A 57005-nucleotide genomic window follows, 5' to 3' on the forward strand; every position below is an offset into this window, starting at 1 on the left:
TCTACATGGTCCGCGAGGAAAAGCGCGTCGTGGTCGAGACGCTCGGGCCCGGGCAGTGCTTTGGCGTGGCGACGCAGCTGGTGCAGGGCCGGCGCGGCAACAACGCCGCCGCGCGTTCCTATTGCGAGCTGTACCTGGTCGGCTACGAGACGCTGGAGCGGGAGCTGGGCGAAACGCCCAAGTTCACCCCCGGCCTGCTGCGTTCGCTGGTCGAGCGGCTGGCGGTGGCGCACGAGCTGATCGCCACCCGTGTCAACTACCAGCCCGACATCCTGGTCTATGCGCAGCTGCTGAACCTGCTGGGCATCGCCGAGGTCGGGCGGACCAAGAACGAGCTGCGCAGCACCGCGGCCCAGCCGGTGCTCGCCAGCCCGCTGCTGACCGATGTGTTCGTGCAGGCGCGCGCGCTGCTCGGGCACTCGGACGTGCACATCCGCAACAGCATCACCAAGCTGCTGATGCTGCACCTGATCCGCATCGACGACGAGAAGGGCAACGGCAAGCGCGTGATCTTCTCGCCCAAGGACATCGTGGTGCAGGCGCGGCGCATCGTGGCCGACCACACCGACACCGAGAAGGTGGACTACGAGTACGTGAGCGTCGACGAGTTCGCCGCCATGGTCGACGTGGACCGCTCGCTGCTGCTCAAGAAGCTCGCCGGCAGCGAGTTCGCCGAGGACATCTTCACCTTCCGCAAGAGCGAGATCCTGCGTCTGCTCAACGACAAGGGGCGCAAGTTCTTTTCGGACCGCAAGATCAAGACGCCGGACCAGTTCACCGACGTCGAAGACCTGGCGTTCGCCGACCAGAAGTCGCTGTTCGATGCGGTCTCGCGCTGCGACCTGTACGACCTGGCCAAGCTGCTGCGCACGGTGGAAGACGAGGCGCTGCGCGACAAGCTGCTGGCCTGCCTGGCGCGCAACAAGCGCGAAGAGGTGCTGCAGGACATGGCCGAACTCGGCGAGGTGGACCCGATGGAAACCTTGCAGACCGGCAAGGCGCTGGTGGCCGCCGTGCGCGAGAAGATGCTCGCCCGGCGCTGAACGGGTTCACTGGTTGGCGCGGCGCCGCAGCCAGCGCATCAGCGCGCCCAGGCCGGGCAGCTTCTCGTACAGCTCCTCGGCCGCGTCCCAGTAGTCGCGGTGCAGGGTCACCAGGCCGTCGCTGTCCAGCACCAGGTGCGAGCCGCCGCGGACCACCTGTTCGGTCACTGTGTCGAAGCGGCGGAAGCGGAAGCGGAATTCCCACACCAGAAACGCCTGCGGGCCATCCACCAGCTGCTGCGTGACCACGAAGCGCGGATCGTGCAGCGCCGTGAACATGTGGCCGAAGATCTGGCGGATCGCGGGCAGCCCTTGCACCTCGTTGAACGGGTCCTTGAAGCGCGCGTCGGGCGCGTAGAAATCACCGAGACGGTCGAGGTCCTGCGGGTTCAGCTGTCCGTAGAACGCGGACAGCCGCGCCACGGCGGCGCGGTGATCGGAAGAGGCTTGCGTCATGTCGGGTCAGAGCCCGGTGGCGCGGTGCACCAGCGGGAAGTAGGCACGGTAGGGCAGCAGACGCAGCAGCTTCATCCAGTGCGTGAAGCGCCGGGGGAAGTGGATGTCGAACGCGCCCGCCGCGATGCCGGCCAGCAGTTCGCGCGCCGCCACCTCGGGCGTGATCAGCGCGGGCATCTCGAAGGCGTTCTGTGCGGTCAGCGGTGTTTTCACGAAACCGGGGTGTACCACGCTCACGCCGATGCCGCGTGGCGCGAGGTCGAGGTACAGCGTCTCGGCCAGATGCGTCAGCGCGGCCTTGGTCGGGCCGTAGGCCAGGCCCTGGGGCAGGCCGCGAAAGCCCGCCACGCTGCTGACCAGGCTGATGTGGCCCTGGCCGCGCGCGAGGAAGGCCGGCAGCACGGCGTCGAGCAGGGTCAGCGCGCCGCCGTAGTTGATCGCCATGTGCCGCTGCATCTCGGCCAGGTCGAAGGTGTCGGCGCGCTGGCCGCGGTAGTGGCCGGCGCAGTAGAGCACCAGGTCGATCGGGCCCTGCGCCAGCAGGCTGTTCGCCGTCCGGGCGACAGCGGCGGCGTCGGTGGCGTCCAGCGGCCAGGCCTGCACGCGCGGCGGCTCGCCGGTGCGCGAGTGGCGGGCGACCAGATCGGCCAGCCCCACCGCGTTGCGGGCCGAGGCCAGCACCGTCGCGCCCTGGGCCAGCAGTTGCTCCGCCGCGGCGCGGCCGATGCCGGTGGATGCGCCGACGATCCAGACCCGCTGCCCGCGCCAGGCGGCGATGGGCGGGTTGAACGGTCGCCAGAGGCCGGGCCCGCGCCGGGGCGCGGTGGTGCCGGTGGCGGCGAGCGGTTCGACAAAACTGCTTGGGGTGTTCATGCCATCGGGCTCAGTTGGCGCGGCGCACGAAGCTGAGCGTGACTTCGCCCAGGCGGATGCCGAACTTGCTCATGGTCGCCTTGTTGAGCATCACGCGCTCGTCCATCAGGTACATCCAGTCGTCGAAATCGACGTTCACGATCGTGGCCCCCACGCTGGTCGCTTCGCGGACGGCGCTGCCCCCCGAGGGGGCGCTCGCGCCTTGGGGCGGCCCGGCGGCGCTCGGATCGCCGCCGACCGGCAGCGCCAGCGTGTAGCCCCAGCGAAAGGCGTTGCCCGCGACCTGTCCGTCGGCGGTGCCGACCACGTCGTCCGCGCGGCCGGTGTAGCGGCCGTTGCCCAGGTGCGTCAGGCGCCAGATGCGCTTCTGGGTCGTGCCGTCCGAATAGGCGAAGTCTTCGTCGAGCACACCCTCGTCGCCGTTCCACTGGCAGCGCATCACCACGGTGAAGCGGCGCACCACCTGGCCGCTGCGGTCGGTGAAGACACCGTAGGCGTCGAGCGTGCCGTTGAAGTACTGGCGCAGGTCCAGCGCCGGCTTTTCGCTCGCGTATTCGTTCACCTGCGGACCGGCGCAGCCGGTGAGCGCGAGCGTGGCGGCGGCAGCGCCGGCACCGGAGAGCAGGAGGCGACGTTTCATGGCAATGCCTTGTGGGGAATGGTCGGGTGGGTCTGGTTCGGGGCCGGCGCGGCGGCCGGGCGGATCAGCAGTGCGTACAGCAGGCCCGCGGCCAGCAGCTTGAGCGCGCAGGGCAGCAGGGCGTAGGCCAGGGTCAGGGTCTGCAGGGCCGCGGGATCGCGCGAGCCCGGCGCGTAGCCCAGCGCGCCCAGCAGCGGCAGCGCCAGGCCGGCCGCCAGCGCGAGGTTGAGCTTGGCGGCGAAGTTCCACCAGCCCAGGTAAGCGCCTTCGCGCTGCCCACGTTCGCCGGTCTCGTCCATCAGCCCGGCCAGCAGCGCACCCGGCAGGGCGAGGTCGGTGCCCAGCGCGGTGCCCGAGAGCGCGCACACGACCAGGAAGGGCACGGTGTCGCCGCCGCCCAGCGTGGCGGTCCAGACGAAGCTCACCACCGCCAGCAGCATGCCCGCCAGCCAGGTGCGCGCCAGTCCGAGCCGCGGCACCAGCCGCAGCCACAGCGGCAGCGACAGCGCGGCGCTGAGGAAATAGAGGGCGAGAAAGGCCGGCTCGATCTGCGCCGGCGCCTGCAGCCGGTCCTGCACGAAGAACAGCACCAGGGTCGCGGGGATCGCGCTGGCCGTGCCGTTGACCACGAACACGGCGAGCAGGCGGACGAAGCGCGGCTCCTGCCAGGGACTGGCGGCGGTCCGCGTGGTGGGCAGCGGAACGCCGGGCGGTGGCGCCAGCGCACTGGACCAGGCCAGCCAGCCGATCGCCAGCAGCGCCGCGAACACCCCGACCGTCACTGCCAGTCCGCCCAGCGTCGGCAGCACCGCGGCGACCAGCACGCCGGCCAGCGCCAGGCCCTCGCGCCAGGCCTGCACGCGGCTGCGCTGCACCTCGTTGCCGCCCAGGCGCGCTCCCCAGGCCTGGTGCGCCACGCTGGCGACGCTGTAGGCCGCGTAGGTCAGCGCCATCAGCGCGCCGGCCCAGACCAGCAGGCCGGTGGCGTCGCCGCGCAGGGCGGGCAGCGGAAACAGCAGGCCCCACAGCCCCAGCGCCAGTACGGCAGCGGCCGCCCCCGCGGCGCCCAGCACGGCGCGGTGCGAACGCGCGAACAGCCGGTCGCACCAGCGCCCGATCCAGGGATCGAGCAGCGCATCGAACAGGCGCGTGCCCAGCAGCACCATGCCCAGCGCCGCCAGCGGCACGCCGAAGCTGCGCGCGTAGTGGTTGGGCAGCAGCACATAGAGCGGCAGCGCCACGAAGGCCAGCGGCAGGCCCAGCAGCCCGTAGCGCAGGCCCTCGCGCCAGGCGCCCGGCCCGGTGAAGCGCTCGGCCACGGAGGTGTGGGTGGCGGTCATGGCGGCGCCTCAGCGCGACGCGCCCGCGATCAGCGCGTCGCGCAGCCTGGGCTGCGAGGTGCGGGGCGAGAGCCAGATGCCGAAGAAGCGCGCGGAAAACACCGGGTCGTCCACCGTGCCGTGCAGCCGGCCGTTGAGGAAGAAACGCGCGCCGCGTTCCGGGTCGTGTTGTCCGAGCAGGCGGTCGCCCGGCGCCACGTCGGGAAAGGTGCGGGCCATGAGGTCCAGCCACTGGCGCGCCCGCGCCGGGTCCAGCGGCGCGATGCCCTGCATCTCGTCGAGCGAACGCTTGGCAATGGAAGGCCCGTCGAAGGCGCGCCGGTATTCCAGCTCCAGCGCGAAGCGCTGCCCTTCGTAGCCCTGCGGCTCGAAGCCGGGGCTGGCGTACAGCGTGGCGCGGTAGACCTCCAGGCCGAACCAGCGGAACAGGCTCTGGCCAATCGCGCGCTGGCCCGCCAGGGCTTCGCCGGCCGTGTGCGCGTTCGCCATGGCCGGTGATGGCAGTGCGGCGGTGCCGGTGGTCACCAGCAGCGACTGCAACAGGAGCCTGCGCGTGGCCATGGGGTGATCCTCAGTCCGGCTTGCGCAGCGTGAACTGCACGACGTCGGTGTTGCCTTCGGCGAAGGCGGCTTCGCAGTAGGCGAGGTAGAACTCCCAGGTGCGCATGAAGCGCGCATCGAAGCCCAGCGGCTGCACGCTGTCCTGCTGCTGCAGGAAGCGCTGGCGCCAGTGCCAGAGCGTGCGCGCGTAGTCCAGGCCGAAGTGGAACTGGTCGACCACCTGCAGCCCGGCGCGTTCGGCGGCGGCGCGGAACTGCGAGGGACTGGGCAGGCAGCCGCCCGGGAAGATGTACTGCTGGATGAAGTCGGTGCCGGCGATGTAGCGCTCGAACAGGTCGTCGCGGATGGTGATGCTCTGGATGCAGGCGCGGCCGCCCGGCTTGAGCAGGCGCGCGACGGCGCCGAAGTAGGTGTCCCAGTACTCGCGTCCCACGGCCTCGACCATCTCGATCGAGCAGATGGCGTCGTAGGGGGCGTCCTGGATGTCGCGGTAGTCCTGCAGCCGCAGGTCGGCCCCCGGGTTGCGCTTCTGTGCGAACGCCAGCTGCTCGGTCGACAGCGTGACGCCGGTGACCGAGGCGCCGAACTCGGTGACCGCCTTCTCGGCCAGCGCGCCCCAGCCGCAGCCGATTTCCAGCACCCGGTCGCCCGGCTGCACGCCCGCCATGCGCAGCGCGCGCCGCACCTTGGCGTGCTGTGCTTCCACCATGTCCTGGTCGGGCCGCTCGAACAGCGCCGACGAGTAGTTCATGGTCTCGTCCAGCCAGAGTTCGTAGAAGGCGTTGCCCAGGTCGTAGTGGGCGTGGATGTTCTTGCGGCTGTTGGTCTTGCTGTTGCGGTGGAGCAGGTGGCGCAGCCGGTAGGCCAGGCGCCCGATCCAGGAGCCGTAGACCACGTCTTCGATCGCGCCGCGGTTGGCGATCAGCAGGCGCAGCAGGTCGGTCAGCTGCGGCGTGCTCCAGTCGCCCGCGATGTAGCTCTCGGCAAAACCGATGTCGCCGGACTTGAGCGAGGCGCCGAACACGTTCCAGTTGTTCAGGCGCATGGTGGCCAGCGGACCCTGGCCGCTGCCGTAGCGCTGCACGGTGCCGTCGGGCAACTGCAGCGTGAGCGATCCATGGCGCAGGCCCTGCAGCAGTTGCAGCGTGGTGCGCGCGGCGGCCGGGGCGCTGCGGGGCAGGGCGAAGCCGGCGTGACGGGGGGCGGTGGTGCTGTTCATGGATCGGGTCAGGAGGGCGTGGTCACGGAGGGCTGGGATGGCCGGGCGTCACGAAGTCGGCCGGCGGGGCGGGCTGGCGGAAGAACGGGGCGCGCTTGAGCCACAGCCGCAGCGCCTGCCAGTGGATGCGCGCGACCACGGCCAGCGTCATGGCCGGGTGTTGCCACAGGGCGCGGCGGGTGCTGGCCGTTGTCAGGGGTTCGAGCGTGCCGCTGACGCTGGTGCGGATCAGGGCCTCGGCGCCAGGCTCGTCGTGGAAGTCGACGCGGGCCACGGTGCGGTCTTCACCGCCGTGCTGCGTGCGCAGGAACACGAAGCGGTATTCGCCGCGCACCGGGCAGAAGGGCGAGACGTGGAACACCTTGTCGGCCGTGGCCGGCACGCCATAGCGCGGCGCGTCCAGCAGGTAGCAGTGGCGTTCGCCGAAGGTGTTGTTGACCTCGGCGACCACGGCGCGCAGGCTGCCGTCGGTCCGGTGGCAGTACCAGAAGCTCACCGGCTTGAACACATAGCCCAGCACGCGCGGGTAGGTGTGCAGCCAGACCTCGCCGGTGGCGTCGTGGATGCCCTGCATGGCCAGCAGGCTGTCGAGCCAGGACAGGCTGTCCTCGCGGCCGTCGCCGTGGTCGCGGTCGTGGAAGGACAGCGCCGCCGCCCGGTTGCGCGCCAGTGCGCCGTTGCCGTGGGCGCGCAGGCCACGCATCGGCAGCATCAGGAAGAAGGTCGGGTAGGCGAAGGCGTGCGCCTGGGGCCGCGAGCGGGCATGGCGCACCTGGCCAAAACCGACCAAGGCCCCCACGCTGGTCATGCCATCACTCCCGGCTGAGCGGCCATGCGCGCCTGGCGGGCGCTGCCGGCGGGCAGCAGGTCGTGTTCCAGAATGATGTCGTGCGCCGCCCGCAGGCCGGCCTTCAGGCCGTCTTCGTGGAAGCCGTAGCCCAGCCAGGCGCCGGCGAACCAGGTGTGGTGCTGGCCCTGCAGCCGGGCGATCTGCTTCTGTGCCCGGATCGCCGCCAGGTCGAACACCGGGTGCGCGTATTCGTATTCGCCGACCACCTGCGCCGGGTCGATGGCGCGCTGCGGGTTCAGCGAGACGATCACCGGCGTGCTCACCGGCAGCGGCTGCAGGCGGTTGATCAGGTAGTGCAGGCAGACGCGCGGCTCGCCGCTGGCGCCGCCGGCGGCGTAGTTCCAGGCCGCCCAGGCCTTCTGGCGCTGCGGCAGCACCGAGGCGTCGGTGTGCAGCACGGCGCGGTTGGGCTGGTAGCGGATCGCGCCCAGCAACACGGATTCTTCGGCCGTGGCCGAGCGGCCGAGGATGGACAGCGCCTGGTCGCTGTGGCAGGCCATGACGATGGCGTCGAAGCGTTCGACCCGGCCGTCGGTGACCACCTGCACGCCGTGCGCGTCGCGCAGCACCTGCCGCACCGGTGTGTTCAGGCGGCGGTCGGGGATGGCCGCGACGATCTTCTCGACGTACTGCCGCGCGCCGCCGGCGACCGTGTACCACTGCGGGCGGTGGGTGACCTGGATCAGGCCGTGGTTGTGGCAGAAGCGGACCATGGTCGCGACCGGGAAACGCAGCATCTGGTCGGTCGGGCAGCTCCAGATGCAGCCCATCATCGGCAGGAAGTACCAGTCGCGGAAGGCGTCGGAGAAGCGGTGCCGGGTCAGGAAATCGCCCAGCGGTTCCAGCAAGGGGCTGTCGGCGCCGAGGTCGTCGCCGCGCCGCGCCAGCCGGGTGGTCAGTCGGTTGAAGCGCACGATGTCGGCCAGCATGCGCCAGAAGCGCGGGTTGCCCAGGTTGGCGCGCTGCGCGAACACGGTGGACAGGTCGCAGCCGCTCCATTCCAGCGCAGCACCTTTCGGGCCGGCGCCCGGCGCCTGCACCGAGAACGACATGTCCGACGGGGCGACCGCGACGTCCAGCTGCTCCAGCAGCGCAAGCAGGTTGGGGTAGGTGCGCTCGTTGAGCACCAGGAAGCCGGTGTCGACGCCGAAGGTGACCGGCCGGCCGCCGGGGTCGGGCAGGGTCAGGTCGACGGTGTGGGTGTGACCGCCGAAATAGTCGCCGGCTTCAAACAGCGTCAGCTCGGCCAGGCCGTTCAGGGTGTGGGCGGCGGCCAGCCCGGCGATGCCGGAACCGACGATGGCCACGCGGGGCCGGCGGGCGGGGGCGCCGCCGATGGGGGATGCTTGGCGGGGCGAGAACATGGCTCAGCCCCGGCAGGCCGCCGCCCGGGTGGGGCGGCGGGAGGGAATACAAAGATCTGCGAAGCGCCCCGACGCGAAGGAGGGAGGGAGGGAGGAGGAGGAGAAGCGCCTCGGGATTGCAACCGCCACGATCGGCGGAAGGCTTCGCAGAGCAAAAACCTGGAGACCCGACAACACCTGCATCGGCGTCGCGGTGCCGTTATTGAGCGGCGATGCCGTGGAAAAGTTCCGCGGGTGGTGGTCCATGTGCCCTCCGGGTGGCTTGGTTGCCGAATTGAACTGATTGGTTTTATTGTGACTGATCAGTCACAAAACAGCCGAATCAATCTTTCGGTTGCCCCTGAGAGGCACATGGTCTTGGTTGCCGGCGCCCCGCGCAGCGGCGGAGCGTGGGGGCCGGGGCCAGCCGCCGGGCCGCCCCCAGGCAGGCCCAGCCCCCTCGGGGGGCAGTGCCCCGCGCAGCGGTGGAGCGTGGGGGCTCGATCTACCCCGGGTTGCCGAGCACGTGGCGCCAGAGCGCCTGCACCGCGGCCGACAGCCCCGCCGCGGCGGCGGCATCGATCTGCGTCGGCGCCTCGTCCAGCCGCGCCCGGTGCTGCAGGTGGCGCAGCTCGCGGTAGGCATCGGCCGCTTCCTGGCCCACGCTGTGCGGCAGCAGGCCCACGGCCTCGGCCCGCTGCAGCAGCGCGATGTTGCCCAGGTTGCCGCGCAGCTCGGGGTGTTCGCCCGAATGCGCCAGCACCAGGTACTGGACCACGAACTCGACGTCGACCATGCCGCCCACGCTGTGCTTGACGTCGTAGGTCTCGCCGCGCACCGGGTGGGCCGCGCGCACCTTCTCGCGCATGGCCGTGATCTCCTGCGCCAGCGCCGCGCGGTCGCGTCCGGCGGTGATGACCGCTTCGCGCACGCCGTCGAAGCGCTCTTGCAGCCCCGCCATGCCCATCACGAACCGCGCGCGCGTCATGGCCTGGTGTTCCCAGGTCCAGGCGGTGTTGCTGCCGCGGCCGCGCTGGTAATGGTCGTAGGCGCCGAAGGTGGTCACCAGCATGCCCGAGTTGCCGTTGGGCCGCAGGGCGGTGTCGATCTCGTAGAGGTCGCCCTCGCCGGTCTTGACCGTGAGCCAGTTGATCAGCTTGCGCACGAAGGCGGCGTAGATCTCGCTGGCGTTTTCATGTTCGTCCTCGTAGACGAACACGATGTCCAGGTCGCTGCCGTAACCCAGCTCCTTGCCGCCGAGCTTGCCGTAGCCAATGATCGCGAACGCGGGTTCGTCGCGGTGGCGGTTCTTGAGCCGGCTCCAGCACCAGCGCGCGGTCACGCGCAGCACCGCGTCGGCCAGCGCCGACAGGTCGTCGGCCACCTGCTCCACCGTCAGCACGCCCTCGACGTCGCGCGCCAGGGTGCGGAACACCTCGGCGTGCTGCGCCCGGCGCAGCAGGTTGAGCAGCGCCTCTTCGTCGTCTTCGCCGGTGCGCGAGAGCGAGATGCGCCGGTCTTCGAGCTCGGCCTCGAACTGCGCAGCGTCGAAGCGGTCGGTCAGCAGCTGCTGGCTGGCGAGTTCGTCGATCACGCCCGGGTGCTTGAGCAGGTAACGCGCCGGCCACTTGGCCGCGCCCAGCAGGCGCAGCAGCCGCTCGTGCACCGAGGGCCGTTCCTGCAGCAGGGCGAGGTAACTTTCGCGGCGCAGCAGCGGCTCGATCCAGTCGGCCAGGCGCAGCGCGGCGACCTCGTTGACGCGCCCTTCTTCCAGCCAGGCCCCGGTGCGCTCGACCAGCCGCACCAGCCGCATGCGCGCGTCCTCGCGCAGCGCCAGCACCCGCGGGTGCTCGCACCATTGCGCGACCTTGGCGGCAAACGCCTCGGGCAGGCCGGCCATCACGCCCTGCAGGTCTTCCATCGCGCCACGCGACGCCGCCTTGTGGCAACCCTTGCCGCTGCAGCCACCGCCGGGCGCGCCACCGAGCAGGATGTCGAACTCGTGCGCCACCGTTTCGCGGTGGGTGTCCAGCGCACACAGGAAGGCGCAGGTGTCGGGGTAGCCCATGGTCGCGGCGATCCAGGCCAGGTCGTCGTCGCGGGTCGGGATCAGGTGGGTCTGCTGGTCGTCCAGGTACTGGATGCGGTGCTCGACCTTGCGCAGGAACACGTAGGCCGTGGCCAGGGCGTCGGCCGTGGCGCGTGGCATCAGGTTGGCCTTGGCCACGCGCTGCAGCGCGTCCAGCGTCGGGCGCGTGCGCAGTTCGGGGAACTGGCCGCCGCGCACCACCTGCAACAACTGCACGGTGAATTCGATCTCGCGGATGCCGCCGCGCGAGAGCTTGACGTCGTTGGCGCGACCCGGGTTGCCGGCGGCGCGCTTGGCCGCGTGGTCGCGGATCTGCCGGTGCAGCGTGCGCAGCGAGTCGAAGACGTTGTAGTCCAGGTACTTGCGGAAGACGAAGGGCAGCACCGCGCCGCGCAGCGCGCTCGCGCTCTTGCTGGCGATGCAGGCGTCGGGCGCGATCACGCGGCTCTTGAGCCAGGCAAAGCGCTCCCACTCGCGACCCTGCACCAGGAAATATTCCTCCAGCGCGCCCAGCGAGACCGCGCTGGGACCGGAGTTGCCGTTGGGCCGCAGCGCCAGGTCGACCCGGAACACGTTGCCGTGTTCGGTGGTCTCGCCCACGCTGTTGTAGAGGTGCTTGACCGCCTTGCCGAAGTACTCGTGGTTGCTGATGCGGTTGCGGCCGGCCGCGTTGCCGGCGGTCTCGCCGTCGGCGTCGTAGACATAGATCAGGTCGATGTCGCTGGAGACATTGAGCTCGCGCGCGCCGAGCTTGCCCATGCCGATCACCCAGAGCTGGGCGCGCTGGCCGGTCTCGGTCATCGGGGCGCCGTAGAGGTCGTCGAGGTCGGCAAAGGCCAGGGCGCAGGCCTGGTCCAGCGCGATTTCGGCCAGCTCGGTCACGGCCCGCGTGACCTCGGCCAGCGTGGCGTCCTGTTCGCAGTCCAGCACCACCAGCCGCTCCATCACCAGCTGGCGCAGCACCCGCAGCGCGGCCGGCACCGGCAGGCCGCGTTCGCGCAGCGTCGCCAGACAGGCCAGCATCGACGCCTTCACCGGCGCGCCCGGTGGCAGGCAGTCCAGTTCCTTCTCGTAGCGGCGCCGCACCCGCTGCACGAAGCGGGAATGCTCGGCCTGCCGCGCGGGCAGAGCGATGGAATTCACATTTGATGACAAAGCAGAAACCGACGCTGCGGAACCGGAGCAAGCACTGACCGTCATAATTTGCGTTGGATATGAATCAAAGCCCGGCCCCCGTCGCCCCTGCCTCGCGAACACAAAGGACCTTCTCGGCGATCACGCGGCTGCTGCTGTGGATGGTGCTCGCGGTCTGGACGCTGTTCGCCCTCACCCTGGGTGCCCTGCATCTTTGGATTGTGCCGCGAATCGGAGAGTGGCGCCCCGACCTGGAACGCTGGGCCACGGCGGCCGTGGGGGTACCGGTCAAGGTCGGCGCCCTCCGCGCCGAATCTGTGGGTGAGTCGGGCTCGCAGGCTGGCTATCTGCTGCGGCTGGTCCCGGCGCTGGAGCTCGACGACGTGCGCCTGTTCGACCCGGCCGGTCGCGAGGCGCTGCGGCTGCCCCGGGTGCGGGCCGCGGTGTCGGTCACCTCGCTGTGGCGCCTGGGCTTCGAGCAGCTGGTGATCGAATCGCCGGTGCTCGACATCCGGCGCACCGCCAAGGACCACATTGAAATCGCCGGGCTGGACTTCTCCGGCCAGCAGGACGACAACGGCCGCGCGGCCGACTGGTTCTTCTCGCAGACCGAGTTCGTGATCCAGAACGGCACCGTGCGCTGGACCGACGAGTTGCGCAACCGGCCGCCGCTGGCGCTGTCTGCGCTCAACCTCGTGGTGCGCAACAGCGTGCGCAGCCACCTGATGCGGCTGGACGCCAGCCCGCCGGCCGACTGGGGCCAGCCGTTCAGCCTGATGGCCAACCTGCGCGAGCCACTGCTGGATCTGGATCTCGGCCCGGTGCCGAAAGACCGCGCGCCCTGGCACAACTGGAGCGGCGAGCTCTATGCCGACTTTCCGGGCGTCGACGTGTCGCGCCTGAAGACCTATGTCGACCTGTCGGAGTGGGACGTGGAAGTCCGCACCGGGCAGGGCCGCCTGCGCGCCTGGAGCGACATGGACCGCGGCCAGCTGACCGGTGTCACGGCCGACCTCGGGCTCAAGGCCGTGGCCACGCGCCTGGGCGCGCAGCTGCCCGAGCTGGCGCTGGACAGCGTCGACGGCCGCCTGGCCGCCAGCTGGAATGCCCAGGGCTTCGAGCTCTCGGCCGACAAGCTGAGCTTCCGCACCAGGGACGGCCTCGACTGGCGTGGCGGCAAGCTGCGCCTCAAGCACGACAACGGCCTGAGCAGCCGCACCCGGTCGACCACGCTGGACGCCGACCGCGTCGATCTGGCGGCGCTGGCGGCCCTGGCCGAGCGGGTGCCGCTGCCCGAGGCCAGCCGCAGCCTGCTCGCGAGCCTGAACCCGTCCGGCCGGATCGAAGGCCTGTCGGCGCGCTGGCAGGGCCCCGTGGCGACCCCGGTCGCTCCCGCGAAACCGGCCACCGCGCCCGGTGGTGGCGCCGCCAGTGCCACGGCCCCCACGCCACCCGCGCCGGCCCCCATCACCGCCTACCAGGCCAAGGGCCGCGCCATCGGCCTCGCGCTGGCGGGCCAGCCCAGCGGGCAGATGTCCAGCTTCGGGCCCTACCCGATCCCGGGCCGGCCCGGCGTGACCGGCGCCAACGCGGACTTCGAGCTGACGCAGGACGGTGGCTCCGCGCGCGTGACCATCACCAAGGGCTCGGTCGAACTGCCGGGCATGTTCGAGGTGCCGGTGATTCCGCTGGACAGCCTGCAGGCCGACGCCCGCTGGGAACTCAAGGGCGAGCGCGTCGAGGCCTGGGTCGAGAACCTGCGGCTGGCCAACACCGACGCCGCCGGCACCGCGCGCGTCCACTGGGTCACGGCCGACCCCGCCCGCAGCAAGGCGAAGTCGCGCTTGCCCGGCGTGCTCGACCTGGACGCCTCCCTCAGCCGCGCCGACGCGAAGCAGGTGCACCGCTACATGCCGCTGTCGGTCAGCGCCGACGTGCGCCGCTATGTGCGCGAGGCGGTGCGCGGCGGCAGCTCGGACAAGGTCGAGTTCCGCGTGCGCGGCGACCTCTGGGACCTGCCGTTCACCGAGGCCGGCACCGAGGGCGAGTTCCGCATCACCGCCGCGCTCAAGGGCCTGGACTACGGCTTCCTGCCGGCCTACCTGCAGGCCGCGGGCGAACCGGCGTGGCCGGCGCTCAAGGCGATGGACGGGCAACTGGTGCTCGACAAGGGCTCGCTCAAACTGACCGGTCTGACCGGTGGTGTCGAGGGGCAGCCGAAGGTGAAGCTGTCCGAGGGCGAGGTCGGTGTGCCCAACCTGATGGCGAACCCGAAGCTGGAGGTCTCGGCCAAGGCGCAGGGCCCGGCCAGCGAGGTGCTGGGCTTCGTGCAGGCCTCGCCGGTCAACGGCCTGCTGGGCCACGCGCTGGCCAGGACCACCGGCACCGGCCAGACCGGCGTCACGTTCAAGCTGCAGCTGCCGCTGCAGAAGACCGACGACTTCACCATGCAGGGCAGCGTCGCGCTGGCCGGCAACGACCTGCGCATCACGCCCGACGCGCCCCTGCTCGAACGCAGCAGCGGCAGCATCGTCTTCACCGAACGCAGCTTCAAGCTGCAGGACGCGCACGCCCGGGTCTATGGCGGCGAGATCGCGCTGGAGGGCGGCATGCTGCCGGCCGACGCGCGCGGCCCCTCGCGCATCGAGTTCCGCGGCCAGGGCACGGCCACCGCCGACGGCCTGCGCGACGGTGGTCTGGGCTTTGCCTCGCGCCTGTTCGCCCGCGCCAGCGGCAGCACCGGCTACACCGCGCGCCTGGGCTTCCGGGGCGGTTCGCCCGAGATCAATGTGACGACCAGCCTGCAGGGCATGGCGGTCAACCTGCCGGCGCCGCTGGAAAAGCGCGCCGACGAGAGCCTGCCGCTGCGTTACGACAACGTGGTCACCTCGGTCGGCCCTGGCGCCGGGGGCGAGGTGGCGCGCACCGACCGGCTGGCGGTCGAGGTCGGCCCGGCGGCGCAGCCGCTGCTGTCGGTGCAGTACGAGCGCGACGTGACCGAGCCGGAGCCGCGCGTGCTGCGCGGCAGCCTGGGCACCGGCCTGCAGGCCGGCGAGTCCTCGCCGATGCCGCCGCAGGGCGTGCTGGCCAACCTGCGCTTCGGCCGCGTCGATGTCGGTGCCTGGGAAAGCGTGTTCAACAGCGTCAGCGGCGTCGATGTGCGCAGCGCGGCCACCTCCGCCGCGCCACCCGCCGCGGCCGGCCAGAGCCTGTCCTACCTGCCCACCATCCTGGCCGCGCGCGCCAGCCAGGTGCTGGTCGACGGCCGCACCTTCAACAACGTGGTGCTGGGCGGTTCGCGCGACGGCACGCACTGGCGCACCAACGTCGAGGCCGACGAGCTCAACGGCTACGTCGAATACCGCCAGCCCACGGCCACCAGCGCGGGCAGCATCTATGCGCGGCTGGCCGAGCTGAACCTGGCGCCCAGTGCCGCGGCCGACGTCGAGCAGCTGCTGGAACAGCCCACCAGCGTGCCGGCGCTGGACATCACGGTCGAGAACTTCGTGCTGGCGGGCCGCCAGCTGGGCATGGTCGACATCCAGGCGGTCAACCGCGGCACCGGCCGCAACCGCGAGTGGCGGCTGAACAAGCTCAATGTGCGCGTGCCCGAAGCGCGCCTGATCGGCAGCGGCAACTGGGCCGCGTCGGACAGCGAGGGCGGGCCGCGGCGCTCGCACCTGGATTTCCGGCTCGACGTCGACGACTCCGGCAAGCTGCTGGCCCGCTTCGGCAAGCCCGGCGTGGTGCGCGGCGGCAAGGGCACGATCGAAGGCAATGTCGCCTGGCGCGGCTCGCCGCTGGCGCTGGACTACCCCAGCCTGTCGGGCGAGATGACGGCCAACTTCGAGTCCGGCCAGTTCCTCAAGGTCGAACCCGGCGCGGCCAAGCTGCTGGGGGTGCTCAACCTGCAGTCGCTGCCGCGGCGCCTGACGCTGGACTTCCGTGACGTGTTCTCCGACGGGTTCGCCTTCGACTTCGTGCGCGGCGACGTGCAGATCAAACAGGGCGTGGCGACCACCAACAACCTGCAGATGAAGGGCATCAACGCGGCCGTGCTGATGGAAGGCACGGCCGACATCACGCGCGAGCAGCAGGACATCCACGTCGTGGTGGTGCCCGAGATCAACGCCGGCACCGCCTCGCTGATCGCCACCGCGATCAACCCCGCGATCGGCCTGGGCACCTTCCTGGTCCAGTTCCTGCTGCGCGAACCGCTGCAGTCGGCGACCACCCAGCAGTTCCACATCAGCGGCAGCTGGGCCGATCCCAAGGTCGAGAAGATCGAGCAGCCAAAGCCCGCGAAAGAGCCTGCCAAACCCGAGACGCCGGCCACGCCGGCGCCGGCGGTGAAGTAAGCTGCGCACAGCGCGCCGCCGACCCGCGGCGCACCAAGGAGAAATGATGAAAGTCGCCGCCATCCAGATGGTCTCGGGCATCAGCCTGGACGCCAACCTCAGCGCCGCGCGCGCCCTGCTGGACCAGGCCGCCCGCAGCGGCGCCGAGCTGGCCGTGCTGCCCGAGTACTTCTGCTTCATGGGCCAGCAGGACGCCGACAAGCTGCTGCTGGCCGAGCAGCCCGGCCTGGGCACGGTGCAGGACTTCCTCTCCGACGCCGCGCGCGAGCTCAAGCTCTGGATCGTCGGCGGCACCATGCCCATGGCCACCGACGATCCAGAGCACGCCGCCAACGCCTCGCTGGTCTACGACCACAAGGGCCACTGCGTCAGCCGCTACGACAAGATCCACCTGTTCCGCTACGACAACGGCCGCGAGGCCTACGACGAGGCCAACGTGCTCACGCCGGGCGACACGCCGACCGTGTTCGACTTCCCGTCCAAGGGGGGCGAACATTGGCGCGTGGGCATGAGCGTCTGCTACGACCTGCGTTTCGGCGAGCTCTACCGCATGCTCGCGGCCGACCTGCTGCTGGTGCCGGCCGCCTTCACCCACACCACCGGCCAGGCGCACTGGGAAGTGCTGCTGCGCGCCCGCGCGATCGAGAACCAGGCCTACGTGATCGCCAGCGCGCAGGGTGGCGTGCACGAGAACGGCCGCCGCACCTGGGGCCGCAGCATGGTGATCGATCCCTGGGGCCAGGTGATGGCGATGCAGGCCGAGGGCCAGGGCGTGGTGCTGGCCGACATCGATCTGGCGTACCTGCGCAGCGTGCGCGAGCAACTGCCGTCCTTGCAGCACCGCCGTCTGTGAGCCGATGAAGAGACCTCCCAGACGCTGGCTGCTCTGGGGCGCCTTGCTGCTGCTGGTGCTGGCCCTGCTGGGCGTGCTGGTGTTCCTGGCGGCCAAGTACGAGGAGGTGCGCGACCAGGAGGCGCTTGAGCGCGACGCCACCACGCTGGCCAGCGACATCCGTGGTGGCCTGGTGCGCAACGTGCAGACCCTGCAGTCGCTGCACAGCGTGGCGCCCACCACCGGCTCCTGGCAGGACCCGGCCGCCGACCTGCTGGCCCAGCACCGCGAGCTGGTGCGGCTGGAGTGGCGCGACGGGACGCTGAAGACCCTGGCCGCGCGCGACTCGGCCTACGTGTCCGAGCTGTATGGCCAGCTGCCGCGCAGCCAGGCGCTGCCCGATGTGCGCCAGGCCTGCGAGAGCGCGCACCGCGTGTCGGGGCCGTCGTTCTCGCCGAGCTACTTCTGGCCGATGAGCAACGGCATGGGCATGGAGCTGATGGAAATGTGCCTGCCGGTGGTGCGCACCGGTGAGCCCGAGGGTTTTCTGGTGGCGACCTACGCCCTGCCCGGCCTGCTGGCCGAGCTGACCAACAAGGACCTGGTGCGCGGGCGTGGCCTGGCCTTCACCGAGGTCGACGGCACGCGGCTGGCGCTGCACAGCAGCGTGGCCGGCAGCCGCAGCCTGCAGATCGCCACCACGCTGCTGGACCTGCCCGGCCACACGCTGATGTTGCGGCTGGAGGGCCCGCGCCGCGTCGCCGGCCTGTTCCCCAATGTGCTCACCGCTGTGGTCGGCGCGCTGTCGCTGGCGCTGCTGGCGGTGCTGGTGCTGCTGGGCCGCGACATGCGGCGGCGCCAGCGGGCCGAGACCGAGGTGGCCGATGCGCTGGCGTTCCGCAAGGCGATGGAGAACTCGCTGGTGACCGGCCTGCGCGCGCGCGACATGCAGGGGCGCGTCACCTACGTCAACCCGGCGTTCTGCCAGATGGTGGGTTTTGACGCCGACGAACTGATCGGCACCGGCCTGCCCGCGCCCTGGTGGCCGCCCGAGCTGGTCGACGAGTACCAGCAGCGCCAGGCCGTGCGGCTGGCCGGCCAGATCCTGCCGCGCGAGGGCTACGAGTCGGTGTTCCAGCGCAAGGACGGCACGCGCTTCCCGGTGCTGATCATCGAGGCGCCGCTGATCGACGCGCAGGGCACGCAGACCGGCTTCATGAGCGCCATCATCGACCAGAGCGAGCAGCGCCGCGTCGAAGAACTCAACCGCGCGTCGCAGGAACGGCTGCAGGCGACCGCACGGCTGGCGACGGTGGGCGAGATGGCCTCGCTGCTGAGCCACGAGCTGAACCAGCCGCTGGCCGCGATCGCCAGCTACGCCACCGGCAGCCTCAATCTGCTCAGGGATGGCGCGGGCCTGGACACGCCGGAGCTGCTGCGCCAGGCGATGCAGCGCGTGTCCGAGCAGGCCGACCGTGCCGGCCGGGTGATCAAGAGCGTGGCCGACTTCGTGCGCCGGCGCGAGCAGGTGCGCGAGGCGGTGGCACCGACCCGCCTGCTCGACGCCATCATGCCGCTGGTCTCGCTGCAGGCCAAGAAGCTGGACATCCGCGTGCAGACCCGCGTCGCGCCCGGTTGCCCCGATGTGCTGTGCGACCGGACCATGGTCGAGCAGGTGCTGCTCAACCTCGCGCGCAACGGCATGCAGGCCATGCCCGAGGGCGACCCGCCGCTGGCCTCGGGCCTGCGCGTGCTCTCGCTGGTGATCGCGCCCCGGCGCGCGCCGCAGGACGAGGGCGAAGCGCCGCGCAAGACCTGGGTCGAGTTCGCGGTGACCGACCACGGCCGCGGCCTGAGCGACGAGGTGCGCGAGAAGCTGTTCACGCCTTTCTTCACCACCAAGGCCGAGGGCATGGGGCTGGGGCTGTCGCTGTGCCGCACGGTGATCGAGCAGCACGGCGGCGCGCTGACCTTCGAGCCGGCGCAGCCGCGTGGCACCGTCTTTCGCTTCACACTCCCAGCGATATCATCCGCGCCATGACCCTGCATCCCGACGCCAAGGTGTTCATCGTCGACGACGACGCCGGTGTGCGCGACGCGCTGGCCTGGCTGCTGCGCACGCGGCGCCACCTCAGCGAAGGCTACGACAGCGCCGACGCCTTCCTGGCCGAGATCGCGCGCTGGAGCGCCGAGCCCGATGTGCCCTGTTGCCTGCTGCTGGACGTGCGCATGCCCGGCACCAGCGGCCTGGCGCTGTTCGAGCAGTTGCTGGTGCTGCCCTGGCAGGCGGTGATGCCGGTGATCTTCCTGTCGGGCCACGCCGACGTGCCGACCGCGGTCGACGCGGTCAAGCGCGGCGCCTTCGATTTCTGCGAGAAGCCGTTTTCCGACAACGCCCTGGTCGACCGCGTGGAGCAGGCGCTGGTCCTGTCGGCGCAGGTGCAGGCCGAGCGCCGCGCACAGAAAAGCGTGCAGCAGCGGCTGGACAGCCTGACCGACCGCGAGCGCGACGTGATGCACCTGGTGATCGAGGGGCTGCCCAACAAGCTGGTGGCCGACCGGCTGGCGATCAGCGTGCGCACGGTGGAGGTCCACCGCGCGCGCGTGTTCGACAAGATGGGCGTGAAGTCGGCCGTCGAGCTGGCCAACGCGCTGCGCCAGGTGGCTGGCCGTTGAGGCTCAGCGCCTGTCTTTGTCCGGCGTTTCCTGCCGGTGCTCCTCGGGCAACTCGCCCTTCTTGCGACCCGAGAACATGGTCCACCACACGATGAAGATCAGCAACACCAGCGCGGCGAGCGCTTCAAGCATCAGCAGGAGCATGGGCGTGGCGTGGAACGGTTGGGCAAGGTGGACGGCGGCGCTGATTGTAGGCAGCCTGGCCGCCTGCACGACGGTCGAGGTGCCGAAGACACCGCCCGGCCCGGTGGCCGACACCGACCCGCTGCCGCCGGCGATCCAGCGCGCCACCGCCCGCTGGGTGCCGGTGCGCTGGAGCGAGCTGCCCGGCTGGGGGAACGACCCACTGCATGAGGTGTGGAGCGCCTGGGTGCGCGGTTGCGAGAAGCCCGCCGCCGGGCAGGCCGCGCTCTGCGCCGAACTGCGCCCGCTGACCATGGCCGACGCGGCCGAGCAGCAGGCCTGGATCGAACGCCGCTTCCGGCCCTACCGCGTGACCGACACCGAGGGCCGGCCGCCGCCGGGCCTGCTGACCGGTTACTACGAGCCCGTGCTGAACGGCTCCCGCCTGCCGACCGCGACGCAGCGCGTGCCTCTGTACGGCGTGCCGCCCGGGCTGCGCACCGGCCAGCCCTGGTACAGCCGGCAGGAGATCGACACCCTGCCCGCCGCGCAGGCCGTGCTCAAGGACCGGGCGATCGCCTGGCTGGCCGACCCGATCGACGCGCTGGTGCTGCAGATCCAGGGCTCGGGCCGCATCAACCTGCGCGAGGCCGACGGCAGCATCAAGACCGTGCGCCTGACCTTCGCCGGCCACAACGGCCACCCCTACCAGAGCGTGGGCAAGTGGCTGCTCGACCAGGGCGACAGCCGCGGTTCGGGCTGGGAAGGCATCCGCGCCTGGGCGGCGCAGAACCCGAAGCGGCTCAACGAGATGCTCTGGAGCAACCCGCGCACGGTGTTTTTCAAGGAAGTGCCGCTGAACGCGCTGGATGCGAAGTTCGGTCCGTCGGGGGCACAGGGCGTGGCGCTGACGCCGGGGCGGTCGATCGCAGTCGATCCGCAGAGCGTGCCCTACGGCACACCGGTCTGGCTCGCGACGCAGGGGCCGGCGCTGAACCAGCAGAAGCTGGTGATGGCGCAGGACACCGGGGGGGCGATCACGGGCGCGGTGCGTGCCGACCTGTTCACCGGTTGGGGTGGCTGGAGCGAACCGGCCTACCAGCTGGCCTCGCGGCTGAAGCAGCCGCTGCAGATGTGGGTGCTCTGGCCGCGCTGAACGCGGGCGGCGGCCGGGCGCAGGCTCAGCCCTTGCTGTCCTTGTATTCGCACACCAGGTCGGGCTTGGCGCGGCGCTGTTCCTGGCAGATGGCGGCGAAGGTCTCGCGGTTGCGCTTGTCCTCGTCGCCGTTGTAGACCGTGACCCCGGCGACCACGCCGATCAGCGGGCACAGCGCGGCGGCGGCCCCGCCGGTGGCGATCGCGGCGATCACGCACAGGTTGTTGGCGGTGGCGCCCCAGCCGAAGGCGCCGTAGGCGCTCCACATGGCCGGCTGTTCGGTCGCGGGAGCTGCCTGGATCTGTTTGTAGGCAATCGCCTTCACGCCCAGGGTCAGGATGCCCAGCGGGTTGGCTTCGGCCGCGCCGAGCGCCAGACCGAGGCCGGTCGAGCCGACGTCGGCCACCTGCCCGGCCACGGCGTTGTCCTTCAGGGCGGGTCCTTCTTCGGCGCGGGCCTGGCCCGAAACCGCGCAGATGGCGGCGGCGGCGATCAGGAGCTGGGCCAGGTGGCGGCGAACGCCGGCCGGCTGGACGGGAGCGGAAGCGGTCCGCGGTGCGCTGGGCTTGAACATGGCAGCAGTCCTTGAGGATGGGACATCCGGGTCTGCGGCCTTGCGGCTGTGACCCGACGATGTTTCCTCTATCGGCCTGCTGTGCTCAAACTTTCGCGGATTCTTTGGTGGGACGCCGCTCTGCGGCCTTCCGTCGTACCTGCTTCAACCCCGCAATAAGACTTTCTGCTCCCAGCGCCAGGCGTGCTCGATCAGCGTGTCCAGCGCCGCGTACCGGGGCGCCCATCCCAGCTGCGCGACCGCACGGGTCGCATCGGCCACCAGGCGGGCAGGATCGCCGGCGCGGCGGTCGGCGTATTGCACCGGGATCTCCCGCCCCGTGACCCGGCGCGCGGTGTCGATCACCTGCTGCACGGAAAAACCGCTGCCATTGCCCAGGTTGAACGCCTGGCTGCCGCCGCCGGACAGCAGCGACTGCAGCGCCAGCCAGTGCGCGCTGCACAGATCGTTGATGTGCACATAGTCGCGGATGCAGGTTCCGTCCGGCGTGTCGTAGTCGCGCCCGAACACCGTGATGTGCGGGCGGCGGCCCGAGGCGGCCCGCAGCACCAGCGGGATCAGGTGGGTTTCGGGCTCGTGGCGCTCGCCCAGTTCGCCTTCCGGGTCGGCGCCTGCGGCGTTGAAGTAGCGCAGGCACACCGACTTCAACCCGTAGGCGGCGTCGTAGTCGGCCAGCACCTGCTCCACCATCAGCTTGGTCCGGCCGTACGGGTTGATCGGCTGCCTCGGGTGCGCCTCGTCGATGCGGTCGCTCCGGGGTTCGCCGAAGATGGCGGCCGTCGACGAGAAGATGAACTTGTCGATGTTCGCGTCGCGCATCGCGTCCAGCAGGTTCAGCGTGTTCACCAGATTGTTCTGGTAGTACCGCGCCGGGGCGGTCACCGACTCGCCCACCTGGATGAACGACGCGAAGTGCATCACTGCGTCAAAGTGCTGCCCCCGGAACAGGGCGTCCAGGCCCGCCCGGTCCGCGATATCCCCCTGCACGAAGTCGCCATGCAGCACCGCGTCGCGGTGCCCGCCGGCCAGGTTGTCCAGGGTGGTCACCCGGCAGCCCTGCCGGCCGAGAAACTTGACCATGTGGGAGCCGATGTAGCCCGCTCCGCCGATGACGAGGATGTGCATAGAAATTCGATGGACAACAAAAAAGGCCCGAAGGGCCTTTTTTGCTGGGTGATCCGGAATCAGCTGTTGCTGGGACCTGCCGGCGTCGCGGGGGTCGCAGGCGTGGCCGGCGTTCCGGGGCTGGCCGGCGTGGCCGGGATCGCAGGGGTGGCCGCGTTGTTGTTGCGGTTGCGGTTCACGTTGTAGGCCAACGCGCCGAGACCGGCGCCGCCCAGCAGCATGTTGGTAGGCGTGAAGAACGTGCCGCCGCCAGCACCGGCACCTGCGCCACCACCGGCGGCCACGAACTGCTGGCAGGCTGCCTGCGTCACGGTCATCGACTGGCCCGGGCCGAGGGTCGCCACGCAACCCGGCATCGAGAGGGTCACACCGCCGTTGCCGGTGGCACTCACCACGGCGCCGGAGGGAATGGACGTTCCGTTCGTCACGTTGATCAGCTGGTTGCCCGACGTGGCGGTCACCAGACCTGTCACGCCAGAGGCGGTCGCCTGGGCGAATGCAACGCCCGAAACGGACAGGACGGCAAGTGAGAGAACCAGTTTTTTCATGTGAGTACCCCGGAAGTTGTAACAATGTTAAGCGCAGGCTCGGATGGCGTCAACCGAACCGGTAAAAAATCCCTTGAATTCAACACATTGCGCGAATTTGATGCGTCGATGCGACCCCTTCAGGCGCGGGAACGGAAGCGGGAGAGCCATTGGCGGATCAAAGTGGGGCGCGCGGCCTCTTTTTGGGGCAGTTCGTGCTCCTGTGGCGGCGCATTGTCGAGTACGGCTTGAGGTCTTTCCAGGACCATGCGCCGCGCCTCCTGGGCGCCGACCAGCCGCTCCACCACCGCCAGCCCCTCGCTCAGCCGCGGCCGCCGCCGGCCGTTCGAGTGCGCGTCGGTCGCCAGGAGGTGGGTGAGGCCGTCGCCGACGAAGCGCTCGCCCCAGTATTTCGCCCGCGGACCGAACATGCCGGTCAGCGCGCCGGCCGTCACCTGCATCCAGGCTCCCTGACCGATCAGCCGCTGGAACACTGGAAAGTGACCTTCCACCCAGGTCAGCCGTTCCGGATGCGTGATCACCGGTGTGTAGCCCGAGGCGATCAGGTTGAAGACCGATTCCTCCAGCCGCGGCGGCGGCGTGGTGTGCGAAGGTTCCAGCAGAAAGTAGCGTGATCCGTGCAGGGTGGGCACCTGACCGCTGCGCAGACCGTCGATCAGACCGGGCACCAGGTGCACATCGGCTCCCACCACCAGCTGCAGCGCGATGCCCGCCTGGTCCAGCTCGGCCTGCAGCGCATCGCGGGCGGCGGCGATGCCGGGGCCGTCGTTCATGTACATGCCCGGATAGATGTGTGGCGTGCAGGCCATCGTCCGGATGCCGTCGTCCACCGCGATGCGCGCCATTTCCAGCGACACCTCCAGCGTCTTGGCGCCGTCGTCGATGCCCGGCAGGATGTGGCTGTGCAGGTCGATCATGGCGGCGTCTCCATGGACAACTGGAAGTTGTCGAACAGCATCTCGCCCCGCATGCCGGTGCGGGCCTCGAAGTCGGCCTGCGGCTGCAGGCCCAGCGAGACGCCGAAGCCGCACTCGGGGGGCACTTCCAGCGCCACGTCCATGCGTTTCCAGTCGCGGCCGGTGGTCTTGAGCGAAGGCACCCGGGTGATCTCGCCGCGCGAACCCGCGCAGGCAAAGACCCAGGCCAGTCCCTGTTCGCTGCGCAGTTCCGTGGCCTGGTACTCGCCGGTGAAGCGGTAGTGCCCCGGCGGCAGCATCAGGATCTGGCGCACGATCGGGGTGGACAGCGCCTTGCCCCGGAACTCCACCCGCATCACCTGCCCGCGCTCCTTGCGCCCCGAGAGCGATACCTGCGCACCGGCCCGGTGGTCGTTGCTGCCCGGCGTCTCCCAGTCGAAGCCGCCGGTCAGGAAAGGCTGCTCGAAGTCGCCGTTGAACAGCATCGGCAGGGGCTTGTTCCACAACTGCATCCAGAGCGCATGGGCATCCAGCCACTGGTCCTCGGCCTTGAGCTGGCGGATCAGGGCCAGTCCCAGTTTCGGCGTCAGCGTCTTCTGCTCCACCAGCTGCTGGATCAGCGGCATCGCCACCACCGTCGGCACCTTGGCCGCCGGCAGCGCGCGCAGCACGCGGTCGAGCCAGCCGGTGTCGGCCCGGGCCGCCGCCACCAGCGCCTTGCCCACCTCGCCGTTGACGCGTGCGAAGTTGATCATCTCGGTCAGCGTGCGCGTGGCCTCGGCATCGCCGTGGTACTGCGACAGCCGGATCAGTGCGTCCAGCGCCGCGGTCCAGCGCTGTGCCTTCATGGCGTGGTGCGCCTGCAAGCGCAACACATCGACCTGCTGCGGCGCCACCTTCCCGGCCCGTTCCAGCAAGGCGGCCGGGTCCAGGTGCGCCGGCGCATCCGGCTGGTGGGCGTACACCGTCAGCGCCACCAGCGCCAGCGTGTCGCCGGGGTTCTGTGCCAGCCGCTGCTCCAGCCGGGCGACCTTCTCTTCCAGCGTGCGGCCGTTGATGTCGTCGCACATGGCCAGCTGCGGCCACTCGTTCTTCCAGCACGCCATCGTGGTGTTCACGTCCCAGGCCTTCCAGCCCAGCCACAGCGTTGCCACCACCAGCGCCGCCGTGATGCCCAGCCGGGCGGGTGTCCACGCACCTGCCGACCGCGGCGGTGCTGCGGCCAGGGCGTCGGAAAAATTCGGTTCGTCGTTCATCGTGTCTGGCTCGCGACCAGTTGGGTCAGGACCGGCCGGCCGTCCTGCGGCTGGAAATAGGCGCGCAACTGCAGATCGCGCACCTGCACCGCGTTGCTGCCGTCCTGCAGGTGCACTTCCACCACGCCATCGACCACCAGCTGTTCGCCCATGTTTCTCGATTTGAAGGACACCTTGCCCAGCTGCGTCACCCTGTGGCCGGCCAGCCACTGGTTGAACTGCGTGACAAAGGCGCTGTTGGCGGGCAGCGCACGCCAGTCGCGGTCGATCCACTGCGCCAGGCTCTCGCCCCGGCCGCTGTAGAGGCTGCCGACCACATTGGTCAGCGCCGGATGCACCTGGGCCATGGTCAGCCGCGCGGACGGTTCGGCGGCGGCAGGCTCCGCCGCGGCCGCCACGGGTGGTGTGGGTGCGGGCACGGGTGCCGCAGAAACCGCCGGGGCGGTCGCCGCGGCATCTCCCGCCACCGGTGCGGGACCAGGGGCGGGCGCCATCGCCAGCCGGGTGTCCATGGTCAGTCTGAGCTCGCCCGGCGGCGGCGTTGCCGGGGCCGGCCGGGCCGGCGCAGCGGTGCGTGCCGCGGTGGCCGCTGTGGCCGGCGTGGCCGTCAGTGCCTTGTCCTGGATCGCTGGCGAGGCTGCCACCACCGTCTCCGGCGGTGCCGGCAGCCGTGGTCCGGCGTCGACATACGACGCCGTGTCCTCGCTCACGGTGCGCTGCCGCGCCGCCAGCGAACCCTCTTCCGGCGTGTCGAGCACCAGCAGCACCGCGCCGCACACCAGCGCGCCGACCAGCGCGGCGAACACCTTGGCCCGGGTCGACATCAGGTGGCGCCACCGGTCGGAGATCGGGGTGCCGGGCAACCCCTTGCGCAGGTGGACCGGCCCGACCCGCGGCCGGGGTGCGCCAGCGGCCGCCGGCACGGGTGCCGGCTTGGGCATCGCCGCTGTGCCCGCCGGCAGGGTCGCGTCGTAGCCGGCACGGCGCACCGACGAGGCCAGCACGTCGTGGGCAATGTTGATGCGCGACGCGGCGTCCGCCGGCCAGTGCTCACCACCGGCTTCGAAGTCCGGGTGCGTCAGCCGGATCATCAGCCGGTAGTGGTCGCGCACCTGTTCGGCGTCGGCCTTGCGGCCCAGTCCGAGCAGGGTGTAGTGGTCGTTGTCGGGGCGCAGCAGGGCCGTGCGCACGAAAAAGCGCGCCGCCCGGCGCGCTGCCGCTTCCTGCCGCTCGCCGAGGGTGGACAGACCCTCCACCGTGCGGCCCACCGCCAGTTGCAGCACGGCGTGGGCCCCGTCGTACAGCAGGCGGGGTTCGCGCAGCGCCTGCGGATAGCGGCCCGGCGTGCGCTCGAAGTCCAGCAGCGTCGAGACGAGCGCGTCGCCCCAGGAGGCGGCCGGAGTGCTTGCCATGCCGGGGTGTTCCTTCAGCCGCCGGAGGCCAGGTGCGGCTCATCCAGCGACACCATCCGGTTGACGAGCAGGAACATCGGCGGCTGGGCCTTGCCGTCGCCCGGCACGCGGTACTGCGTCTGGAACTGCTTCACCCGGGCCTCGAAGCTGTTGGCCGTCGCCTCGAGCTTCTGCTGTTTCTGCAGGGCCTTGAGCTGCGTGTCCAGCCACTGGCCCGCCGCGTCGTTGGCCTTGGCGGTGAACAGCCGCTCGCGGAACCCGGGCGGCAGGCGCCACAGCGTCGAATAGCCGCCCGACCACTGCTTCTCGAACTCCGCCACCGGCAGGCGCCAGGTGTGCGGACCCGAGACCAGCGTCGCGCCCTTGGCGTCCAGCGCGCGCAGCATCACCCAGCGCTGGGTGCCGCCCTGCTTGAGCTGCACCAGCCCCGGCCGGTCCAGCACCCGCAGGTCGGCCACGCTGGCGGCCGGCAGGCGGAAACACTGCAGACCGGCCGCGATGGCGTTGTCACAGGCGCCGTTGGGGTTGAACTTCGCGCCCCAGAGGTCGGCCAGCGCAGGCCAGGTGTCGGTCGGGCTGTCCTTGAGCGAGGCCAGCTCCGGCGCCTGGGCCGACACGGCGTCGTCGGCCGCGGGTGCCGCCGCCGGAGCAGCCGCCGCCACGGGCGCGGGCGAAGGCACCGCGGGTGCGGCGACCGGCGCCTCAATCGCCGCCGGGGCCGCGGCAGCGGGTGCCGTTGCCGGCGGCGCGACGTCCTTCACGACGCCCTCGGCGTGGTTCTTCGCGATGGTCTTCTCGGGCGTGGCCGACGGCCACAGCACCCAGGCCAGCGCCGCCAGCAGCACCGTGGCTGCTGCACCACCACCCAGCAACAGCGGCCGGTTCAGCGGTCCCGGGCGGCGCGGTGCGGGCCCGGATGCGCTGGCGGCAACGCCAGCTCCCGGGCCCTCAGCTTTTCCCAGGCTCGGTTCCCTTCGCTGCGTCGAGGCCGGCAAGGCCGCCGCCGCGGCGGCCGGCTCGTTGCCATAGCCGTAGTAGGCCTCGTAGGAATAGTCGCTGCTGTGTTCGCTGCGCGCGTGCGTCAGCACCACGCCCATCGGGGCGATGCCCGCATTGCGCAGCCGGCGCAGCGCGTCCTTGACGCTGGCGCGCTTGGTGCCCGCGGCCTTGACCGCAAACACGATGTGCTGGATCTGGTTGCCCAGCACGATGGCGTCGGCGATGCCCAGCAGCGGCGGGCCATCGATCACGACCTGCGTGAACCCCAGCTCCTGCGCCTTCTCCAGCAACATGCCGAACTTCGGCCCCATCAGCAGCTCCACCGGGTCCGGCGGCGTCGGGCCGGCGGTCAGCACGCTCAGGCTGGGCACCACCGTCGGGTGGATCAGCATCTCGTTGCCCTTCATGTCGCCCGTCAGCAGGTTCGACAGGCCGCGCTCGTTGGGCATGCGCAGCGACTTGTGGATGCTGGGCTTGCGCATGTCGGCGTCGATCAGCAGCACCCGCTGTCCCAGTTGCGCGAAGTTGATCGCCAGCGCCAGCGCCGTGGTCGACTTGCCCTCGGCCTTGCCGCAGCTGGTCACCATGAAACGCTTGGGCGCGCCGTCGGCGGTCGAGAACTGCAGCGCCGTGCGCATGCTGCGGTAAGCCTCGGCGAACGCGCTGCGCGGCTCCAGGTGCGCCAGCATCGCGACCGCATCGTCCAGCCCCTTTTCGGGCTTGGTCAGCGGAATCAGGCCCAGCAGCGGCACGCCAAACTGCGACTCGATCTCGTCGGCGTGCTTGATGGAGTCGTCCATCTGCTCGCGCAGCAGCGCCAGCGCCACGCCCAGGAACAGGCCCAGCATCAGCCCCAGGCCGATGTTGACCATCGGCCGCGGGCGGAACGGGAACAGCGGCACCGTCGCCTCGTCGACCACGCTCACGTTGTTGGTCGTCAGCCCGCCCGTGACGCTCACTTCCTTCAGGCGCTGCAACAGGCTGTCATACACCTGCCGGTTGGTGTCCAGCTCGCGCTGCAGCAGGTTCATGTCCACGCTGCGGTCCTGCACCGACTGCAGCTCCGAGCGCGAAGTCGCCACCCGCGACTTGAGGGCCTCTTCCTGCTTGCGGGCCGCCTCGTACTGCACCTTGATCGAGGCCAGCACGGTCTTGATTTCGGCGTCGATGCGGGCGTCCAGCTCGTTGAGCTGCGCACGCGCCTGCACCATGCCCGGGAAGTCGGGCTTGAAGGTCGCCAGGTTCTTGGCGTACTCGGCCTCCAGCCGGGCCTTCTGCTCCTTGTAGGCCTTGATCGCGTCGTTGTCCTGCACCTGCGGTGCCGTCTCGGGCGCCAGCTTCACCTGGTTGTAGAGCGACTCGGCCTTGATGCGGTCCTGCTCCGCCTTGGACAGCGCCGCCGAGAAATCGACGAACGACTGCGAGCTCGCGGTGCCCTTGTCGCCCAGGTTCAGCAGCGAGTTGTTCTTCGCGTATTCGTTGACCTTGCGCTCGGCCTCCTCCAGCTTGGCCTTGACCTGCCGGATCTGGTCTTCCAGGAAGCTGCGCGCGTAGACCGACGACTCCAGCTTGCGCTCCAGGTTGACCGCGATGAACGACTTGGCCATCTGGTTGGCGATCCGCGCCGCCAGCTCCGGGTCCTTGTTGTTGACCTGCACGCTCACCAGACGGGTATTGCGCAGCGGCGTCACCGTCAGCGACCCCTGCAGGGTCGAGACCGTGTCGCTGCGGTCCAGCGCTTTTTCGTCCTTGACCGACGGCGTGGACCACATGGCGAAGTTCTGGCGCATGCGCTGGAGCAGGCCGGGGTCCTCGTCCCTGGCGCCGTCGCCGGCGCGCAGCGAGTCGGCCGGTGCCGGGTCGGCCGCCGCGCCCAGCTGCTCCGGCGTCTTGGCGCGGTAGAGCCCCACCTCGTCGACCACCCGCTCGGCCAGGCTGCGGCTGTTGAGCAGCTCGATCTGCGTGCGCAGCTGCACCTCGGGGTCGGAGTAGTTGGCGTTGTCGGTGGCCAGATCGCTTTCCGACTTGAACCCCACCACCCGCTGGGCGGCCGGATCGATCTGCAGCACCACCTCGGCCTGGTAGACCGGCGTGGCCCGCAGGGTGTAGAGCAGCGCCGCCACCCCGCACAGCGCGGCGGTGCCCGCGATCATCTTCGAGTGCTTGACCAGCATGCGCCAGAGCTGGCGCAGGTCGATCTCGTCGCCCTCTTCGGCCGCCGCGGCTTCGGAGCGCATGAGCACATGGGTCTGCAGCGCCCCGGCGGGGCGCACCGTCAGCGCTCCCGGAGGTTGCGGGATGGAGGGGAGCTGTTCGTGTTGAGACATGTTGGCTGGGAAAAGGGACGCAGCGCCGCGATCAGTAGCGGCTCGAGAACGGATTGAGGGTGTCGATGATGTCGCGGAACAGCGAGTCGCGCAGACCGGCGCGGCGCGGGTCGCGCTTGACCACGATCACGTCGTCGGCCCGCACGTCGGGGTCTTCCACTTCGCCGGCCCGCACCTTCTCCAGGTCGAACTTGAACGACGCCCGCTTGCCGTCCGGGAACTGGCGGTACAGCATGATGTCGTTGAGGTCGGCGTACTGGGCGCCGCCGCCGGCCAGCGCCAGCGCCCGCAGCAGCGTCAGCTGGCCGGTCACCGGGTAGATGCCCGGCTTGGTGACCGCGCCTTCGATCGTGATGCGCTGGGTGGTGAATTCCTTGATGAACAGGCTCACCTGCGGGTCCTGCAGGTACTTCTCGCTGTACTTCGAGGCGATCAGCTGCTCGGCCATCTGGGCCGTCAGGCCCGCGATCTGGACCGGCCCGATCAGCGGCAGCGACACCAGCCCCGAAGCGTTGACCCGGATGTCGCGCTTCATGTCCGGAATGCCGAACACGTTGAACTCCAGCAGGTCGTTGGGCGAGATCCGGTAGTCGGCGCCGACGCTTGCCAGCGAGCTCAGCGGTGCCGGGTCGCCGTTGGGCCTGAGCCCCGACGAACCCGTGATCGCCGTCGGCGACTGCAGCGAGCCGGACGGGGACGGGCGGGTGCCGTCCTGCTGGGCCATCGCCCAGGTGGCCGTGCACAGCACTGCCGCCCCCAACAGGGCCTTTCCACCGCGCAAAAGCAGCCTTTTCATGATCTTCCGGTTCCTGGTTGCGTTGCCCGCCTCAAAGCCGCAGGCAACCTTTGATTTTACATTTGTTCACATTTCCTGTCTGTAACAGACGGACATTGGTATTCATTCCGGTTCGCGCAACAGCCAGCCCAGCAGCGTGGCCGCCAGCATGCTGTTGGCCGGGATGTGAAACGGGTAATCGACCCAGGCGTGCAGGCCCACCGCCAGCAGGCCCAGGGCGCAGCCAACCGACAGGGTACCCCCCTCCCAGCGGCTGGCCCGCCGCGCCAGCAGCGCCAGCACCGCCGCCAGCATCAGCACCCCCGCCAGACCGGTGTCTGCCAGCCACTGCGCGTAATCGTTGTGCGCCAGGTTGATCCAGAACTGGCCCAGCGCCGCCGGCTGCGACGCCGACGACACCCAGGCAAAACTGCCCACCCCCGTGCCCCAGGGAAACGCCTGCCAGGCCAGCGCAGTCGCCACCGAGCGCAGCGCTGCGCGGGTCTCGCTGTCGGCCAGCAGCCGGTCGTCCTCAAAGCGCTGGACCCAGTCCAGCCCGCCCATCAGCACCAGCAGCCCGACCAGCGCCAGCACGACCACCAGCCTCAGCGCCACCGTCCGGCGCCGCTGCTGCGGACGGTCGGCGCGCGGCCACATCAGGCCCAGACCCAGCAGCAATACCAGAAACCCGGTCGCGATGCCGGTGCGCGAGGTCGAGATCATGACCGTGCTCATCAGCACCACCGCGCCGATGCCCCAGAACCAGGCCCGCCGGACACCCGCGCCCCGCCGCTCCTTCAGCGCCTCGAACAGCGCCATCAGACACAGCGCCATGCCCATCACCAGCAGGTTGGCGTAGGTGTTCTTGCTCGCCAGGGTGCCAATCGCCTTCTCGGCCGTGACCAGCCCGAAGTGCAGCGGTTCCGGCGCCGCCTGCTGCGCCAGCCCCAGCACCGCCTGCGCCAGCGCCACGCAGGCCCACACCCGCAGCAGCGTCTTCATCTGCGCCCGGCTGACCGACATCGCCGCCGCCAGACAGACCACCACCGGCACGCCCGCCAGCAAGGCAAACGCCGTCGCCTCCGGCACCGCGCTGATGCGCCCCAGCCCCGGCCAGGGCGTCAGCTGAAGCAGCCCCAGCCAGAGCGGCGCCGACACCAGCGACACCCGCAGCGCCCGCGACCAGCCCGTGCCCCAGCTCGCCGGCCACGCCAGCCCCCGCACCCCCAGCGCCCAGCCCAGCGCCGCCGCCAGCGCCAGCCACTCCAGCGCCACCAGCGCCACCCCGCGGTTGCCCCCGCGGATCACGCTCGCCAGCACCACCAGCGCCAGCAGCGGCCACCAGGCGAGCCCCGGCCAGCGGCCTTCGTCGCGGTGGCTCCTGAAATACTCAGACAAGACCATGCTCCCTGTGAATCCTTCGGTCGACCCAGTCGGCATACGGCTGGACATAGGCATGCAATTCCATGCCCGCCAGCTTGCGCGAGGCCGACACCCAGGCCCACTCCCGGTGCTGCTCGCCCACCGGCAGGCGCAGGAACTCCAGCTCTTCGTCCGAGAGCGCCAGCCAGAACGGCAGATTCACATAGTGCGTCGGCAGGTTGGCGTTCATCGTGCTGTCCGGGAACAGGTGGTCCCAGGCCCCCATCGGCTCCGAGCGATCGATCCACTGTTCGGCCAGTGCCGCCGCAATGCCCAGCTCGGACACCGCGATCCGCGTGCGCGCCTGGCGCAGGGTCTCGCCCTTGCGGACGCGCCCGCCCGGCGTGAACCAGGTGTCGCGCGCCGGCGCGTTGAGCCGGTGGCCCACCAGAATCTCGCCGGCCGGGTTGCTCAGCACCCAGTCCACCGACACCAGCGGCAGCGCCTCGATGGCCGAGAGGAACTGCGCCTCCGGCAGGAGATCGGGCGCCTGAGGCATTGGCTGAGCTTCTTTCATCTGTTTGTTCCGACGTTCCATATCTTCCATTCGCGCGAAGCGGCCATCACCAGCCCGATACCCACCAGATCGGCCACCCAGTCACCCAGGCTGGGCGAGAAGCCCGGCAGAAAAAACTGGTGAATCTCCACCGCCGCCCCCAGCGCCGCCGCCAGCATCGCCACCCGGTGGCGCGGCCAGCGCAGCGCCCAGGCCAGCGCCAGGTACACCGTGGCGAACGCCATCGCGTGCGCCATCTTGTCCCAGCGGTAGTACATGCCCCGCATCACCGGCAGCTGCACCAGCTGGTACGCCAGCAGCAGCCCCGCCGACACCAGCAACATCCGCAGCGACATCTTCACGGCGCCACCTTCGCGTCTGCGTCTGCGCCTGCGGCCATACCGGCACCCGTCAGCGCCCGCAACTGATCCTCAAAACGCCGCAACACCTGGTCGCGGCCGAGCTCGCGCTCCGCATACCGCCGCCCGGCCTGCCCCAGGCGCTCGCGCAAGGCCGGATCCTGCGCCAGCTTCTGCAGCGCCGCCGCCATCGCCGCCGGGTCCTCGGGCGGCACGATCAGACCACACGCCGCCTCCACCGCCACCACCCGGCCCAGCTCCATCTCGGGCAGCGCCGTCGCCAGCACCGCGCGACCGCTGGCCAGCATGCCCGTCAGCTTCGACGGCATCACCAGATCCGCCGCGTCGGCCCGCTGCGGCAGCAGGTGAACATCGGCCAGCCCCAGCAACTCGCCCAGCCGCTCCAGCGGCTGCAGCTGCAGAAACTGCACATTCGCCAGCCCCTCGCAGCGCCGCTCCAGCTCCGCCCGCCCGGCCCCGTTGCCACAGAACACGAAGCGGATACGCGCATCCGGCAGGCACAGCCGCGCCGTCTCGGCCAGCACCTCCAGCCCCTGCTTGTTGCCCATGTTCCCCGAATACAGCGCCACCACCGCATCGGGCGCCAGCCCCAGCGACTGCCGGTAGGCGCTGGCCGCCGTCAGCGGCACGATGTGGTCGATGTCCACCCAGTTGGGGAACGACACCCGGCGCTGCGTGTCCACGCCCTTGCGCGCGGCCAGGTCGAGCATGCGGCCCGAAATCGTCGACACCCGGTCAAAGCGCCGCATCAGCCAGCGCTCGCCCGCCTGCACCAGCCCCCGCAGGGCCTTGCCCTTGATCAAGCCGAGATCAAACGCCGCGTCCACCTCGTAGTCCTGCACATGCAGCCAGCTGCGGGCGCCGCGCAGCTTCGCGAACGCCACCGCCGCGGGCGCACACATCAGCGGCGGCTCCACCACCCAGACCACGTCCGGCTTCCAGCGCCATTGCGCCAGCAAGGCCGGCAGGCTGGCCAGCGCAAAGCTCGCCAGGTGCACCAGGCGCTTCAGGCCGCCCGGGCGCGCGGGCACCCACAGCGGTGTGCGCCAGACCTCGACCCCCTGCCAGCGCTCGCGCCGGTAGCGCGTGGCCGAATGGCCCTCGCCGACCTTCCAGTCCGGGTAATAGGGCGGCGCGGTGATCACGCGCACTTCGTGCCCCGCCGCCGCCAGCCATTCGGCCATCTCGCCGGTGTATTTGCCGATGCCCGTCAGTTCGGGCGTGAAATTGATGCCGTAGAAAAGTAACTTCATTTAGTTGAATTGATCGGGTCGCCCTGAGGCGTTCTAAAAATACGTGTCTTTAACCAAGCAGCAGGGTTGCCTACATAAACACCATAGGGCTTTGCGTCGCTGAACAGGACAGCTCTTGCGCCGATGACTGCGGCCTCTCCAATCGTGACGCCAGGGCCGACAAAGGCTTCAGCAGCAACCCAAGCCATCGCCCCAATTTCGATGGGGTATGACTTCAGCTGAAAGTGAGGATCTGCAATGTCATGAGTACCCGCGCAAAGGTAGGCACCTTGAGAAATGATGGCTTTTTCACCGATGCTGATTCGACCCATGCAATAACACTTTGCCCCCGGCCCAAGCACGGCGTGGGCGTGCATCGTAAGGTTGGGTGGATACCAGATAGACGCAGTTCCGTACACCCGCGCAGTTGGGTGTACGCGGGCACCAAAACATCTGAGCAGGAAAGCTCGCCAACGATGTAAAGGAGGCGGGGTCCAGGCAGCAAGCAGCCTCCAGGTAGCCCCCCATAAGAGTCGGTAAACACGGTGCCTTAACGGAAACGAGGCGCCTCCTTCTAGCGGCCGGCTGTGCTCAGCATTCAACGGGTCCATGTCATGCGGGCTTTTGCAGGTGTTGGGGCTCGGGAGAGGTGTCTTGGCCGACATGCTCAGAGATGATCCGGATCAGGCTTTCCGCCACCTGTTCGATCTGAAAGCGTTGTTCAAAGCAATTGCGGGCAGCTAGCCGCATGTCTTCTTGCCGCTCGGGAGCCATTGCTAGCCAAGAAGCCAACCCGGCAACAGTCCCTTCTAGGGTGTCGTCATTGACGATGCCTGCTCGGTCGCCCTCGATCTCCCGCCAGATGTTGACTTTGTTGCTGATCAGCACGGGTTTGCTGCAACCCAGCGCTTCGGCCACGACGATTCCAAAGTTCTCTTGGTGCGAAGGCAGACAGAAAGCCTCCGCCGCGTGAAAGGCTCCCCATTTGTCATCGCCAGTCAGCATGCCAGGCCATGAGATGCGATGGGCAACGCCGAGCGCGCTCGCCTGCTGCTGCAGGACTGCCACCCAGCCAGTCTGATCGGGACCCGCCATCACGAGGTGCAGTGCAGGGTCGAGGTCGGCGACGCGGGCAAACGCCTCAAGCAACAGATCGCAGCCCTTCTTTTCGTGGATGCGACTTAGGAATAGCAGCAATCGCTTGCCGCCCAATTCTGGGTGCTTCTGCCGGAACGCTTGAGCTAATTCCTGCGCATTGGATGGCGGTGCCTTCGTGCCGTAGGACGTCACTGCCTCGTTGCAGCGATAAAGCCAAAATGAATCACGTGCTAGACGACGTTCTTCTTCACAAGTGAATACCACTGCCCTTGCATCGCGCAAGAGGCGATATTCAGCCCAAGGCCAATAAAGCCATTTCTTCAGGTGTTTAAGTGGATATCTGTATTTGAACCATGGATCCAGCATGCCGTGCGGAAGCACAAAATAGGGCGTGGGAGAATCTTTCAGAGCTAGCCATGTACCAAGTCCGTGGTACTGCCAAAGGCCGTCGACGATGACGGCATCAAACTTTGGACCGTGCTCCCTGAGCCAGGGAACCAAAAGCGGACTGTAGCCAAACCCCCATTTCGAAGGCCCTAATGCATGTACAGTCGCTGGGTACTGTTGCAAAAAATCACCTGCATCTGGCGAATCAAGAGTTAGGACTTCAACGTTGATGCCTCTGGAGGCGAGGCAAGAATCAATATTCTTGGCGCCCTCCATAGGACCGCCACCGAGCGGATCTAGGCTTGGAATGACACGAAGCAATCTCATTTTTTTGCTGCCTTCATAACGTCTTCGTATATTGAAAAATAGCGATCAATCACTGAATTGTTATCAAAGCATCTCGCATGGGCCAAACCCGCCTCTCGCGAAGCCAATTTTTCTGATGGAGATTGACGAAGTACCGATTCCAAAATATCAGCGCAGGCTCGTGCCCAAGTATCCGTGCGCTCAGTATCAAATTTTGGTATGTAGTTTGCGACATTCCCTCCCGCTTCCGTCATAGGGGCATCATTTGTTGTAAGGACAGGGCATCCGCAAGCCATTGCTTCAATGATGGGCCAGCCGAAGCCCTCTGCAATACTCGGGAAAAGCATTGCAGAAGCAGTCGAATAGGCAGCCTTAACAACTTTTGTTTCAGGACGAATTAAGAATTTAACTTCGCCCGGCCTGCCAATGGAGTTTGCAGTTGCTTGAAGTTGCTTTGAGGGGGGTGCGCCGATCATTAGCAGCGGAAGGGGGGCGGTATTTTGGCGAGCATAGGCGGCATAGATGGCGAGTACACCTTCGCGATTTTTGTACCATTGATTGCCACCGACATGTAATATAAAACCATGCTTAATTTCGGCAAGATCTTGTAAAGCGAGTAGACTTTTTGCATCTCCAGCAGGCATCGTGGAGAAGAATGGGTCAAGTGGGTTGTGAACTACTTTAATGGATGCTGCGCCCGGATTGTCTAAGAACTGGGCTAGGTCCTTGGCAGACCGGTGGGAAACGCAAATGAAATTGATGGCTTGATTAAAGCCACGCTTGATCCACTTCTGGTAGATTTTTCCTGTCCAAGAGGTCGGATTCTGAGGGAATTCATCCAAGGAAGATCGCAGCGCTAAAAAATCATGACAATGAACAACATGTGGGCGGTGTTTGACCAAGGGCACCCATGGCCCAAGCGCCTGATCTGAAAAAACAAATAGAGTATCTTCAGGTTGATTTAATAGCCGAATGCGAACTTGCAATGGAAAAACAACAAACTGATCAAGATACCCCAGCCATTTTTGTAGGAAGGGGACCGATATACGATAAAAAAATGGTTTAGGAGTCCAGCACTCAACCGAAATGCCACGGGCCAGCATTCCTTCACGGATCATGTTGGCGAAGAGAGGCATGCTGGTCGAGTTGAGGAAATCCGGGTGGCAAAAAAGCACAATTCTCACTGCGAAGCCTCTATAAAACTGAACCGCAAGGAAGATTTTTCAAAGTAGCACTTTTACGGCATGTGTCTTTCATGTTTGCCGCTGGCCAAAGCCAGTGCTGAATATAAATGGAATCCAAAAGAGCTGTGGATGAATTGCTGCATGGTGAAGCAATGAAGGCACTCTTGCAATATATGGTGATCAATGGGTGATTGATTTGGTTGTATGCTCGATTCAGCTCTATATTAAAGGGTGCATCGAGCAATTCATTGAATTCCCTATTTGATCGTGCGTTCAAGAATGGATCGGCAAATGTCTTCATTGCCTACCTTTAGTTGCACTACACGATGCCTTCCATTGCTTCGAATGCGCTCGCGAAGCGAATCGTCGCCTAGAAGTTGCTTGCACTTCTCAATGCATTCGCGCTCGTCTTCCCAAAAAATTGCCTCTTCACCTTCTTTGTACATCTGCAGGTGCTCACTAGTGCGTTCGGCACACAGTAGTCCTCCTGCAAACGGAATTTCCACAGAACGCGTGGTGTGAAGGTCCCTGTTGCCTTTTGAAAGTAACCCCAAAGATATTTGGGCACCTTGAATGGCTGAAACATAGTCTCTCCCACTAATGGCAGGGCCTCTCCAGTGCGGCGATAGATCACCCCATATTCTTGACTTCTCCCATCGCCCGCCCCAAATGGAGACGGAAACACCGGCCCTAATCAGGTTGTAAATAAAGCTGTCACGGTGCTCGTTGCGCATCCACGTCCCAATGAATGCTACATCAGATCGCATTTCGATTGGAATTGCGGATGCGTCTGCGAAGGGCGCGTGTTCGATCTCGTCATACCCTCTGGTAAAACGATAAACAGCTTTTGCTCCTAGCAGTCTGAACTCAGACTCTCCTTCGGTGCGACAAACACTGCACATGTCATAAAGCGGTATGGCTGCACGCAACGAAATGAATCGATTGCCATCTCTTGGCCCGGTTGGGTCGTCGTGATTGAATAGTATCAGCGGTGCACCAATCGCTTTCAGGGCCCGAATGCAAAGTGGGCCAAAGAGTTCGCCGCTATCGATCCAAATTGCATCAACGGACTTTAGCTTGTCGATTTCCCGAGTGCACCACTCAAGAGCCTTGCTTTGTATAAATTGATAACCTGTATGGTAGTGAAAACGTGTGGGCCAGATGCCCATGTTCTGCGTTAGGGACTCGAATGGATCAAGCGCAATTACCTCGCAGCCTATTCTCTTTAATGCCTCTGCTCGGTGGCGGCTAGTTGCCGCCATATCGAGTGCTCCAATGTAGGCGATTTTTGTCATATTTTCCCACTCCTAAATACAACTCGGGACATGAGCTTCGTCGCTTTATAGGCTACTAACCATATGAGAGCCGTCTGGAGCCAGCCTCGCAGAATATAAGCAAATAGTCCAGAGAATGACTCAATTCCTGTTGCTGCACTGGTTAGGAAATAGAACCAAGAAAAGAACGCTATTCCTATCATTGGTGAAATGATGGGAATTATTTGGTTGCTTCTTAAGACCCTGTTTGTCTGGGCATCGCCAAAAGCGAATATAGGAAGCAATGTGACTAGCAATGCGAGTGGATATAGCCAGCTGAATAGAGCGTAGGCGCTTCCCAATAGGGATCCTGTCCTGAAGCCACCCAAAGCGTATCGACTATTGGTCACTGCATACAACATAAAATCGCCACCCGAACCGCTGTTTGCAAGCTCTTTGTCGACAGGCAGCTTTAACAACTCAAGAACCGGTTTGGGGAATGTAGCTAGGACTCGTTGTCCTTCAATATCTCGAAGATATTCGCGAATGCCATTGTCCATTCGCATGGCAAGACCTAGACTGTTATCGGTGAATTTTAGATTTGCCAGTCTGGCGATAAATAGATTGTCTGTATAGTGCTCATCCCATCCCGGGGCTAATGCGGTGTTGTCTAGTTGCGTTTCGCGAAGAGTATCTTTGTCGTTGTACGCTTTAACTGTTGCCTGAATTAGCTCCATTGCTGGAAGATCTGCGCGCTTTCCTCGCACAATTACCATTGCTGTTGCCAAGTCTGTTAATGGTCCTGCTGTCAAGATAGATATCAGGAAGATCGGGGCAACGTACTTGAGCTTTAAAGTCCGCCTCGAAATTTGACCGGTTGCAAGTCCATAGAGAAAACATAGCGCGATTGATGTTATCCCAAGTAGAAGCGATGATCTGGCATTGCGCGCCATTGAAACAACAAGAAGAAGAGCCGAATAGCCGATGAAAAGAAATATTTGAGACCTGCTAAAGCGACCAAAAGTGGTGGTGATTCCTGGCAATAAACCTAGGAAAGGCAAGTAGGCTAATGGGAAGAGCGCTTGAATGAACTTGTTTCCTGCGCCTTGTGCTTCCTGTTGCACTGATCCAGCGACGAATATTTGATAGGCCATGGCCGTTAGCCCAATGGCACCCATCAGCAGTAGCTGTCGATGAGGGATTTTTGAAAAAAGACCAATCGGCTGGTAAATTTTTCTATTGATTAGCCATCTGAAATTCTGCAGCAAACCCCATGAGCGATAGATACAGTGAGTGCAAACAATTGTCACAATCCCAATGAATGAGTGAATGAATACTTCATTCGGGTAGTCTAGGTTGTAACTCAATGGCTTGATTTCTGCCAAGGTCGCCAGGGGTGGGATCAGAAAGTAATAGGCTGTATAGCCTAAAACCATAGTTGTTGATACGGGAAAGCTTCTGAGCGTATTGCGACGCAAACCGTAGGATGTACCTAGAAAGCCCCCGAGTAACGTAAGTCCTGCAGCAATAGAGTTCTCAGTAGATGCCCATAGCAGTGCTTGTAGCAACACTGCAAAACCCCATAGGGCAAGTAAATAGAATCTCGTTTTGGCAAGGTTTAATGCAGGGCCCGTGGTGGTGGAGTGTTGACCGGGTTGCGATTCGCCCTGGATGCCTCCCAGTAATATCTCCGAGCGCCTGAAGATTGTCGTCATGCGGTTTAATTCCTAATCATTCTTCTTCTTGGAACGAAGGTGGTATGAGTTGGCTGTTGTTCCCTTCGGCATACAAAAAGAGGCATTTGTCAGGGGCAGATATGATGTAAATCTGTTGCCTGCGTTGGTGGCTTGTCTAAACGGCTCGCCTGGGGCTGGTTTGTGGGGGGGTGTGGATTGAAATAAAAAACTGTGTGGGATTAATTACAATAGCGCGTGCATGGCCGCCATCATGGTTTGTCCGTACTGGCTCCACCCTCCAATACTTTTCACATTATTCAATGCTGATTTGCTAAGCTGCATTCTTAGTTCCGGGTCGTCTGCTATCTTTTGAATTTTATCTGTTAGCGTTTCGACGTCGCGAATAGGAACTATATATCCGGCTTGACCATCAACAAAAAGGTCTGATGCGCCTGTGTTGTGTGTGGCAATAACAGGGCATCCGCAGGCCAATGCTTGTCCTTGTACCATTGCAAGACCTTCTTCAATGCTTGGCAACACCATTACGTGTGATCGGCTCATGATTTGCTTGAGTCGTTCTTGAGGTACTGGGCCTAGTAAAGTAGTGTCTTCATTCAATAGGCCATTCCGCTTTAGCCAAAGAATGTATTGCTGATCATAGGTTCCCGCCAAAGTTAAATGCTTGTTTGCATGAATAACTTCCTTGAATGCCTTGAGCAGGTAAGGGATCCCTTTGCGCAAACACACCGATCCTACAAATAGGACTTCAAATGAGTCCGAACTCGGAGAGCTTGTTTTTTCAAACCTGTTTAGATCTACGCCATAGGGGATTTTTTTTATTTTTTGCCTGGAAATACCCTGTCGTACAAAACTGTCTACGTTGAAATTCGATGGGACAGTGATAAGATCTGAGGCATCATATTCTCTTTCTTCGAGATCAATAATTCTCGGATCAATACCTTTGTATGGAATTCCCCAGATTTCATGCTCTTCGCGTAGTATTTGGTCCTGGGTCCGAATATGAGTTGATCCGCGATCGCAGATATACTTTGCCCCTCTCGATTTGGCCAAAATCCCTGCTGAAAGTGCCGATGAGGAAAGGCCGCAAAAAATATCGCAATCCGGCAAATTTCTTGCTGTGAAGTTAGATAGAGATATTCGATCCAGATATTCCCACCCCTCAAGCAAAGTCTTGCCGATCCTGTGTTTATATGGAAAACCCATGTAGGGAGCATGTAGCCAAGGGAAGCTATGAATTAGATCTTGGGGTATGTCTTCGTTTTTGAGCTTAAATTTTGGATAACCAGTAAAGATGCTGGTTAGAAATCCCTTGGAGTGAAGTTGCCTAGCAAGATCAAAGGTGTGGAATTTTCCGATGGTCGAAAGTGCAACTCTCATCTCTTTAAAGAATCAGTGTTTTGTTGTGTTATTTGAGGGCATCATCCAGAGGCAGATGGATTGGATGGTGAATTCATTCGTTGCCATGGAGGCGGTGTTTGCAGTTCTCACCCCTGGTGCGTTTTTTTCTACGGGCCCTGATGTATGAAATTAAGTCATTGCCCAGCAATGATTCAACTATCAGGTTCGAATGAACATCCGCTCTCTGTCTTATCAATTCTGCAGGGTTGCCGGCGACAATAGCCATTTTCGGGACTTCTTTTGCAACGACAGAGCCAGCGGCACAGACAGCTCCAAGCCCGATTTTTCGACAGCTTGGGAGTACGAACGCGCGAGTTGCTATCCATGCGTAGTCTTCAATGGTGATTCCATAGTGTTTGTGCTCCCATTCTTGTGAGTCCACAAAATGACTGGTGGTCAATATTTCAACGCCGGAGCCTACAATTACATGGCTTCCGATGGCCACTGGTGAGCGCAGATCGATGAGATCGGTTTGAATGGAAGAGTGATCTCCAATCGAGAGGTTCTTGTTTGCCTTTTTTGCTAATCTGTATGGAAGGCTAACCTGTTTGCCGATGTGCGCCCCCTTTTTTTGTGCTATCCAGACACAAATTGAATTGAATATGAAGGAGCGCAGCCTGGGGATGAGTCCGATGACGAACTTAACAAGAGATCTGCTTTGGACTGCATCTTGGTATTGGGTGACAGATAGGTTGTTCATGCATTTTTGCCAAGTTTGAATGGAATGGCAAAGGCATGCTTGATATGGTTATGCCACGAGTCGTCCAGCAGTGCCAGTGTTTGGTGGATTGTTAGGTAGAGCAAGGGGAGTTCTGCTATGGCAATCACAAGTGCTGCAGAAGATAGTCCAAGTCGAGGGGTGATTAAAGCGATTCCTGCCAAGGTAAGCGCGGAAGATGCAACAAAATACAGAGAGATTTTGCTGTGCCTGTTGGTTGCCATCAATACCACCCAGCTTGTTTGCCAGTTGACATTAATGAATGCAGCTAAAATTAGAAGTAGCAGGGTTGGAGTGTCAGCAACAATTGCTCCCTTGGTCCAGATCTCGATTACATAGCCTCCCAGTAGAGCTGAAGAGATTGCAATTGCGCAGCTCATCCAGAATATCGCTGATGAGGCCTTTTGATGCATGCTCTTGAGGCTTGAAATGTCGTTTAGACCGAAGAGGCGAGAAGCCTCCGGCCAAATAGATTGATTCAGAGTGGTGGCCAGTTGTACCAATGCCCTGGTGAAGGTTCTGCATGCACTAAACATGACAACGGCGGCGGGGCCAAGGGCTATTCCTATTGCTAGTGTGGCACCTTGTATCCCGAGGGACAGCCCGACAGGAAAAGCCATGAACGCAACTGCAGGTGCGGCCAGTTTCCGAAGCTCTTTAACTGATGCCCCACTAAAGCCAAGCCGGAGCCAGTTGGCTGCCGCGCGGCTTCTATGGTAATAATACAGTGTGGCAACAAGCCTCGTGGCGCACATGCCAATTGCCAGTTCCGCTATCGTTGCGCCCATGAATAGGAAGAGCGCAGTTGCTAACCACTCGAAGAGCCTTGCGAATCCGCTAATGTATGTTGAATATGCGTACCTGTTCGCGGCGCGAAAAGCAGCTGAAAAAACATTGAATTGGAGATTGAGCGTCGCGTAGCACAGCAAGGCGATAACCGCCATCTTTGCCTCTGGTTCACTTGTGTGCTTTATATTCAGTGCTGCGGTGAGATCAACGTTTAGAGCGACGGGGATGCAAACGCAAAAAAGGATCAGGCAGATAATAGAAACAAATATCCATGCGGATTGATAGATATTGTTGGCCTTTGCTTGTTGCTCGTTTACGCCGAGCATAGTCATCTGATTTGCAGCTACTGTAGCGAAGCCAATATCCGATAACGCTATATAGGTTGGGATTGTGCTTAAAATGAGCCATTCTCCATATTTGGCCATCGGCCAAAAATGAAGAAAAAGCGGGACACTCAGCAGCTGAATTGCGAGGTTAACAATTTGGCTGAATGTATTCGCGCCCAAATTTCGCAGAATCTTGTTGCGCATGATCATGTACGAGTGTGAGGCAGGCGTACGTCTGGCAACCTCAACTGGCGCTTTGCAGGTGGCGTCATCTTGGTTGTGCACTCGCATTTCTTGCGAACTACACAGTTTCCATGGAGAAGTTGCTCAAGAAGTCCGCATATGCCTGAGAGAGACCCTTGCGCAAGTCGACCCCAGGCCGCCATCCCATCCCCAACAGCTTGTCGCTGTCCAGCAGTTTGCGCGGCGTGCCGTCAGGTTTGCTGGTGTCGAACACGATGTCGCCCTGGTAGCCCACCGCTTCTCCTACGCGCCGGGCTAGCTCGGCGATCGTCACGTCTTCCCCGAAACCCACATTGATGTGGCTCTGCATCGGGTCGGTCTGGGCGTCGTAGGCCGATTTGTCGATGTTCATCACATGCACGCAGGCGGCGGCCATGTCGTCCACATACAGGAACTCGCGGCGCGGGGTGCCCGTGCCCCAGATGACGACCTGCGGTGCGTCGTTGACCTTGGCTTCGTGGAAGCGGCGGATCAGCGCCGGGATGACGTGCGAGTTTTCGGGGTGGTAGTTGTCGCCCGGGCCGTACAGGTTGGTCGGCATCACGCTGCGGTAGTCGACCCCGTGGCTGGCTCCGTACTGGCGGTTGTAGCTTTCGCAGAGCTTGATGCCGGCGATCTTGGCCATGGCGTAGGGCTCGTTGGTGGGTTCCAGCGCGCCCTGCATCAGCACGCCTTCGCCCATCGGCTGCGGCGCCAGCTTGGGGTAGATGCAGCTGGAGCCGAGGAACAGCAGCTTGCGCACGCCGCTCTTGAAGGCCGCGTCCACCACATTGGCCTGCACCATCAGGTTGTCGTAGATGAATTCGGCGGGATAGGTGTTGTTGGCGTGGATGCCGCCGACCTTGGCGGCGGCGAGGTAGACCTGGTCGGGTCTTTCGTGGGCGAAGAACGCGCGGACATTGGCCTGGTCCGTCAGATCCAGCTCGGAGCGGGTGCGACCGACGATGCGGTGGGCCGGGTGGCCGGCGGCGAGCAACTGGCGGACGATGGCAGATCCCACGAGGCCACGGTGGCCGGCGACGTAGATCTTGGGGTGGTTACTCATGAGGGAGCGAGGTTGGGGTAAATGGGTATTGGCGAAGGCAAGAGTCATGCCTTATGCACAGCATTGCTATGGATTTTAGGCGGCGAATGTAAGTAATTTTTGCCAATGCGCCCCGCGCAGCGGCTTCAGCGCCACAGCTTGCGCAGACCAGACAATGCCCGCCGGGCCAGCAGGCTGGCGTAGCTGTGGCCGGTGCCGTGGGCATGCTCGAGATGGCCTCGGTTGGGCAGCAGCCGGCGCCGCAGCCACTGCAGGCGTTGGGGCCAGTCGGGCAGCGATTGCCAGATCTTCCACTGCATGTACCGCCAGTCGGTGAGTCTGCGGTGGTCAACAGGCTCAGAGGGTGCGGCAGCGCTGAGCGCCTCCAGCACGCTTTCCGGCCATTGGCAGTCCAGGTGTTGCTGGCAGGCTTCCAGGGCGTTGAGCAGAAATCCGGCCAGTTGCTTGTCCACCGCGCGGTGCGTCAGCGCCTGCCAGTCCTCGGGTGTGAAGTCGCGGGCCATGCCTGGAAAGTCCATCAGCAGCCGCAGTTGCTCGTCAAATCCATTGACGAGGTCGAAGGCGCGGTTGATGCTGGCGTGCAGCATGGCGTCGACGGCACCCAGCCCGTAGGCATGTGGACCCAGCGAGGGCAAGGACTTTGCCCTGCCCATGAGCTCATCGAAACGGAAGGCGTTGCGCAGCAGAGGTGTGACCGCGACCTGCCAGTGAATGTCCACCTCGATCGCGATCCCCGGCGCAACCTGCCGCTTGCACAGCAGCTCATAAGCCACCTCGGGGTCAGCGGTTTGCTCCCAGGTGTAGCCGTGCTGTTGAAGGTGGTTGGCCAGCTGTTTGGCGTCTTCCAGGCTGGGGACCAAAAGGTCGACGTCCGAGCATTGGCGCAGGTGCGGCTGGGGATAGGCCCATTGCGCGAGGGCGACACCTTTGAGCAGCAGCCCCTGCATGCCCAGTCGGTGGAGGTGTTCGCCCAGCATGCGCGCTTCGCGCTCGAACAGCATGGAGGTGACGGCGGCGTCCTGCACCTGTGGTGCCAGGCTCGCGCCCATTGCCGTGAGAGGGGCTGGGCACTCGGGCAGCGACTGCAGCCTCCATGAGGTCAGGGCCGCCAGGCCACCGGCTTTTGCGCAGTCGAGCAGATCTTCCGCTGCGGGCGGCGCGATGGTTAGTGCCTTCTGGGGGTGTGGGCCGAGCAGGAGTCCGAGCCAGCGCCATGCGGCCCGCTCAGTTGAGGCCGACATGAATGAGCTGCTTGTCGAGCAATTGCTGGATCAGCGCCACGACGTCCGATTCGAGTTGGGGACGCTCGACGTCGAATTCGGACATCAGGGCGTCACAGGCCTGGGCGACCGAGAGGCCGCGGGCCAGCGCTGCCCAGAGCTGGGCGCCGACGGGGTCGAGGCCGAAATAGGTGCCGCTGGCGAGGTCAAGGATCACTGCCTCGTCCTGCACCGGCCTGGCCATCACGTGGCTGGGGATGGAAAAGGTGTCGTTGAGGGTCATGCCGGCTCGCGAAGGGTGTGTTGTTGGATGGCCGCAAATACGTCCGGCAAGGCGTCAAAACGTCTGGGGTAGTCCAGGTGGAAAAACACCGGCAAGACGGCCACATCCTGGAGCGCTTCGAAGTGCCAGATCTTCATTTCAAGCTCTTCGAAGTCCAGCAGGAACGTGTTTCTCGCCAGCTCGGCGACCGCCTCGGCCGCCTTCATTTTCCGGATGGTTGGCGTGTCCGCGCTGCCGTCACCAAGCACATAAACCCTTGCCAGCGGGCAAGGGGTGTCGCAATACGGCAGATCGGTGCCGGCCAGCAGCCGGGTCTTGTCGGTATAGCCAAGAGGGGTGGCGGTGAGCGAGTGCTCAGGCGCGATGGCCAGGCGACTGTCGGCCCAGAGCCGGACAGAGGGGTGGCTGGGCAGCACCAACAGGCGTTCTTCCTGCCATTGCAGTTGAAGGCCGTCGTCGGTGAGAAGCTGCCCCCCCGCAGTGAGCAGGTGGGTGGCCAGTGTGGACTTGCCCCGGCCGGAGTTGCCCATGAACGCCAGCGCCACACCATTCATCGCGACGGCGCTGGCGTGAACCACCAGCCGGTGTTGCCGGCTGAGCGCCAGAGGCAGGACTTGATTGATGTAGAGGTGTTCGACGGTGCCTGCGTCGGTGTCGGGGGCAGGCAGGGCCCGAACCGTCTGACCGTTCTGGCTGACCAGGAAGTCGGCCAGCGAGGGAAAGCGGATCAGGTAGCCCTGCGGATGGCGATGGAACGAGGTCCAGAGCTCACCCGACGAGGCGTACCAGCAATGGAAGGGAGGCAGAACCTCCTGCTCCCCCAAGACATCGAGTGGGGCCAGTTCCAGTTGAACCAAGTCACGGAAGGCCACAAGCCGAAGGTCTTAAACGGAAAGTATGCGCGGGACAAAAACTGACCGCGAAGCGGTCAACGGGCGAATCGAGCCGTATTAATTTTTTGTTTTTGTGCCGTTGGCATCGCTGCCCTTGGTCTTGGTGCCTTGGGTGAACTGGTGCAGAGCACCGAATTCACGCAGTGCGGGAGCTTGGTAGGGGCGTTTGGCGTTGGTGACGGGTGCGGCTTGGGAAGACTGAGTAACCACGAAGAACTCCGATGCGGGATTTGAAACTGTTTGTAATGATGCGGGAAGGCGGGCGGTTTGGCAAGGAAACGCCGCCGCAACTGAATAGAAAATTCTACGTGTTGTTGGCGGATTCCGGGTATCTGAGGGCATCAGTAGCAAACAGACACCAGACGATGCCGTGACCCCAGACACGTCTTTCGGGGTTGGTTGCGTTGTCCATCACCTCTAGCAAAAACCGGGCCGAAATCCAGTCTGCGCTGCGAGGCAGGGTGGTCGCGTGAAAGCGCTGTTTGAGGTCGGGCCAGAGGTGTTGGTACGCGACGCTGAACTCGGCCTTGTCCTGTCGTTCCCGAACCACAGCCGGCAGATCGTCTTGGAACGCCAGTCGGTGAAACCACTTGTTGGTGCCTTGGTGCATGCGGAATTCTTCTGGTACTGCGAAACAGAACTGGATGAGGCGCGGGTCCCAGAAAGGTTGGCGCCACTCCAGCCCGAGGCGGGCCATGCGGCGTTCGTTCCATTGTTTGGCGGCGATGACGTAAGGGTTCCAGAGGTTGTTCCATTGCCGGCGTTGCCCTGTCCGGCTGAAACGGGGTGATTCCTGGGACCGTTCGAGTGCACGGAGGCGCCCGAGCCGGGCGGTCATGTCGGCGCTGAGCCAGGGGCTGCTCAATGTCGGATCGGTCAGGCGGTTCGCCAGGTCGCGCAGGGAGAACCGGATGCCGTCGGGCAGCAGGGGCAGCAGTCCGTGTCGGATCGGCGCCCAGAGTGCCCGGGCGGTGCCGTGTCGAGACTGCTCGTCCCGCATGAACCTCAGCAGATCGCGGCACCGGCCAGCCTGGATGGCCTCGGCAAAGTAGGCGCTCTCCCCGCCCAGCCATTCGTCGCCGCCGGTGCCGCTCAGCAGCACGCGGGAGTGCTTGCGGACGGCGGCCTCGCCAATGGATCGGCCCATGCTGCCGTTGGGCATGTCGGGGAAGGTTTTGAAGCGCTGCATGTCTTGCAGGTATTCCTGCAGAGGCATGCGGGTCGGGGGGACGACCTCAATGTCGTGCCCTAGGTGGCGGCCAACAGCAAGCGCCAGGTCGACTTCGTCGGCCAGGGCATCGCCTCGGAAGCCCAGGGTGTAGCCGTCAATGCCGGGGGCCAGCAACGCTCCACGTTGATGCAGCCGCGCTGCACTGGCGAAGATGGCCGATGAGTCGAGGCCTCCGCTGACTTCAATGGCCAGGGGCCCCAGAGCGCGCGACTGGCGACGCACCACGTCATCCAGCAGGCTGCGGTAGGCGTCGGCATAGTCCTGGGCCGTGCGGCAACCCAGGTCCATGTCCAGTGTCGGCATCCAGTAGCACCATGTCTTGAGCGTGCCGGCGCCGACGCGCATGGCGTGTGCGGGTTTGAGCATCGAAATGCCGGCCCACAGCGTGCGTTCCAGCGACATCCATTCGATGGCCAGATATTCGGCGACCGTGTCCAGGTCGAGTTCCTTCGGGACATGAGGCAACTCGAAGAGCGCGTGTACGTCGGTGGAGAAGCTCAGTCGGGAATCGGCCCAGTGGTAGTGCAGCGCCCGGTTGCCGGTCCGGTCGCGTGCAGCAAACAGGGTCTGGCTGGCCTGGTCCCACAGCGCCAGCGCGAAGTCGCCGTCGAGATGCTCCACGCAGGCATCGCCCCAGACCTCGAAGGCGTGCAGCGCGAGTTCGGCGTCGGAGCGGTTGCGCAGCCGGGCGCCGCGCCGCAGCAGTTCCTGCCGCAGCTCGACCCAGTTGTCGAGCCGGCCGTCGAACACCAGCACGCGCTGGCCGTCGGCGGAAATCACCGGCTGCTGTTCTTCCAGCGACTCCGGCGTGGTGTGAAGCTGGCAGTGGCCCAGCGCGACCGGACCGGAGGTCCAGTGGTCGATGCCGTCGGGGCCGCGGAAGGCCATGGCCGCGGTCATGCCCTCGATCAGGCCGGGCGCCACCGGCCGGCCGTCGAAGTGGACGATGCCTGCGATGCCGCTCATGAGGTGAACCGGTCGAGCGACGGGATCGGACCGTCGAACACGGCGAAGGACGCGGCGATCTCGGGCTGGTCGTTGATGGGGGTGCCCTGGTGCTCGAGCCAGGCGTGGGCGTGCAGCTGGCCTTGCTGCAGTTGCACGCCGATGCGCAGGTCGCTGTGGATGCCGCGCCGGGTCAGCCAGCCCATGAGCACCAGCGAGCGCGACAGGCAGGTGGACGGAAAGGGGCTGATGCGCGCGGCGGCGTTGACCGCGCGGCCCAGCGGGGCCAGGGTGTCGGGCGCCACCAGCCAGCCCTGGGTCGGCCGCAGCCGCTGGTGCAGCCGCGCCAGGCCGTGGCGGCGCAGCGAAAACCAGCACAGCGGCAGCGCCCACCAGGCCGCGGCGAGGGTGAGCCATTGGTCGGCCGTCCAGTGAAGGACGGTGGGGCGCCCCTGGCTCATGGCGCCGCGCTTTCCGCGGGGCGGGTCAGGCCGTCCGCCGTGAGCACGACGATGCGGTCGGCCAGCGCCAGGCTGGCGGGCCGGTGGGTGATGAGCACGACGGTGCGGCGGGCCAGCGCGTCCCGGCAGTCGTGCAGGAATTGCAGCTCGGCCTCGGGGTCGAACATCGAGGTGGCTTCGTCCAGGACCAGGATGGGCGGGTCCTTGAGCAGGGCGCGGGCCAGCGCGAGGCGCTGCCGCTGGCCGCCGGAGAGGCGCACGCCCTGGTCGCCGATGAGGGTGTCGTAGCCCTGCGGCAGGCCCAGGATGAACGCTTCGGCCTGCGCGAGGCGGGCGGCTTCGGCGACGGCCTGCGGCGAGGCCGCGGGGCTGCCCCAGGCGATGTTGTCGAAGATGCTGCCGTTGAACAGCATGACCTGCTGGGACACCACGCCGACCTGCGCGCGCAGGCTCTGGCGGTGGAAGCGCTGGATGTCGTGGCCGTCGATCAGGATCTGGCCCGCCGAGGGTTCGAGCAGCCGGGTCAGCAGGTGCATCAGGGTGCTCTTGCCGGTGCCGTTGGCGCCGGTGATGGCGATGGTCTGGGCGGCCTCGACGCGCAGGTCCAGGCCGCGAAACAGGGGCTCGCGGCCGGGGTACTGGAAGTGCAGCTGCCGGAATTCGATCTGGCCCTGCGCGGCGGGCAGCGCGGGCAGGTGGCTGTCGTCGGCCTCGGTGGGCAGGGCAAGCACCTCGCGCATGCGGTGCAGGGCGCCCAGCGCGGCGCGGCCTTGCCCGTACAGCCCGGCCAGCGCGGCCAGGGGCTGGGTCAGCAGCGCGGCGTACAGCAGGTATTGCACCGTCTCCGCGGTCGAGCGGGTGCCGTTCTGCGCGCCCAGCCACCACAGGGCGACGACCAGGCCGGCGCCGGCGAGGAACTGCACCGAGGGTGTGAGGGAGGCGTAGATCAGGTGTTCGCGCCGGCTCAGCTGCATCAGCTCGCTGACGCGGCGCGCGTAGCGCTGGCTTTCGAGGCCTTCGCGGGTGAAGCTCTTGATGGCCGGCAGCATCGCGAGGTTTTCTTCGGCGGCCGACATCTTGTCGGCATAGGCCTGCTGGACCTTGAAGGACAGGGGCCGCATCTGGCGGCTGATCAGGCGCAGCAGCACGAAGACCAGCGGCATGAGCAGCGCCGCGACCGCGGTCAGGCGCACATCGATGCGCGCCATGAGCACGCCGGCACCGGCGACGGTGAGCAGTTGCGCGGGCAGGCCCAGCAGCGGGCCGCTGATGAAGTAGCCGATGCGGTCGACGTCGCTGGTGATCAGGGCCAGGTTGTCGCCCTGGCGGCGCGCGTGGTGAAAGCCCAGGGGCAGGGCCTGCAGGTGGTCGTACAGGCGGGTGCGCAGCCGGGCCAGGATGCCTTCACTGGTCCAGCCGAGGTACCAGCCGCTGGCAAACTGGAACAGCGAACGCAGCAGCAGCAGGCCCAGCAGGCCGGCGAGGATCAGTGTGCTGTCGCGCGAGAGGCCGGCCAGCACCTGTTGCGCCAGCTGCCCCGCGAACCAGGGCGCCAGCAGCGACAGCCCGGCTTCGCCCAGCGCAAGCAGCGCGCACGCCAGCAGGTGCCAGCGCCAGGGAGCGATCAGGGGATACAGCCAGCGGAGTGTCATCGAACCCCATTGTCGGGGATCGGTCCCGCAGGTCTCGCCGCCTCAGCAGGCGCCTTCCTGCTTGACGACGACCCGCACGGTGCGCAACAGGATGACCAGGTCGTACCAGAGGGACCAGTTGCGGGTGTACCAGAGGTCCATGTTGATGCGGTGCTGGAAGGTGCTGGCGCTGCGGCCGCTGATCTGCCAGAGGCCTGTGATTCCCGGGCGGGCCTTGCCGAAGGCCGCGATGCTCTTGCCGTAGTCGGGCAGTTCGCGGGCCAGCAGCGGGCGCGGGCCGACCAGGCTCATGTCGCCGCGCAGCACGTTGATCAGCTGGGGCAGCTCGTCGATGCTGGTGCGGCGGATGAAGGCGCCGATCCGGGTGATGCGCGGGTCGTTGGCGAGCTTGAAGTTGCTGGCCAGGTACTGCACGTACAGCTTCTCGTTCTCGGTCTTCCAGCGGTCGAGCGCCGCGTCGGCGTCCATCACCATGCTGCGGAACTTGATGAAGGGGAATAGCTGGCCGTCCAGGCCGACGCGGGGCTGCACGAAGAAGGCCGGGCCCGCGTCTTCGCGCTTGATGCGCCAGGCGACCCAGGCAAACAGCGGGGACAGCAGCAGCAGCGCCAGCGAGGCACCCACGATGTCCATCGCCCGCTTGAGGATCTGCGGGCCGCGGCGGTTGAGGTTGTTGCGGGCGCGCAGCATCAGCACTTCGTGGCTGAAGAAGTGGGAGACCTCCATGCCGTGGATCGGCAGGCCGTCCAGCGCCGGCACCATCACCAGGTCGTCGCGGGTGAGCATCAGCTCCTGCGCGAGCTCGCGCAGCCACTCGTTGTCGTGCAGGCCCAGCACGCCCACGATCTGGTAGCCACCCGGGCGTGCCAGGAACTCGCGCACGGCCGGGGTCAGCGCCGTGGGGACGATCAGCACGTCCGCTCCCAGCTTCACGACGCGTTCGCCGGCGTTTGGCGTCACCACGGCCACCGGCCGGTAACCCAGCAGCGGCTCGCTGGCCAGGGCGGCGGCGGCTTTTTCGACATCGTCCGGCTGGCCCAGCAGCACATAGGGCTGGGTCAGCATGCCGGCGCGCAGCAGCGAGCTGCGCAGGGCCAGGCGCGCCAGCGGGAGCAGCACCAGGATCAGCGTCCAGGTGAAGCCGGTCCAGAGGCGGGACAGCGGCCACTTCGCCAGAAACATGATCATGGCGTCGGCCAGAGCCGCGACCATGATGACCTTGACCATTTCGCGCGCTTCGTCCCACCAGGGCTTGCGGCGGCTGGCGGTGTAGTGGCCCTGCACGGCCCACATCCAGCCGACCATCGCCACCGCGACCGCCGCAAACAGGGTCAGGCGCAGTTCGCCGCTGTTGACCCACCAGAGGTTGATGGCCTGGAGGGTGCCCTGGTCGCCGCGCAGCATCAGGGGCAGGCGGCCGAGCACGAAGCAGCAGGCCAGCACGGCCAGGTCACACAGCACCAGACGGGCCTTGACCCAGTGTTGCCGCTGCGCCAGATCGGCCCAGGGCGCCAGGGCGCGTGCCAGATCCTGTTCGTTGTACAGCGGGACCACGGTGTCCCGGCTGGCATCGGTGGCGGGCGCCGGAATCGCGCTGGGCGATGTGTGGGCTTGGGCAGCGGTCATGAACGGGGTTGTCGGGAGGGGTTGGCCGAGAGTGGGGGCGTGTCGCACCCAGCAAGGATCGGACCAAACGTTTCAATGTCTGTGACGGCCTGAGTAGGCCGAAGGTGCCCAAAAGAGGTGCTTTGCACACCATAAATGGAGACCACCAGAACTTTCAGGGTAATCCCGGGTATTACACCTTGTAACCGATCGGTTTGCAATCGGTCCGTGCGCCTCGGCGCTCCCAGATCTGTAACAGATGCGGCTCAGCGGCGCGTCAGGTGCCCCAGCGGCAGCGCCCCGGCCGACTTGACCTCGCCGAGCGAAAACGAGGTATGCAGGTCTTTCACGTTCGGCAGGTTGATCAGCACCTCGCGGGCGAAACGGCTGAACTCGCCCAGGTCGGGGCAGACCACCTGCAGCTCGAAGGTGCCCGAGCCGCTGATGTAGTGGCAGCTGACGATTTCGGGGATCTTCTGGATCGTGGCTTCGAGCTGGCGCGTCACGTCGCCACTGTTGCGTTCGGCGTCCAGCCGCACGAAGGCCAAGACGCCCAGGCCGATCTTCTCGCGGTTGAGTTCGGCCCGGTAGCCGGTGATGAAGCCGGCCTCTTCCAGCGCCCGCACCCGGCGCCAGCACGGCGCCGCCGACAGGCCCACCCGGTTGGCCAGCTCGGCGTTGGTCAGCCGGCCGTCGTTTTGCAGCTCGTTCAGGATGGCGAGGTCGAACTTGTCGAGTGTTTCCATGGATGGGGTCTTGCAGAAAGAATCTTTCCCAAGTGTGCGGATTTCGGGCATGAAAAGCAAACACCTGTCGGCGACCGGGCCATACACTGATCGACATACTGGCACCAGCTGATCTGGCCGGATTCCAGGAGAAAAGCGCCCACAAGGTGCTTCCCCACCCACAGCAGGAGACAACAAGATGAACGCACCACTGCCCGAGCACATCCGCAAGGCGCTCGACACCGTCACCCTCGACGACAAGTACTCCCTGGACCATGGCCGCGCCTTCATGAGCGGCGTGCAGGCGCTGGTCAAGCTGCCCATGCTGCAGCGACAGCGCGACGCCCTGGTCGGCAAGAACACGGCGGGCTTCATCAGCGGTTACCGCGGCTCGCCGCTGGGCGGCTATGACCAGGCGCTGCAGAAGGCCGCGCCCTTCCTCAAGCAGCAGAACATCGTGTTCCAGCCCGGGGTCAACGAAGAGCTGGCGGCGACCGCGCTCTGGGGCACCCAGCAGCTGGGTTTTGCGCCGCCCGGCAGCAACAAGTTCGACGGCGTGTTCGGCATCTGGTACGGCAAGGGCCCGGGCGTGGACCGCTGCTCCGACGTCTTCAAGCACGCCAACATGGCCGGCACCACGCCCTGGGGCGGCGTGATCGCGGTGGCCGGCGACGACCATGTGGCCAAGAGCTCCACCGCCGCACACCAGAGCGACCACATCTTCAAGGCCTGCGGCCTGCCGGTGTTCTTCCCGTCCACGGTGCAGGACATCCTGGACCTGGGCCTGCACGCCTTCGCCATGAGCCGCTTTTCCGGCGTCTGGGCCGGCATGAAGACGATCCAGGAAATCGTCGAGTCCAGCGCCACGGCCATGATCGACCCCGAGCGGGTGCAGATCGTGGTCCCCGAGTTCGACATGCCGCCCGGCGGTCTGCACATCCGCTGGCCCGACCACGCGCTGGACCAGGAGGCGCGCCTGTTCGACTACAAGTGGTACGCGGCCCTGGCCTACATCCGCGCCAACAAGCTCAACCACAACGTGGTCGCCGGGCCGAACGACCGCTTCGGCATCATCGCCAGCGGCAAGGCCTTCAACGACACCCGCCAGGCGCTGCTCGACCTGGGCCTGGACGACGAGACCTGCCGCCGCATCGGCCTGCGCCTGCACAAGGTCAACGTGGTGTGGCCGCTGGAGGCGCAGACCACGCGCGAATTCGCCACCGGCCTGCGCGAGATCCTGGTGGTCGAAGAGAAGCGCCAGGTCATCGAATACCAGCTCAAGGAAGAGCTCTACAACTGGCGCGCCGACGTGCGGCCCAACGTGCTGGGCAAGTTCGACGAAGGCGAAGGGGATTTCAGCGGCGGCGAGTGGTCGCGCCCGAACCCGAGCGCCAACACCCTGCTGCGCGCCAACGCCGACCTGTCGCCGGCCATCATCGCCCGCGCCGTGGCCCGGCGCCTGCGCAAGCTCGGCCTGCCCGAGGACGTGCAGGCGCGCATCGACGCGCAGCTGGCCATCCTGACGGCGCAGGAGCAGTCGATGCAGACGCTGCTGACCAAGGGCGTCGAAGGCGCCGAGCGCCAGCCCTGGTTCTGCTCGGGCTGCCCGCACAACACGTCCACCAAGGTGCCCGAGGGCTCGCGAGCCATGGCCGGCATCGGCTGCCACTTCATGAGCATCTGGATGGACCGCTCGACGACCGGCTTCACCCAGATGGGTGGCGAGGGCGTGCCCTGGGTCGGCCAGCAGCCGTTCAGCCACGACCAGCACATGTTCGCCAACCTGGGCGACGGCACCTATTTCCACAGCGGCCTGCTGGCGGTGCGCCAGAGCATCGCCGCCGGCGTGAACATCACCTACAAGATCCTCTACAACGACGCGGTCGCCATGACCGGCGGCCAGCAGGTCGGCGAGCGGCCCGAGGGTCACTCGGTCGTGCAGATCGCGCAGAGCATGCGCGCCGAGGGCGCGGTGAAGATCACCATCGTCACCGACGAGCCGGAGAAGTACGCCAGCGTGAGCGGGCTGCCGGGCGGCATCGCGATCCAGCACCGCGACACGCTGGACGCGGTGCAGCGCGAGTTCCGCGAGATCAAGGGCACCACGGTCATCATCTACGACCAGACCTGCGCCACCGAAAAGCGCCGCCGCCGCAAGCGCGGCACGATGGTCGAGCCGACCGAGCGCGTGGTCATCAACGAAGCGGTCTGCGAAGGCTGCGGCGACTGCGGCGTGCAGAGCAACTGCCTGTCGGTCGAGCCGCTGGAGACCGAGTTCGGCCGCAAGCGCGCCATCAACCAGAGCACCTGCAACAAGGACTTCTCCTGCGTCAAGGGCTTCTGCCCCAGCTTCGTCACCGTCGACGGTGGCCAGCTGCGCAAGAAGGACAAGTCGGGCGCCAAGGCGGAGTGGACCGGTGGCGCGCTGCCGGAGCCGTCACAGCCGGTCTTGAAGGACGCGGCCTGGGGCATCGTGGTCGCGGGCGTCGGTGGCACCGGCGTCATCACCATCGGCCAGCTGCTGGGCATGGCCGCCCACATCGAGGGCAAGGGCATCGTCACGCAGGACGCGGCCGGCCTGGCGCAGAAGGGCGGCGCGACCTGGAGCCACGTGCTGATCGGCGCGCACCAGGACGTGATCCGCACCACGCGGGTGTCGGCGGCGTCGGCCGACCTGATCATCGGTTGCGACCCCATCGTGGCGGCCAACAAGGAGAGCTGGCTGCGCCTGCGCGCCGGCCGCAGCCACGTGGCGCTCAACTCCAGCGCCACGCCGACGGCCGCGTTCGTCAAGAACCCGGAATGGCAGAACCCGGCGCAGGCCTGCGTGGACGCGCTGGTGGGCGCCATTGGCACCGACGCGGTCGGCGTGTTCGACGCCGAGACCGCGGCGACGAAGCTGATGGGCGACTCGATCTACACCAACCCGATGATGCTGGGCTACGCCTGGCAGCGCGGCTGGGTGCCGCTGGGCCTGACGGCGCTGACGCGCGCCATCGAGCTCAACGCGGTGCAGGTCGAGAAGAACAAGCTGGCGTTCGAGTGGGGCCGCCGCGCCGCGCACGACCCCAGGGCCATGGCCGTCCTGCTCAATCCGGTGGGCGAAAACGTGATCCGCTTCCACAAGCGCGAGACGGTGGACAGCCTGGTCGCGCGCCGGGTCGAGTTCCTGACCGCCTACCAGAACGCGGCCTACGCGGGTGAGTACGAGGTGTTCGTGCGCCGCGTGCAGGACGCCGAGGCGAAGCTGGGCAAGACCGCGCTGACCGAGGCCGTGGCGCGCTACCTGTTCAAGCTCATGGCCTACAAGGACGAGTACGAAGTCGCCCGCCTGCACAGCGACCCGGCTTTCCACGCCAAGCTGGCCGCGCAGTTCGAGGGCGACTTCAA

Annotated in this window: 47 protein-coding genes (2 of these 47 only partly in view); 7 read left to right on the forward strand and 40 right to left on the reverse strand. The window is 66.0% G+C overall.

Annotated features, from left to right (window positions below; all coding sequences use genetic code 11):
- On the forward strand, positions 1 to 1043 hold the 3' portion of the coding sequence (locus tag ACS5NL_RS01345) for a cyclic nucleotide-binding domain-containing protein (protein ID WP_439351765.1). 157 nt of this gene lie to the left of the window's left edge; the window shows 1043 of its 1200 coding nt (coding positions 158-1200); its start codon lies off the left edge, out of view; it ends in the stop codon at positions 1041 to 1043.
- A gap of 6 nt (positions 1044 to 1049) precedes the next feature.
- Here the strand turns inward: ACS5NL_RS01345 and ACS5NL_RS01350 are convergent, their stop codons facing one another.
- From ACS5NL_RS01350 to glnE, 9 genes are all read right to left on the reverse strand, one after another.
- A complete protein-coding gene (locus tag ACS5NL_RS01350; RefSeq protein ID WP_439351766.1) occupies positions 1050 to 1499 on the reverse strand; it encodes a nuclear transport factor 2 family protein in 450 nt (149 codons plus the stop codon).
- 6 nt (positions 1500 to 1505) lie between these two features.
- Positions 1506 to 2372, reverse strand: coding sequence for an SDR family NAD(P)-dependent oxidoreductase (locus ACS5NL_RS01355; protein ID WP_439351767.1), 867 nt, complete (start codon positions 2370 to 2372; stop codon positions 1506 to 1508).
- 10 nt (positions 2373 to 2382) lie between these two features.
- Entirely contained in the window at positions 2383 to 3012 is a 630-nt protein-coding gene (locus ACS5NL_RS01360) for a DUF3833 domain-containing protein (protein ID WP_439351768.1), read from the reverse strand.
- Complete coding sequence (locus ACS5NL_RS01365; protein ID WP_439351769.1) at positions 3009 to 4352, reverse strand: MFS transporter; 1344 nt, start codon at positions 4350 to 4352, stop codon at positions 3009 to 3011. The genes ACS5NL_RS01360 and ACS5NL_RS01365 overlap by 4 nt, the downstream gene beginning before the upstream one ends.
- A gap of 9 nt (positions 4353 to 4361) precedes the next feature.
- Positions 4362 to 4913 carry a chalcone isomerase family protein gene (locus tag ACS5NL_RS01370; protein ID WP_439351770.1) on the reverse strand — a complete coding sequence of 184 codons (552 nt, stop codon included), beginning with the start codon at positions 4911 to 4913 and terminating at the stop codon, positions 4362 to 4364.
- A gap of 10 nt (positions 4914 to 4923) precedes the next feature.
- Complete coding sequence (locus tag ACS5NL_RS01375; RefSeq protein WP_439351771.1) at positions 4924 to 6132, reverse strand: class I SAM-dependent methyltransferase; 1209 nt, start codon at positions 6130 to 6132, stop codon at positions 4924 to 4926.
- Between the two features lie 22 nt (positions 6133 to 6154).
- Positions 6155 to 6940, reverse strand: coding sequence for a DUF1365 domain-containing protein (locus ACS5NL_RS01380; protein WP_439351772.1), 786 nt, complete (start codon positions 6938 to 6940; stop codon positions 6155 to 6157).
- Positions 6937 to 8346 (reverse strand): NAD(P)/FAD-dependent oxidoreductase, encoded by a 1410-nt coding sequence (locus tag ACS5NL_RS01385; RefSeq protein WP_439351773.1) that lies wholly within the window; start codon positions 8344 to 8346, stop codon positions 6937 to 6939. The genes ACS5NL_RS01380 and ACS5NL_RS01385 overlap by 4 nt, the downstream gene beginning before the upstream one ends.
- Before the next feature lie 484 nt (positions 8347 to 8830).
- A complete protein-coding gene (gene glnE / locus ACS5NL_RS01390) occupies positions 8831 to 11614 on the reverse strand; it encodes a bifunctional [glutamate--ammonia ligase]-adenylyl-L-tyrosine phosphorylase/[glutamate--ammonia-ligase] adenylyltransferase (protein WP_439351774.1) in 2784 nt (927 codons plus the stop codon).
- Between the two features lie 14 nt (positions 11615 to 11628).
- Here glnE and ACS5NL_RS01395 point away from each other — a divergent pair, with 14 nt between their 5' ends.
- From ACS5NL_RS01395 to ACS5NL_RS01410, 4 genes are read left to right on the forward strand one after another with little or no spacing between them, the layout of a single operon-like run.
- Positions 11629 to 15906 carry a YhdP family protein gene (locus tag ACS5NL_RS01395; protein ID WP_439351775.1) on the forward strand — a complete coding sequence of 1426 codons (4278 nt, stop codon included), beginning with the start codon at positions 11629 to 11631 and terminating at the stop codon, positions 15904 to 15906.
- 46 nt (positions 15907 to 15952) lie between these two features.
- Entirely contained in the window at positions 15953 to 16759 is an 807-nt protein-coding gene (locus ACS5NL_RS01400; RefSeq protein ID WP_439351776.1) for a carbon-nitrogen hydrolase family protein, read from the forward strand.
- Positions 16760 to 16763: 4 nt separating this feature from the next.
- Complete coding sequence (locus ACS5NL_RS01405; protein ID WP_439351777.1) at positions 16764 to 18779, forward strand: two-component system sensor histidine kinase NtrB; 2016 nt, start codon at positions 16764 to 16766, stop codon at positions 18777 to 18779.
- Entirely contained in the window at positions 18776 to 19414 is a 639-nt protein-coding gene (locus ACS5NL_RS01410) for a response regulator transcription factor (protein WP_439351778.1), read from the forward strand. Before ACS5NL_RS01405 ends, ACS5NL_RS01410 begins: the two co-directional genes overlap by 4 nt.
- A 3-nt stretch (positions 19415 to 19417) precedes the next feature.
- On the opposite strand, the gene ACS5NL_RS01415 is transcribed toward ACS5NL_RS01410, so the two are convergent.
- The gene (locus ACS5NL_RS01415; protein ID WP_439351779.1) at positions 19418 to 19558 is read right to left on the reverse strand and encodes a hypothetical protein; all 141 of its coding nucleotides are present in this window, start codon (positions 19556 to 19558) and stop codon (positions 19418 to 19420) included.
- On the opposite strand from ACS5NL_RS01415, the gene mltA reads away from it, so the two are divergent.
- On the forward strand, positions 19491 to 20693 hold the full coding sequence (gene mltA, locus ACS5NL_RS01420; protein ID WP_439351780.1) for a murein transglycosylase A: 1203 nt from the start codon (positions 19491 to 19493) through the stop codon (positions 20691 to 20693). The two genes, ACS5NL_RS01415 and mltA, sit on opposite strands and share 68 nt — an antisense overlap.
- 25 nt (positions 20694 to 20718) lie before the next feature.
- Here the strand turns inward: mltA and ACS5NL_RS01425 are convergent, their stop codons facing one another.
- From ACS5NL_RS01425 to ACS5NL_RS01570, 30 genes are all read right to left on the reverse strand, one after another.
- Positions 20719 to 21267 carry a hypothetical protein gene (locus tag ACS5NL_RS01425; protein WP_439351781.1) on the reverse strand — a complete coding sequence of 183 codons (549 nt, stop codon included), beginning with the start codon at positions 21265 to 21267 and terminating at the stop codon, positions 20719 to 20721.
- Positions 21268 to 21411: 144 nt separating this feature from the next.
- Positions 21412 to 22392 (reverse strand): UDP-glucose 4-epimerase GalE, encoded by a 981-nt coding sequence (gene galE, locus ACS5NL_RS01430; protein WP_439351782.1) that lies wholly within the window; start codon positions 22390 to 22392, stop codon positions 21412 to 21414.
- A 59-nt stretch (positions 22393 to 22451) separates the two neighbouring features.
- Entirely contained in the window at positions 22452 to 22940 is a 489-nt protein-coding gene (locus ACS5NL_RS01435; protein WP_439351783.1) for a hypothetical protein, read from the reverse strand.
- Positions 22941 to 23059: 119 nt separating this feature from the next.
- Positions 23060 to 23857 carry a tyrosine-protein phosphatase gene (locus ACS5NL_RS01440; protein WP_439351784.1) on the reverse strand — a complete coding sequence of 266 codons (798 nt, stop codon included), beginning with the start codon at positions 23855 to 23857 and terminating at the stop codon, positions 23060 to 23062.
- The gene (locus ACS5NL_RS01445; protein WP_439351785.1) at positions 23854 to 25113 is read right to left on the reverse strand and encodes a tetratricopeptide repeat protein; all 1260 of its coding nucleotides are present in this window, start codon (positions 25111 to 25113) and stop codon (positions 23854 to 23856) included. The genes ACS5NL_RS01440 and ACS5NL_RS01445 overlap by 4 nt, the downstream gene beginning before the upstream one ends.
- Positions 25110 to 26525, reverse strand: a complete 1416-nt coding sequence (locus ACS5NL_RS01450; RefSeq protein WP_439351786.1) for a J domain-containing protein — start codon at positions 26523 to 26525, stop codon at positions 25110 to 25112. Before ACS5NL_RS01450 ends, ACS5NL_RS01445 begins: the two co-directional genes overlap by 4 nt.
- 14 nt (positions 26526 to 26539) lie before the next feature.
- Positions 26540 to 29851: a GumC family protein gene (locus ACS5NL_RS01455; RefSeq protein WP_439351787.1), complete on the reverse strand. Its 3312-nt coding sequence runs from the start codon at positions 29849 to 29851 to the stop codon at positions 26540 to 26542.
- 31 nt (positions 29852 to 29882) lie between these two features.
- The gene (locus ACS5NL_RS01460) at positions 29883 to 30647 is read right to left on the reverse strand and encodes a polysaccharide biosynthesis/export family protein (protein WP_439351788.1); all 765 of its coding nucleotides are present in this window, start codon (positions 30645 to 30647) and stop codon (positions 29883 to 29885) included.
- Positions 30648 to 30749: 102 nt separating this feature from the next.
- Positions 30750 to 32030 (reverse strand): O-antigen ligase family protein, encoded by a 1281-nt coding sequence (locus ACS5NL_RS01465; RefSeq protein WP_439351789.1) that lies wholly within the window; start codon positions 32028 to 32030, stop codon positions 30750 to 30752.
- The gene (locus ACS5NL_RS01470; RefSeq protein ID WP_439351790.1) at positions 32017 to 32565 is read right to left on the reverse strand and encodes an NUDIX domain-containing protein; all 549 of its coding nucleotides are present in this window, start codon (positions 32563 to 32565) and stop codon (positions 32017 to 32019) included. Before ACS5NL_RS01470 ends, ACS5NL_RS01465 begins: the two co-directional genes overlap by 14 nt.
- Positions 32562 to 32900 carry a VanZ family protein gene (locus ACS5NL_RS01475; RefSeq protein ID WP_439352035.1) on the reverse strand — a complete coding sequence of 113 codons (339 nt, stop codon included), beginning with the start codon at positions 32898 to 32900 and terminating at the stop codon, positions 32562 to 32564. Before ACS5NL_RS01475 ends, ACS5NL_RS01470 begins: the two co-directional genes overlap by 4 nt.
- A 2-nt stretch (positions 32901 to 32902) precedes the next feature.
- Positions 32903 to 34177, reverse strand: a complete 1275-nt coding sequence (locus ACS5NL_RS01480) for a glycosyltransferase WbuB (protein ID WP_439351791.1) — start codon at positions 34175 to 34177, stop codon at positions 32903 to 32905.
- The gene (locus ACS5NL_RS01485) at positions 34174 to 34488 is read right to left on the reverse strand and encodes an LbetaH domain-containing protein (RefSeq protein WP_439351792.1); all 315 of its coding nucleotides are present in this window, start codon (positions 34486 to 34488) and stop codon (positions 34174 to 34176) included. The genes ACS5NL_RS01480 and ACS5NL_RS01485 overlap by 4 nt, the downstream gene beginning before the upstream one ends.
- A 280-nt stretch (positions 34489 to 34768) precedes the next feature.
- Complete coding sequence (locus tag ACS5NL_RS01490; RefSeq protein ID WP_439351793.1) at positions 34769 to 35968, reverse strand: glycosyltransferase; 1200 nt, start codon at positions 35966 to 35968, stop codon at positions 34769 to 34771.
- Positions 35965 to 37083, reverse strand: coding sequence for a glycosyltransferase (locus tag ACS5NL_RS01495; protein WP_439351794.1), 1119 nt, complete (start codon positions 37081 to 37083; stop codon positions 35965 to 35967). Before ACS5NL_RS01495 ends, ACS5NL_RS01490 begins: the two co-directional genes overlap by 4 nt.
- Positions 37084 to 37388: 305 nt before the next feature.
- Positions 37389 to 38426 carry a CgeB family protein gene (locus tag ACS5NL_RS01500; protein WP_439351795.1) on the reverse strand — a complete coding sequence of 346 codons (1038 nt, stop codon included), beginning with the start codon at positions 38424 to 38426 and terminating at the stop codon, positions 37389 to 37391.
- Positions 38423 to 40099, reverse strand: a complete 1677-nt coding sequence (locus ACS5NL_RS01505; RefSeq protein ID WP_439351796.1) for a hypothetical protein — start codon at positions 40097 to 40099, stop codon at positions 38423 to 38425. Before ACS5NL_RS01505 ends, ACS5NL_RS01500 begins: the two co-directional genes overlap by 4 nt.
- Before the next feature lie 204 nt (positions 40100 to 40303).
- Complete coding sequence (locus tag ACS5NL_RS01510) at positions 40304 to 41458, reverse strand: glycosyltransferase family 4 protein (RefSeq protein WP_439351797.1); 1155 nt, start codon at positions 41456 to 41458, stop codon at positions 40304 to 40306.
- A gap of 73 nt (positions 41459 to 41531) precedes the next feature.
- Entirely contained in the window at positions 41532 to 42179 is a 648-nt protein-coding gene (locus ACS5NL_RS01515; protein WP_439351798.1) for an acyltransferase, read from the reverse strand.
- A complete protein-coding gene (locus ACS5NL_RS01520; protein WP_439351799.1) occupies positions 42176 to 43522 on the reverse strand; it encodes a lipopolysaccharide biosynthesis protein in 1347 nt (448 codons plus the stop codon). Before ACS5NL_RS01520 ends, ACS5NL_RS01515 begins: the two co-directional genes overlap by 4 nt.
- A gap of 91 nt (positions 43523 to 43613) precedes the next feature.
- Entirely contained in the window at positions 43614 to 44600 is a 987-nt protein-coding gene (gene fcl, locus ACS5NL_RS01525) for a GDP-L-fucose synthase (protein ID WP_439351800.1), read from the reverse strand.
- Positions 44601 to 44725: 125 nt separating this feature from the next.
- Positions 44726 to 45841, reverse strand: coding sequence for a nucleotidyltransferase family protein (locus ACS5NL_RS01530; RefSeq protein WP_439351801.1), 1116 nt, complete (start codon positions 45839 to 45841; stop codon positions 44726 to 44728).
- Complete coding sequence (locus ACS5NL_RS01535; protein WP_439351802.1) at positions 45825 to 46103, reverse strand: PqqD family protein; 279 nt, start codon at positions 46101 to 46103, stop codon at positions 45825 to 45827. The genes ACS5NL_RS01530 and ACS5NL_RS01535 overlap by 17 nt, the downstream gene beginning before the upstream one ends.
- Complete coding sequence (locus ACS5NL_RS01540) at positions 46100 to 46975, reverse strand: hypothetical protein (protein WP_439351803.1); 876 nt, start codon at positions 46973 to 46975, stop codon at positions 46100 to 46102. Before ACS5NL_RS01540 ends, ACS5NL_RS01535 begins: the two co-directional genes overlap by 4 nt.
- 78 nt (positions 46976 to 47053) lie before the next feature.
- Entirely contained in the window at positions 47054 to 47206 is a 153-nt protein-coding gene (locus ACS5NL_RS01545) for a hypothetical protein (protein ID WP_439351804.1), read from the reverse strand.
- 94 nt (positions 47207 to 47300) lie between these two features.
- Positions 47301 to 49193 (reverse strand): asparagine synthase (glutamine-hydrolyzing), encoded by a 1893-nt coding sequence (gene asnB / locus ACS5NL_RS01550; protein ID WP_439351805.1) that lies wholly within the window; start codon positions 49191 to 49193, stop codon positions 47301 to 47303.
- Positions 49190 to 49633: a lasso peptide biosynthesis B2 protein gene (locus tag ACS5NL_RS01555; protein WP_439351806.1), complete on the reverse strand. Its 444-nt coding sequence runs from the start codon at positions 49631 to 49633 to the stop codon at positions 49190 to 49192. Before ACS5NL_RS01555 ends, asnB begins: the two co-directional genes overlap by 4 nt.
- Positions 49630 to 51285, reverse strand: a complete 1656-nt coding sequence (locus tag ACS5NL_RS01560; RefSeq protein ID WP_439351807.1) for an ABC transporter ATP-binding protein — start codon at positions 51283 to 51285, stop codon at positions 49630 to 49632. Before ACS5NL_RS01560 ends, ACS5NL_RS01555 begins: the two co-directional genes overlap by 4 nt.
- A gap of 42 nt (positions 51286 to 51327) precedes the next feature.
- Positions 51328 to 52911: an undecaprenyl-phosphate galactose phosphotransferase WbaP gene (gene wbaP / locus ACS5NL_RS01565; protein WP_439351808.1), complete on the reverse strand. Its 1584-nt coding sequence runs from the start codon at positions 52909 to 52911 to the stop codon at positions 51328 to 51330.
- A 245-nt stretch (positions 52912 to 53156) separates the two neighbouring features.
- Positions 53157 to 53636, reverse strand: coding sequence for an Lrp/AsnC family transcriptional regulator (locus ACS5NL_RS01570; protein WP_439351809.1), 480 nt, complete (start codon positions 53634 to 53636; stop codon positions 53157 to 53159).
- Positions 53637 to 53814: 178 nt separating this feature from the next.
- On the opposite strand from ACS5NL_RS01570, the gene ACS5NL_RS01575 reads away from it, so the two are divergent.
- Positions 53815 to 57005, forward strand: the 5' portion of a protein-coding gene (locus ACS5NL_RS01575) for an indolepyruvate ferredoxin oxidoreductase family protein (protein ID WP_439351810.1). Its footprint extends 394 nt past the window's final position; 3191 of the gene's 3585 nt are visible here — the first part of the coding sequence; its start codon is at positions 53815 to 53817; its stop codon lies off the right edge, out of view.

The organism is Hydrogenophaga sedimenti, from assembly GCF_051857515.1.
Taxonomy (GTDB): Bacteria; Pseudomonadota; Gammaproteobacteria; order Burkholderiales; family Burkholderiaceae_C; genus Hydrogenophaga.

Excerpts from the sequence above, each read along its gene's own strand:
- ACS5NL_RS01350 (WP_439351766.1), bottom strand. The coding sequence starts at position 1,499 with ATGACGCAAGCCTCTTCCGATCACCGCGCCGCCGTGGCGCGGCTGTCC.
- ACS5NL_RS01355 (WP_439351767.1), bottom strand. The coding sequence starts at position 2,372 with ATGAACACCCCAAGCAGTTTTGTCGAACCGCTCGCCGCCACCGGCACC.
- ACS5NL_RS01360 (WP_439351768.1), bottom strand. The coding sequence starts at position 3,012 with ATGAAACGTCGCCTCCTGCTCTCCGGTGCCGGCGCTGCCGCCGCCACG.
- ACS5NL_RS01365 (WP_439351769.1), bottom strand. The coding sequence starts at position 4,352 with ATGACCGCCACCCACACCTCCGTGGCCGAGCGCTTCACCGGGCCGGGC.
- ACS5NL_RS01370 (WP_439351770.1), bottom strand. The coding sequence starts at position 4,913 with ATGGCCACGCGCAGGCTCCTGTTGCAGTCGCTGCTGGTGACCACCGGC.
- ACS5NL_RS01375 (WP_439351771.1), bottom strand. The coding sequence starts at position 6,132 with ATGAACAGCACCACCGCCCCCCGTCACGCCGGCTTCGCCCTGCCCCGC.
- ACS5NL_RS01380 (WP_439351772.1), bottom strand. The coding sequence starts at position 6,940 with ATGACCAGCGTGGGGGCCTTGGTCGGTTTTGGCCAGGTGCGCCATGCC.
- ACS5NL_RS01385 (WP_439351773.1), bottom strand. The coding sequence starts at position 8,346 with ATGTTCTCGCCCCGCCAAGCATCCCCCATCGGCGGCGCCCCCGCCCGC.
- glnE (WP_439351774.1), bottom strand. The coding sequence starts at position 11,614 with ATGACGGTCAGTGCTTGCTCCGGTTCCGCAGCGTCGGTTTCTGCTTTG.
- ACS5NL_RS01395 (WP_439351775.1), top strand. The coding sequence starts at position 11,629 with ATGAATCAAAGCCCGGCCCCCGTCGCCCCTGCCTCGCGAACACAAAGG.
- ACS5NL_RS01400 (WP_439351776.1), top strand. The coding sequence starts at position 15,953 with ATGAAAGTCGCCGCCATCCAGATGGTCTCGGGCATCAGCCTGGACGCC.
- ACS5NL_RS01405 (WP_439351777.1), top strand. The coding sequence starts at position 16,764 with ATGAAGAGACCTCCCAGACGCTGGCTGCTCTGGGGCGCCTTGCTGCTG.
- ACS5NL_RS01410 (WP_439351778.1), top strand. The coding sequence starts at position 18,776 with ATGACCCTGCATCCCGACGCCAAGGTGTTCATCGTCGACGACGACGCC.
- mltA (WP_439351780.1), top strand. The coding sequence starts at position 19,491 with ATGGTCCACCACACGATGAAGATCAGCAACACCAGCGCGGCGAGCGCT.
- ACS5NL_RS01415 (WP_439351779.1), bottom strand. The coding sequence starts at position 19,558 with ATGCTCCTGCTGATGCTTGAAGCGCTCGCCGCGCTGGTGTTGCTGATC.
- ACS5NL_RS01425 (WP_439351781.1), bottom strand. The coding sequence starts at position 21,267 with ATGTTCAAGCCCAGCGCACCGCGGACCGCTTCCGCTCCCGTCCAGCCG.
- galE (WP_439351782.1), bottom strand. The coding sequence starts at position 22,392 with ATGCACATCCTCGTCATCGGCGGAGCGGGCTACATCGGCTCCCACATG.
- ACS5NL_RS01435 (WP_439351783.1), bottom strand. The coding sequence starts at position 22,940 with ATGAAAAAACTGGTTCTCTCACTTGCCGTCCTGTCCGTTTCGGGCGTT.
- ACS5NL_RS01440 (WP_439351784.1), bottom strand. The coding sequence starts at position 23,857 with ATGATCGACCTGCACAGCCACATCCTGCCGGGCATCGACGACGGCGCC.
- ACS5NL_RS01445 (WP_439351785.1), bottom strand. The coding sequence starts at position 25,113 with ATGAACGACGAACCGAATTTTTCCGACGCCCTGGCCGCAGCACCGCCG.
- ACS5NL_RS01450 (WP_439351786.1), bottom strand. The coding sequence starts at position 26,525 with ATGGCAAGCACTCCGGCCGCCTCCTGGGGCGACGCGCTCGTCTCGACG.
- ACS5NL_RS01455 (WP_439351787.1), bottom strand. The coding sequence starts at position 29,851 with ATGTCTCAACACGAACAGCTCCCCTCCATCCCGCAACCTCCGGGAGCG.
- ACS5NL_RS01460 (WP_439351788.1), bottom strand. The coding sequence starts at position 30,647 with ATGAAAAGGCTGCTTTTGCGCGGTGGAAAGGCCCTGTTGGGGGCGGCA.
- ACS5NL_RS01465 (WP_439351789.1), bottom strand. The coding sequence starts at position 32,030 with ATGGTCTTGTCTGAGTATTTCAGGAGCCACCGCGACGAAGGCCGCTGG.
- ACS5NL_RS01470 (WP_439351790.1), bottom strand. The coding sequence starts at position 32,565 with ATGAAAGAAGCTCAGCCAATGCCTCAGGCGCCCGATCTCCTGCCGGAG.
- ACS5NL_RS01475 (WP_439352035.1), bottom strand. The coding sequence starts at position 32,900 with ATGTCGCTGCGGATGTTGCTGGTGTCGGCGGGGCTGCTGCTGGCGTAC.
- ACS5NL_RS01480 (WP_439351791.1), bottom strand. The coding sequence starts at position 34,177 with ATGAAGTTACTTTTCTACGGCATCAATTTCACGCCCGAACTGACGGGC.
- ACS5NL_RS01485 (WP_439351792.1), bottom strand. The coding sequence starts at position 34,488 with ATGGGTCGAATCAGCATCGGTGAAAAAGCCATCATTTCTCAAGGTGCC.
- ACS5NL_RS01490 (WP_439351793.1), bottom strand. The coding sequence starts at position 35,968 with ATGAGATTGCTTCGTGTCATTCCAAGCCTAGATCCGCTCGGTGGCGGT.
- ACS5NL_RS01495 (WP_439351794.1), bottom strand. The coding sequence starts at position 37,083 with ATGCCTCTCTTCGCCAACATGATCCGTGAAGGAATGCTGGCCCGTGGC.
- ACS5NL_RS01500 (WP_439351795.1), bottom strand. The coding sequence starts at position 38,426 with ATGACAAAAATCGCCTACATTGGAGCACTCGATATGGCGGCAACTAGC.
- ACS5NL_RS01505 (WP_439351796.1), bottom strand. The coding sequence starts at position 40,099 with ATGACGACAATCTTCAGGCGCTCGGAGATATTACTGGGAGGCATCCAG.
- ACS5NL_RS01510 (WP_439351797.1), bottom strand. The coding sequence starts at position 41,458 with ATGAGAGTTGCACTTTCGACCATCGGAAAATTCCACACCTTTGATCTT.
- ACS5NL_RS01515 (WP_439351798.1), bottom strand. The coding sequence starts at position 42,179 with ATGAACAACCTATCTGTCACCCAATACCAAGATGCAGTCCAAAGCAGA.
- ACS5NL_RS01520 (WP_439351799.1), bottom strand. The coding sequence starts at position 43,522 with ATGATCATGCGCAACAAGATTCTGCGAAATTTGGGCGCGAATACATTC.
- fcl (WP_439351800.1), bottom strand. The coding sequence starts at position 44,600 with ATGAGTAACCACCCCAAGATCTACGTCGCCGGCCACCGTGGCCTCGTG.
- ACS5NL_RS01530 (WP_439351801.1), bottom strand. The coding sequence starts at position 45,841 with ATGTCGGCCTCAACTGAGCGGGCCGCATGGCGCTGGCTCGGACTCCTG.
- ACS5NL_RS01535 (WP_439351802.1), bottom strand. The coding sequence starts at position 46,103 with ATGACCCTCAACGACACCTTTTCCATCCCCAGCCACGTGATGGCCAGG.
- asnB (WP_439351805.1), bottom strand. The coding sequence starts at position 49,193 with ATGAGCGGCATCGCAGGCATCGTCCACTTCGACGGCCGGCCGGTGGCG.
- ACS5NL_RS01555 (WP_439351806.1), bottom strand. The coding sequence starts at position 49,633 with ATGAGCCAGGGGCGCCCCACCGTCCTTCACTGGACGGCCGACCAATGG.
- ACS5NL_RS01560 (WP_439351807.1), bottom strand. The coding sequence starts at position 51,285 with ATGACACTCCGCTGGCTGTATCCCCTGATCGCTCCCTGGCGCTGGCAC.
- wbaP (WP_439351808.1), bottom strand. The coding sequence starts at position 52,911 with ATGACCGCTGCCCAAGCCCACACATCGCCCAGCGCGATTCCGGCGCCC.
- ACS5NL_RS01570 (WP_439351809.1), bottom strand. The coding sequence starts at position 53,636 with ATGGAAACACTCGACAAGTTCGACCTCGCCATCCTGAACGAGCTGCAA.